This window comes from Rhodovulum sp. P5 (genome assembly GCF_002079305.1).
Taxonomy (GTDB): Bacteria; Pseudomonadota; Alphaproteobacteria; order Rhodobacterales; family Rhodobacteraceae; genus Rhodovulum.
Window position 1 is genome coordinate 1331651 of record NZ_CP015039.1, and the last position, 56851, is coordinate 1388501.

The following is a 56851-nucleotide window of genomic DNA, read 5'->3' on the forward strand; positions in this document are numbered from 1 at the left end:
CGTCCGCCCCACCCTTGCCGGGGGTATAGTTCAGCACCGGCGCCAGCCAGCGTTCGGCCTCTGCCACCGAAATGCCCTTGCGCGCGGCATAGTCGGCGACCTGATCGGCCTCTACCTTGCCCAGCCCGAAATAATAGCTGTCCGGATGCCCGATATAGAGGCCAGAGACAGACGCACTCGGCCACATCGCCATGCTGTCGGTCAGGGTGATGCCCGTCGCGTTTTCGGCGTCCAGCAGGCGGAACAGTGTCTGCTTCTCCGTATGATCCGGCTGCGCGGGATAGCCCGGCGCCGGGCGGATGCCGGCATAGGGCTCCTTGACCAGCGCCTCGGGCGAATGGGCTTCGTCTGGCGCATAGCCCCAGAACTCCTTCCGCACCCGTTCGTGCAGGCGTTCGGCCATCGCCTCGGCGATCCGGTCGGCCAGCGCCTTGACCATGATCGCGCCATAGTCGTCATGCTCGGCCTCGAACCGCTTGGCGATGTCGATCTCCTCGGCCCCCGCCGTGACGGCGAAGCCCCCGACATAGTCCGCCACCGTCCCCTCTGGTGCCACGAAGTCGGAAAGCGCCACGTTCGGCACGTCGCCCCGCTTGCCCGTCTGCTGGCGCAGGGTGAAGAAGGTGTCCAGTGCCTCTTGCCGGTCCTCGCCGGTGTAAAGCCGAATATCGTCACCCACCGCATTCGCCGGCCAGAAACCGACCACGGCGCGCGGGGTGAACCATTTCTCGGCGACGATCCGGTCCAGCATCGCCTGCGCATCGTCGAACAATTGACGCGCGGCCTCGCCCTTTTTCGGGTCGTCCAGCAGGCGGGGATAGACGCCCTTCATCTCCCATGCATGGAAGAACGGTGTCCAATCGATATACGTCCGCAGCTCCGCCAGATCCCAGCCATCGACGGACCGCGCCCCAAGGAAGCCCGGCGCCGTGGCGCGATAATCGGACCAGTCCAGCCGCAGCGCATTGGCCCGCGCCTGCACCAGCGGCAGGCGCGTCTTTGACAACTCCCCGCGGGCGTGTTTCTCGGCCAGGTCGCGGTAATCCTCGCGGATCCCCTCCAGATACCCGGTACGCTGGTTGTCGCTGAGCAGCGACGAGACAACGCCCACCGCGCGGCTGGCATCGGTCACATAGATCGCCTGCCCCCGCCGGTATTCCGGCGCGATCTTCACCGCCGTATGCACCCGGCTGGTCGTGGCGCCCCCGATCAGCAGCGGCACGTCGAAGCCCTGCCGCTCCATCTCCGACGCCATATGCACCATCTCGTCCAGCGAGGGCGTGATCAGCCCCGACAGGCCGATGACGTCCACCTGTTCCTTCTTCGCAGTCTCAAGGATCTTCTCGGCCGGCACCATCACGCCGATATCGATGATCTCGTAATTGTTGCAGGCCAGAACGACGCCGACGATGTTCTTGCCGATGTCGTGCACGTCACCCTTGACGGTGGCCATCAGCACCTTGCCGGCGGCCTCTCGGCTGCCCTCCTTCTCGGCCTCCATATAGGGCAGCAGGACGGCCACGGCCTGTTTCATCACGCGGGCCGATTTCACGACCTGCGGCAGGAACATCTTGCCCTCGCCGAACAGGTCGCCCACCACGTTCATGCCCGACATAAGCGGCCCTTCGATCACATGCAGCGGACGTTCCGCGGCTTGCCGGGCTTCTTCGGTGTCCTCGGCGATGAACTCCGTGATGCCGTTGACCAGCGCATGTTCCAGCCGCTTTTCCACCGGCCATTCCCGCCAGGACATGTCCTTTTCCCGGGTCTTGCCGCCGCCCTGCCCGCGGTATTTCTCGGCAATCTCCAGCATCCGCTCGGTCGCATCGGCGCGGCGGTTCAGAACCACGTCCTCGCAGGCTTCGCGCAACTCCGCGTCGATCTGGTCATAGACCGCCAACTGCCCCGCATTGACGATGCCCATATCCATGCCCGCCTTGATGGCGTGATACAGAAACACCGCGTGCATCGCCTCGCGCACGGGTTCGTTGCCGCGGAAGCTGAAGGACAGGTTCGACACCCCGCCCGAGATATGCACATGGGGACAATCGGCAGTAATCCGGCGCGTGGCCTCGATGAAGTCGACGCCGTAGTTGTCGTGGTCCTCGATGCCCGTGGCCACGGCGAACACGTTGGGGTCGAAGATGATGTCCTCGGGCGGGAAGCCAACCTGTTCCGTCAGGATGCGATAGGCGCGCGAACAGATCTCCACCTTGCGATCCTCGGTGTCGGCCTGTCCCGTCTCGTCAAAGGCCATCACGATCACCGCCGCGCCATAGGCCCGGCAAAGCCGCGCCTGTTCAAGGAACTTCTCCTCCCCCTCCTTCAGAGAGATCGAGTTCACCACCGGCTTGCCCTGCACGCATTTCAGGCCTGCCTCGATCACCTCCCACTTGGAACTGTCGATCATCACCGGCACACGGGCGATATCGGGTTCGGCCGCGACGAGGTTCAGGAAGTCGATCATCGCCTGCTTGGAGTCGATCAGCCCCTCGTCCATGTTCACATCGATGATCTGGGCGCCGTTTTCCACCTGATCGCGGGCGACGTCCAGCGCGGTGGCATAGTCCTGTTCCTTGATCAGCTTGCGGAACCGGGCCGAGCCGGTGACATTCGTCCGCTCCCCCACATTCACGAAGGGGATGTCGTCGGTCAGCGTGAAGGGTTCCAGCCCCGACAGGCGCATCCTGCGCGGCACGTCCGGCACGCTGCGCGGCGTTTGTCCCTCCACCGCCTTGGCGACCGCGGCGATGTGATCATAGGTGGAACCGCAGCAGCCCCCCACGATGTTCAGCAATCCGTCCTTGGCAAAGCCCTCGATCAGCTCCGCCATCTGATCCGGCGTCTGGTCGTATTCGCCCATCTCGTTGGGCAGACCCGCATTGGGATAGGCACAGATCAGCGTGTCGGCCGTGCCGGCCAGTTCCGCCAGATGCGGGCGCATGGCATCGGCCCCCAGCGCGCAGTTCAGCCCCACGGTCAGGGGTGCTGCATGGCGCACCGAATGCCAGAAGGCCGTGGGCGTCTGCCCCGACAGCGTCCGCCCCGACAGGTCGGTAATCGTGCCCGAGATCATCACCGGCAGGCGCTGCCCCTGTTCGGCGAACACCTCTTCGCAGGCAAAGATCGCGGCCTTGGCGTTCAACGTGTCAAAGATCGTCTCGATCAGCACCAGGTCGGTCCCGCCCGCGATCAGGCCGCGCAGCTGGTCCGCATAAGCCCGGCGCAGATCGTCAAACGTCACCGCCCGGTAACCGGGGTTGTTCACGTCCGGGCTGATCGATGCCGTCCGGTTCGTCGGCCCCAGCGCGCCTGCCACATAGCGGCGGCGTCCGTCCTCGACCTCCGCCCGATCCATCGCGGCGCGGGCCAGCCGCGCGCCGGCCTCGTTCAGGGCAAAGACCTTGTCCTCCAGCCCGTAATCGGCCTGCGCGATGGTGGTGGAGGAAAACGTGTTCGTCTCCACGATATCCGCGCCGGCCATGGCGTAGCGGAAGTGGATATCCTCGATCACCTGCGGCTGCGTCAGGTTCAGAAGGTCGTTGTTCCCCTGCTGGGGCTTGTCGCCCGGCAGGTGGCAGGCGCAACCGCCCCCGCACCCGGTGAAGTCGTCCTCCCCAAGGCCGAGCTTTTGAATTTGCGTCCCCATCGCGCCATCGAGCACGAGGATACGGTCGCGCGCCGCGGCACGAATCTCATCGGCGACAGGTGACATGGGGAGCGAGGCGGGGCGGGAGGAATTCTGGGTCATTCCCCGCGCGTATCCCATCGCCGAAACAGAGTCCAATTCAACCTTGTCAGGAAGTTTATGAACATCATTCATATTGATACGACAAGGAATGCTGACCCTTGCAAAACCGCGGCCACCGCCCTTTGAAAGGGGAACGCCCGCAAGGGGCGCGCGATCATCGGCCCTGCATGACACTCGATCCCCCCCCTGCCCCGACCAAGACCGGCGTCCTCGTGATCGGCGGCGGCTTTGCCGGTCTCTGCGCGGCGGTCGAGGCGCGTCTGGCGGGGGCCGTGGTCACGCTGCTGGATGCCGCACCTTTCCACCTGCGGGGCGGCAATGCCCGCCACTGCCGCAACATCCGGTTGGCCAATGACGTTGAGACCGCATGGCAGCGCGGCAGTTATCCCGTGCAGGACTTCCTCGCCGACCTGACCCGCATGGGCACGCCTGCGCCCGACCTTGCCGGGGTTCTGGCCGAGGGCTCCGCCGGTTTGGGTCCATGGCTGGCCGAACAGGGCGTCGTGTTCGAACCCTGGTCCGACGGCAACCTGCCGTGGTCGCGCCGCACGATGTTCTTTCGCGGCGGCGGGCAGGCGATGGCGAACGCACTTTACCGGCGGGCGGCGGGGCTGGGCGTCGATATCCGGCATGGCTGGCAGGTGGCGCGGTTGGAGGGCTGGAGCGGCCCGTCTGAGACCGGGCCGGTCACGGTCATCGCCGACACGCCGCAGGGCGAATGGCGGATCGCGGCCCTGTCGGTCGTGCTGGCCTCCGGCGGTTATGGTTCGAACCGGGACCGGCTTGTCCGCGACCTTGGCCCCGGGGCGGCGGGCATCGCCAATCGCGGCACCCCGTTCCAGACGGGCACGCCGCTTCTGTGGCTGCTGGAACACGGCGCAGCCGCCGCGGGGCGGCCGGGGGACGGGCATCTGGCCGCGGTGGATGCCCGCGCCCCGATGGACGACGCCGGCATCGTCAGCCGCGTGGACGGGATGCATCTGGGGCTGGTGGTCGATGCAATCGGCCGACGGTTCCGCGATGAGGGCGAGACGGTGACACCTGCCCGGTATTCCGCCTGGGGCCGGGCGCTGGCCGCGCGCCCCGACCCGCGGGGATGGCTGATCCTCGATGCACAGGCCCTGGGCGGTCTGCCGGTGATGCTCTATCCACCGATCACCGCCGATACGCCCGAGGATCTTGCCCGCGCTTGCGGCATCGATCCGGCGGGCCTGTCCGCGACCGTGGCCGAGGTCAATGCAAGCCTCAACGGCGGTCCACCCGCGACACCCCCCCGCACCAACCCGGACGCCGTGCCGCTAAGCCCGCTGACCCATCCCCCCTTTGCGGCCATCCCGATGCGGCCCGGCCTCAGCTTCACCCGCTACGGGCTGATGGTCGACACGACGGCGCGCCTGCGCCTGGCCGAGGGCGGCACCGCCCCACGCCTGTTCGCAGCGGGGGCCACCATGGCGGGGGCCGTGCTGGGGGAGGGCTATCTTTCGGGCACGGCGCTGACCATCGGCGGGGTCTTCGGCCGCCTTGCCGGGCGTCATGCGGCGGACCTCGCCGGTCGGGATGTCCGGTCACAGTTCGCGAGGCCAACGCTCCCAAGGCAGGAAACGCCCCCCTCCACGCCAGACGGTGACCCGTTCGACACCGCCCGTCGAACCCTCAACATCTGCAACACCTGCGGCTATTGCACCGGGCTTTGCGATGTCTTCCCGGCAGCGCGGCTTCGCGAAGCGCTCACACTCGGCGATCTGCGCCATCTCGCCCATCTCTGCCATGACTGCCGGTCCTGCCATTACGACTGCCAGTACGCCCCGCCCCATGCGCTTTCGGTCAATCTGCCCGCCGCCCTTGCCGATATGCGGGTCGAGGAATACCGGGGCCGCGTGCTGCCGGGCCGCGCGGGCGCAGCGCTGACCGCCGCGACCTTCACCGCCTGCCTGCTTCTCGTCCCCATCGCAACGCTGCTGACCGTCCCGGCAGAGGTGCTGTTCTCCGCCCATCGCGGCGCGGGCGCCTTCTATGCCATTGTCCCCCACCGGACGATGACGGTCTGGGCGGCGGCAGCCTTCGGCGGAGCGCTTGGGTTGCTGCTTTTGCGCGTGGCGCTGTTCTGGGTCGCCACGGCCGGGCCGACGACCCGCCATTCCCGGCAAACGGTGCTGCGGGCCTTTCGCGATGTCCTGACGCTGCGCAACCTCGGCGCAGGGGGCGCGGGATGCGAAGATACCAACGGGCGGACGGGCACGTTGCGCCGCTGGTCGCACCATCTGGTCGCCTATGGTTTCGCACTCACTTTCCTTGCAACGCTCTCGGGTGCCGTCCTGCATCACAGCGCGGGACAGCTTGCGCCCTATCCGGTTCACAGCCCACCGGTGGTTCTGGGAGCCTTGGGCGGCGTGGCCATGCTGATGGGCCTGGCCGGGCTTGAATGGCGGCGCCGGAATGCCGACCGCGCCCCGGCCGCCATCCGAATGGAAACCGCCGACCGCGTGCTCAGGGCCTGCCTCGCCATCGTCGCAGCCACCGGGCTGGCGCTGCTGGCGTTTCGGGAAGCCGCCGCAATGGGCCTTTTGCTGGCGCTGCATCTGGGCAGCGTTCTGGGCCTTGCGCTGAGCCTGCCTTTCGGCAAGCTGTCCCACGGGGCCTATCGCGCCGCCGCGCTGCTGCGCCACCGGGCCGAACGGGCGGCGCGCGGTCTGCGCTGAACCCGCGGGCGCCCGTGCCACACACCGGATCCGGACACCGCGCCGACCCGAAGCGGGGCGAAACGCCGCGTTTGGCCCTTGCCTCCCGGCGCGCTGCATGGGATGTCCCCGGCCTGATGCAGACCCGGGCGCCGGGCCCCAGACGAGACGACAGACATGCCCTACGACTATGAAAAAGACGGTGCAGCGATCTATGCCCGGTCCTTCGCCATCATCCGGGCCGAGGCCGATCTAGCCCGGTTCGATGCCGACGAAGAACAGGTCGCGGTGCGCATGATCCACGCCGCGGGCATGGTCGATCTTGCCGCCCATATCCATTTCTCAGCCGGTTTCGTGATGGCGGCGCGCACAGCACTGGAAGACGGTGCCCCGATCCTCTGCGATGCCCGCATGGTGTCGGAGGGTGTGACCCGCGCCCGCCTGCCCGCCGATAACGAGGTGATCTGTACCCTGCAGGCCGATGGCATCGCGGCAAGTGCCGCGGCCATGGGCAACACCCGCTCCGCCGCTGCGCTGGAACTCTGGCGGCCCTATCTGGCGGGCGCGGTCGTGGCCATCGGCAACGCGCCCACCGCGTTGTTTCATCTGCTGAACATGCTGGAGGACCCCGCCTGCCCCCGGCCCGCGGCGATCATCGGCTGCCCCGTGGGCTTCGTCGGCGCGGCGGAGTCGAAAGACGCACTCTGGGCCGACAAGCCGGTGCCCTGCTGCATCGTCAAGGGGCGGCTTGGCGGCAGCGCGATCACCGTGGCCGCCATCAACGCGATTGCGAGCCGCAAGGAATGAGCAAGGGCACCGTATACGGCCTTGGCCTCGGCCCCGGCGACCCCGACCTGATGAGCGTGCGGGCCGACCGGATCTTGCGCCGCGCGGCCCATGTCGCCTATTTCCGCAAGGAAGGCCGCTGCGGTCAGGCCCGCCGCATCGTGGAGGGGCTGATCCCCGAAACCGCCGCGGAATACCCGATGGAATATCCGGTCACGACCGAGATTCCCTTTGAAGACCCCCGCTATAACGCGACCCTGTCGGCCTTCTACGCCGATTGCACGGCCCGGCTGACAGCGCTGGCCGAGGCGGGCGAGGATGTCGTCGTATTGTGCGAAGGCGACCCGTTTTTCTACGGCTCGTTCATGCATCTCTACACCCGGCTGATGGGCGTCGTGCCGGTCGAGGTCGTGCCCGGCATCACCGGCATGTCGGCGGCCTGGACGGCCTCGGGCGCGCCGATCACATGGGGCGACGATGTTCTGACCGTCCTGCCAGGCACCTTGCCGGAAGAGACCTTGGCCGAGGGCATCGGGGCGGCCGACGCCGTGGTGGTCATGAAGATGGGCCGCCATCTGGAGAAGCTGCGCCGGGCCCTTGCGGCGGCCGGCAAGGCCGAGGCCGCGTGGATCGTGGAATACGCCGCGATGCCCGGGCAGCAGGTGACGCGGCTGGCGGACTACTCCGAACCCACGGCGCCCTATTTCTCCATCCTTCTGGTGCACGGACAGGGGCGGCGGCCATGACCGGCTGGCTGGCGATCGCGGGGCTCGGCCCCGGGGCCGAGGCGCTGGTCACGCCCGAGGTGACCGCGGCGCTGGCCGAGGCGACCGATATCGTGGGTTACATCCCCTATGTCGCCCGTGTCGCCGCGCGAGAGGGTCTGACGCTCCATGCCTCCGACAACCGCGTGGAACTGGACCGGGCGCGTCACGCGCTGGAGATGGCGGCAAACAGACGGCGGGTTGTCGTGGTGTCCTCGGGCGATCCCGGCGTTTTCGCCATGGCGGCGGCAGTGTTCGAGGCGGTGGAGGCCGGCCCGGCCGACTGGCGCGACCTCGACATCCGGGTATTGCCCGGCATCACCGCGATGCTGGCGGCCGCGGCCCGCGCCGGGGCGCCCTTGGGCCATGATTTCTGCGCCATCAACCTGTCCGACAACCTCAAGCCGTGGGAGTTGATCGAGAAACGCCTGCGGCTGGCGGCGGCGGCCGATTTCGCGATGGCCTTCTACAATCCCCGGTCAAAGGCCCGGCCCGAGGGCTTTGACCGCGCGCTGGACGTGCTGCGCGACGCCTGCGGCGACGACCGTCCGGTGATCTTTGCCCGCGCGGTTTCCACCCCCGAAGAAACCCTGCGCGTCGTCCCCCTGACAGAGGCCACGCCAGAGATGGCCGACATGCGCACCGTGGTCATCGTCGGATCCTCGCTCACCCGCGTCATCCCACGGGACGGCGCGCCCATCGTCTATACCCCAAGGTCCGCCCCGGAATGAGCGAGCCAGTCCAGAACCGCCTCCGGCGTGCCGACCTCCCGCCGCGCGGGCAGGGCGGGCCGGTCGATCATCAGGACCGGCAGCCCAAGGCTGCGTGCGGCATCGATCTTGGCCCGCGCCCCGGTGCCGCCGGCGTTCTTGGACACGACAAGATCGATGGCATGCGCCTGCATCAGCCCGGTATCCTCGGCCACCGTGAACGGCCCGCGCGAGACGAGGACGTGGTGGCGCGGCAAGGGCGGCGGGCTGGCCGGCGGGTCGACGAGGCGCAGAAGGTAGAAATGCTGGGGCTGCGCGGCGAAGGCCTCCAGATGCATCCGCCCCACCGCCAGCATCACGCGCCGGGGCTGACCGGCAAGGGCTGCAACGGCGGCGGGGATATCGGGCACGGTTTGCCAGCTATCGCCGGGTTCCGGACGCCAAGGCGGACGGGTCAGCGCGATCAGCGGCACATCCGCTTCGGCACAGGCTGCAACCGCATTCCGGCTCATCTGCGCGGCGAAGGGATGGGTCGCGTCGACCACATGGGTGATGCGGTTTTCCCGCAACCAATCGGTCAAGCCTTTCGCGCCACCGAACCCGCCGATGCGGATCGGAACGGGCTGGCGCTTTACGCGTTCCACCCGGCCGGCGAAGGACAGCGTCGCATCGATGCTGCGGTCGGCCACCGCATGGGCAAGCGCCGTCGCCTCTGTCGTGCCGCCAAGGATCAGAAGGTTGGGGCGCATGGCTGAGGCTCCTTGGCTGACGATCGTGGGCTTGGGCGAGGATGGCCCGGACGGGCTGTCGCCCGCAAGCCGTGCGGCGCTGGAGACGGCCGAAATCGTCATGGGCCCGCCCCGGCATCTGGCGCTGTTGCCCGATCTTTCGGCCGAGCGCCTCGAATGGCCCGTGCCCTTTGCCGATGGGCTGCCGATCCTTGTGGGGCTGCGCGGGCGGCGCGTTGCGGTCCTCGCCTCTGGCGATCCGTTCTGGTTCGGCGCGGGCGGCGTGATCGCGCGCAACCTGTCCCCCGGCGAATGGCGCGCCCTGCCCGGCCCGTCCACCTTTTCGCTGGCCGCCGCGCATCTGGGCTGGCCGCTGGAGCGCACCATCTGCCTTGGCCTGCATGCCGCGCCCCTGACCCGCCTGCGCCCGCATCTTGCACCGGGTGTACGGGCCCTCGTCCTGCTGCGCGATGGCGCCGCGGTCGCGGCGCTTGCCGATTGGCTGACCGAAAAGGGCTTCGGCGACAGCGCGCTGTGGGTGATGGAGGCATTGGGCGGCCCGCGCCAGCGCGTGCGGCAGACGAACGCCACCACCCTTGGCTTTGACGACATCGCCCACCCGGTCTGCGTGGCGCTGGAGGTCGCGGGCAATGGCGACACCCTGCCCACCTGCAACGGCTGGCCCGATGAGACGTTCGAGCATGACGGGCAGATCACCAAGCGCCCCGTGCGCGCGCTGACCCTGTCCACGCTCGCCCCGAAACCGGGAGAGCATCTTTGGGACATCGGCGGCGGGTCGGGCTCGATCTCCATCGAATGGCTGGCCTGTCATCCGTCAATGCAGGCCACGACCATCGAGGCCGACCCCGCGCGGGCGGAGCGGATGCGCCGCAATGCCGACGCCCTTGGGGCCGACCGGCTGCATGTTGTCGAAGGCCGCGCCCCCGCCGCGCTGGAGGGGCTGTCCGCACCACAGGCCGTCTTCATCGGTGGCGGGCTGTCAGAGGCTCTGCTGGCCGATCTTTGGGTGCGCCTGTCCCCGGGCACACGGATCGTGGCCAATGCCGTGACGCTGGAGTCGGAGACCGTTCTGGCCCGATGGCACGCCGCACAGGGCGGTGACCTGCTGCGGATCGAACTGGCCCATGCACAGCCCCTGGGCACCAAGCGCGGCTGGCGCGCATTCTACCCCGTGGTGCAATGGAGCGTTACGAGATGAGGGTGGCAGGCTTCGGGTTTCGCGCTGCGGCGGGCGTCGACAGCCTTGTCGATGCGCTGGACCGCGCGGGGGGCGCCGCGGGGCTGACGGCCCTTGCCGCACCGGCCGACAAGGCCCATGCCCCCTGCCTGACCCAATTGGCCGCCCGACTGGCCCTTCCCGTGCATGGCATCGGACCCGATGCCCTGTCGGCGCCGCAAACCCAGACCCGGTCACCCCGGGTACTGGCCATGCGCGCCACCGGATCGGTGGCAGAGGCCGCCGCGCTGGCCGCGGCCGGGCCGACCGCGTGCCTGATCGGGCCGCGCGCCATTTCAAACGACCGGATGGCCACCTGCGCCATCGCAAGCGGAGACGCGACATGACCGTCCATTTCATCGGCGCGGGCCCCGGCGCCCCCGACCTGCTGACCCTGCGCGGTCGCGACCTCATCGCCGCCTGCCCCGTCTGCCTGTATGCGGGCTCATTGGTGCCCGAGGGGATCCTGACCCATTGCCCGCCGGACGCGAGGATCGTGAATACCGCGCCCCTGGATCTGGACGCGATCATCGCCGAATGCCGTGCGGCCCATGACGCGGGGCTTGACGTCGCGCGGCTGCATTCCGGCGATGTCTCCGTCTGGTCGGCGATGGGCGAGCAGATCCGGCGGCTGAAGGCCGAAGGGATTCCCGTCAGCGTGACGCCGGGTGTTCCCTCTTTTGCCGCCGCCGCCGCCGCACTGGGAACCGAACTGACCCTGCCGGGGCTGGCGCAATCGGTGGTATTGACCCGGACCCCCGGGCGGGCCTCATCCATGCCCGAGGGGGAGAGCCTGACGAATTTCGCCGCCACCGGCGCGACGCTTGCGGTGCATCTGTCGATCCACAACCTGCCCCGCGTGGTGGCCGACCTGACGCCGGCCTATGGGCCCGATTGCCCGGTTGCCGTGGTCTATCGCGCAAGCTGGCCGGAACAGCAGATCCTGCGTGGCACGCTGGCCACGATCGAGGCCGCGATCCCGGCCGAGATCGAACGCACGGCGCTGATCCTTGTCGGCCCGGCGCTGGGGGGCGAGGGGTTCACCGAAAGCTGTCTTTACGCCCCCGACTACGACCGGCGCTTCCGGCCGCAATCCGCCAGCGGAGGTCGCGATGGGGACTAACCCGCCGGGGCTGGTGATCTCGGCCCCTGCCTCGGGGCTGGGCAAGACGACGGTGACGCTGGGGCTGTTACGGGCCTTCCGCGATTCCGGTTTGACGGTGCAACCCTTCAAGAACGGGCCGGACTATATCGACCCGGCCTTTCACCGCGCGGCGGCGGGGCGGCCGTCCTTCAACCTCGATGTCTGGGCGATGGACGATGGGCTGATCGATGCCATTGCGGGCCAGGCCGCGGGCGCCGATCTGGTCATCTCCGAAGGATCGATGGGTCTTTACGACGGGACAACATCGCAGGGCGTCTCGGGGCGCGGGTCGAGCGCCGAGATCGCACGGCGTTTCGGCTGGCCGGTCGTGCTGGTTCTGGATGTCAGCGGACAGGCGCAATCGGCCGCGGCGACGGCGCTGGGCTTTGCCCATCACCCCGACGCACCCGATCTGGCCGGCGTGATCCTGAACCGCGTCGCCGGCGCCCGGCACGAGATGATGGTGCGCGAGGAGATGGCGCGCCTTGGCATTCCCGTCTTCGCCGCCCTGCCCCGGCGCTCCGACCTTGAACTGCCCGAACGCCATCTTGGGCTGGTGCAGGCCGAAGAGCACCCCGATATCACCGAGGCCATCGGCCAGTTGGGGGCGTTCCTTCGCGACCACGCCGATCTGGATGCGTTGCGCGATGCGGCGCGGGGCATTGAGCGCAACGGCCCCGGCGTGTGGCCCAAACCGCCCGCCCAGCGGATCGCGCTGGCCCGGGACGCGGCGTTTTCCTTCAGCTACCCGCACCTGTTGGAGGGCTGGCACCGCGCGGGGGCCGAAATCCTGCCGTTTTCCCCCCTCGCCAACCAGGCGCCCGATCCGTCCGCCGATCTGGTCTGGCTGCCGGGGGGCTATCCCGAACTTCATGCCGGGCGGATCGCGCAGGCGTCGACGTTCCGCGAAGGGCTGTGCAGACATGCGGAAACGAAACCCGTCCACGGCGAATGCGGCGGCTACATGGTGCTGGGCCGCGCGCTGATCGATGCCGATGGCACGCGCCACCCGATGACGGGCCTTTTGGGCCTTGTCACCAGCTATCAGCGGCGGCGGCTGCATCTGGGTTATCGCCGCGCGCACCTGACCGCAGCGATGCCGGGACAGGACGCCGGAACGACGCTTTACGGGCATGAGTTCCACTACTCCACCATCCTCGACCAGCCCGACGCGCCGCTGGCCCGCGTCACCGATGCCAGCGGCAACCCGGTGCCCGAAACCGGATCCTCCCGCGGCACGGTCACCGGCAGCTTCTTCCACCTGATCGCGGAGGCGCCCGCATGACCGGCTTCGTCAGTTTCGTCAGTTCCGGCCCCGGCGATCCGGAGCTTCTGACCCTGAAGGCCGTCGACCGGCTGAAGCACGCCGATGCGGTGCTGTTCGACGATCTGTCCTCCGGCCCGATCCTTGCCCATATCCGCGCCGGGGCCGATCTGGTGGCCGTGGGCAAGCGCGCGGGCCGCCCCTCCCCCAAGCAGGACGAGATCAACCGGCTGCTGGTCGATCATGCCGTGCGCGGGGCCCGCGTGGTGCGCCTGAAATCCGGCGATGCGGGGCTTTTCGGGCGGTTGGAGGAGGAGATCACGGCGCTTTCGGCCGCGGGCATCGGGTACGAGATCATCCCCGGCGTCACCTCTGCCTGTGCCGCGGCGGCGGCGGCGGGGATTCCGCTGACCCGGCGGCTGACCGCGCGGCGGGTTCAGTTCGTCACCGGCCATGACGTGACAGGCCAGTTGCCCGAGGACATCGACCTTGCCGCGCTGGCCGATCCGCGCGCCACGACAGTCGTCTATATGGGCCGGCGCACCTTCCCCGCGCTGGCCGAGGCGCTGACCGCCCGGGGCCTGCCCGCCGATACACCGGCGCTCTTGGCCGAGGGCGTGACGACCCAGGCGCAAAGCCTGACCCGAAGCACGATTGCCGGGCTGGCAGAGATGCTGACGGGCAGCCCGTCGCCCGCGCCCGCCCTGATCCTTTACGGACCGCTGGCAGAGGAGGCGGGCGATGGATGAACTGACGCTGATCGGCATCGGCACCGGCAATCCCGACCACCTGACCCAGCAGGGGATCGCGGCGATCCGTGCGACCGACCTGATCCTGATCCCGCGCAAAGGGGACGACAAGGCCGATCTGGCCGACCTGCGGCGCGAAATCTGTGCCCGCGTCTTGGAGGACGACTCGCGCATCGTGGAATTCGACCTGCCCGTTCGCGATGCTTCCGGGGACTACCTGTCGGGCGTATCGGACTGGCACGACGCCATCGCGACGGCATGGAGCGATGCCGCTGCGACACATCCCGGCGCCCGCAGCGTCGCGCTGCTGATCTGGGGGGACCCGTCCCTTTACGACAGTTCGCTGCGCATCGCGGGGCGGCTGTCGCCTGCCCCCGATATCACCGTTGTCCCCGGCATCACGGCGCTACAGGCGCTCTGCGCCGCGCACCGCATTCCCCTGAACGAGGTCGGCGCGCCGTTTCTGGTCACCACCGGGCGACGTCTGCGCGAGGGCGGCTGGCCCACAGGCGTAGACACGGTTGCCGTGATGCTTGACGGCGGCTGTGCGTTCCAGACGCTGGATCCGGCCGGTCTGTCGATCTGGTGGGGCGCTTATCTGGGGATGAACAACGAGATCACGTTCTCCGGCCCGCTGGCCGATACGGGGCCCCGGATCATCGATGCGAGGGAGCAGGCCCGCGCCGCCCATGGCTGGATCATGGATATCTACCTTCTGCGCCGGGCGGCGACATAGAAGCCGACGCCGACCAGGCCCACGCCGTAGCCGATGCCGCCGAGGATCGTTTGCAGATCTCGGCGGTCCTGAAGGGCCGCGAGGTCGGCGCGCAAGGCCTCTGTCTCCGCCCGCACGATCCGGGCAATCTCGGCCTTGTCCTCCTCGCTCAACCCGCGCGGGGCGGTGCCTGCCACGGGCGCGGGGCCGGCGGGTGGAAACAGGCTCGCCCCCGGCGGCGGCCCGGCAGGGGCCTGTGCGGCAGCGGGAAGGGAGCACAGTGCAAGACAGGTCATCACAAGGAAAGCGCGGATCATGGGGCGGGTCTTTCGATCAGCTTGACGGAACGGGAGTAGGATAGACCGAAACCACCGCCAAGGCGATGTGCCGCCTGCGCCCTGTCGCCACCGGGTCCCGCCGGGATGGGTCGCCCCCGCCCGACTGATCGGCTTGACACCACTGCGCGGTCGGCCCATGTGCCCCGGCGGAAAAGGATACGCGCGATGACACTCGACCTGCCGCCCGACGACGACGCCCCGCCCCTGCCCGATCTCGACGTGCCGATGCTGACACCGCCCCCGGCACGCCGGGGCCGGTCGCTGATGATCCAGGGCACAAGTTCCGACGTGGGCAAGAGCCTGCTGGTCGCGGGCCTGTGCCGGGCCTATGCAAGGCGGGGCCTGAAGGTCGCGCCATTCAAGGCGCAGAACATGTCGAACAACGCCGCGGTGACGGTGGACAGTGACCTGCCCCCGGGCCCCGATGGCGACAGCCCGCGGGGGGAGATCGGGCGCGCGCAGGCGTTGCAGGCGCGGGCCGCGGGGTTGGCACCGTCCATCCACATGAACCCGGTGCTGCTGAAACCGCAGGCGATGGTCGGCTCTCAGGTCGTGCTGCGGGGGCGGGCCCTGGGCAACTGGCCCGCGCGGCACTATCACAACCTCAAGCCCATGCTTCTGCCCGCGGTGATCGACAGCTACGCCCGTGTCGCCGCCGACGCCGACCTGGTGCTGGTGGAGGGCGCGGGTGCCGGGACGGAGACATGGCTGCGCCATTGCGACATCACCAATATGCGGCTGGCCGAAGAGGCCGATCTGCCGGTCGTGCTGCTGACCGACAATGACCGCGGCGGGGCGATGGCCGCGGTGGTGGGAAGCTGGCTGCTCCACACAGAAGACGAACGGGCACGGATCAAGGGCTATATCGTCAACAAGTTCCGCGGCTATTTCTCGCTTTACGAACCCGCCTGCGCGACGATGACCGAAACGACCGGCTGGCCGCTGCTGGGCGTCGCGCGCTGGTTCGATGCAGCCACCCACCTGCCCGCCGAGGACGCGCTGGCGCTCGAACGCCCGCAAACCGCCACCGGTCAGGGGCTGGTGATCGCGGTGCCGCAGATCGCGCGGATGGCGAATTTCGACGATCTCGACCCGCTGTCATCCGAACCCGGGGTCGACCTGCGCTGGGTCCGGCCCGGTCAGCCGATCCCGGCGGAGACGGATGTCGTGCTGCTACCGGGATCGAAGACCACGCGGCCCGCGCTAGACTCGCTCCGCGAACAGGGATGGGACATCGACATCCTTGCCCATATCCGCCGCGGCGGCCGGGTCGTCGGCATCTGCGCGGGCTTCCAGATGCTGGGGCATGTCGTGCGCGACCCCGAGGGGATCGAGGGAGAGCCGGGCGAAACCCCCGGCCTTGGCCTGCTGGATATCAAGACGACCATCGGCGGGGACAAGCGATTGGTGGAGGTAGACGCCGAGGACACGCTCAGCGGCGCCCGCGTCACGGGGTACGAGATGCATATGGGCCGCACCGACGGGCCGGGGCTGACCCGCCCGTGGCTGCGGTTGAACGGGGCGGCCGAAGGCGCGGTGTCGGACAACGGCCGGGTTATGGGCGGCTATGTGCACGGGATATTCGGAGCCGATGCTTTCCGCCGCCATTGGCTGAAACAGATGGGCGGTGCGGCCTCGGGGCTGGACTACGAGACACAAGTGGACGACGCGCTGGACGCACTGGCCGACCAGTTGGAAACCGATCTGGATCTCGACGCGCTGCTGGCGCTGGCCCGATGACCGCCCGGCGGCTGATGGTGCTGGGCACCGGGTCGGATGTGGGCAAGAGCCTGCTGGTCGCCGGTCTGGCCCGGGCCTATGCCCGCCGCGGCATGCGCGTCGCGCCGTTCAAGGCGCAGAACATGTCGAACAACGCCGCCGTCACCGCCGATGGCGGAGAGATCGGGCGCGCGCAGGCGCTGCAGGCGCGCGCCGCGGGCGTGCCGCTTTCGGTGCATATGAACCCGGTGCTGCTGAAACCTGAAACGGATGTCGATGCGCAGGTGGTCGTGCAGGGGCGCGTGCAGGGGCGCTATTCAGCCGCCGCCTATCAGGCGTTGAAACCGTCCTTGCGCGCGCAGGTGTGCCACAGCCTCGACCGTCTGTCGGCCACCCATGACCTGGTGCTGATCGAAGGCGCGGGCAGCGGAGCGGAGCGGTATCTGCGCCCGCAGGACATCTCCAACATGGGGCTGGCGGAGGCAGCGGACTTGCCTTGCATTCTGGTGGGCGACGACTCTCGCGGCGGCGTCACCGCGGCGGCGATCGGCCATCACCGGCTGTGGACCGATGCCGAGCGCGCACGAGTGGCCGGCGTCATCGTCAACAAGTTCCGCGGCGACCCGAGCGTCTTCGCTCCCGCGGCCGACGATATCCGGGCCGAAACCGGCTGGCCCGTTCTGGGGCTCGTCCGCTGGTCGGACGCCGCGCGCCGCTTGCCGGAGGAGGATTCGCTGGGCCTTGGCCGCACCATGGGCGAACCGGGCGCCTGCGTCATCGCCGTGCCCGAACTGCCGCGGATCGCCAATTTCGACGATCTCGACCCGCTGGCGGCGGAACCGGGCGTGTCGGTACAGTGGGTCCGACCGGGCCAGCCGATCCCGGCGGAGGCGCGGGTTGTCCTCCTGCTCGGCTCCAAGACCACGCGGGCCGCGCTTGGGGCCGTGCAGGCCGAAGGGTGGGATATCGACATTCGCGCCCATCTGCGGCGCGGCGGTCGCGTGGTGGGCCTGTGTGCGGGGTTCCAGATGCTGGGGCACCGGGTCTGCGACCCGGACGGGATCGAGGGACCGGCCGGGGACACGCCGGGGCTGGGCCTGCTCGACCTCGAAACCGAGATCACGGACGACAAGCGGCTGGTGGAGGTCGATGCCGATGACAGCCTCAGCGGCACACGGATCACCGGCTATGAGATGCATATGGGCCGCAGCCGGGGCCCTGCCCTTGCCCGCCCGTGGCTGCGGCCGGGCGGGACGCCCGAAGGCGCGATCTCGGACGATGGCGCGGTCATGGGCAGCTATGTGCACGGGCTCTTTGCGTCGGACAGCTTCCGGCGGCACTGGCTGTCCGGGATCGGGGTTGAGGCGGCGCAGGCAAGCCACGCTGCGCGGCTGACCCGGGCGCTTGACGCCTTTGCCGACGAGATCGAGGCCGATCTGCACCTCGACGCCCTGCTTGCAATAGCACGATAGGCACGCAGCGCGCGCGCGCCGCGTTACCCTTCGGATCGACCTTTCGGCCCCTGCCGCAAAGTCCGACCAAACCGGGAGACGCCCCGGATCGGGGACCGGGGCGCGAAGAACCAAGCGGCGGGGCTCAATCCTCCTGCCCGTCGTCTTCCTTGCCCGGGGGCCGCGGACGGCGGGTGGGCGGCTCGGTCTGCGGCTTGCCGTTCCAGACCTGCGGATATTCCAGCCAGCGCTGGATGAAGTTCCACGATTGCAGGATGCCGTCATGGGGCAGCGTGCAGGCCGAACAGTCCTTCCGCGTCAGCCCGTTGGCGTCGGTATACACCTCGTAAGGGCCGGGGCATTCATAGGCGATCAGCGGGCAATAGCAGAACAGGCAGTTGAACTCCCGCTTCACGCCCTGATGGCAGGGCATGAACGGGCAGTTGGTATTGGTGAACCCCTTGAAGGCGTCGCTGGCCGTCAGGTCCTTGGGTTGCATCTTGCGGGTCCTCGCGGTCTTGGCCCCGACATGGGGCGGGTCAGTGGGCGCAAGACAGACGGCAGGGGCGCGTGCCCGGGGCCCGCATACCGCCTTGCCGCCGGGCCCGCCGCCCGGGGTTGGGTCGTCGTCGATCCGGCAGGTTTCCTGGCTTCGCGGGTCTCGGCCTGTTTGCCCGCCTTCCCGGACGGAACCGGTGGCATCTGGGCAAAGGCTCGCCGCTTACAGTTGCGGGGGCAGCGCCGGTATTGCACCGGCTTCCCTTTTCACTTCCGTCGGAAGCACCGGACCGCTGCGCCAGAGATCGCATCGTGATGCGGTCTGTCAAGGGCGGGCCGTTGCATCGGACGGGGGAGAATGCCATTCCCACGGCACGATCCACAGTTGGAAACCCGATGCGCCCCCTGCCTGTCCGTCCGTTCCCCATCCGCCAGCCCCGCCGCGCCACCGTCGCCGGCCATTTCGGCGAACTGCTGCAGGGGCGTCTGGGGGCAGAGGGGCCGGTGGCCCTGATCACGCTGCCCTGCCCGGCCCTGAGCGTCCGCGCGACATGGCACCCCGGGACGGGGTTCGGCATGTGGCAAGGGGCGGCGCGGGTGCTGAGCCGGGGCCAGATGGCAGAGCTGTTCGCGCTGACGGGGCGGCGCTCGACCTCCGGCCGTTGGCGCATTGCGGCCCGGATGCCGCCGGGGGGCGGGGCGGGCGCATCCACCGCCGCGCTGCTGGCGGCGTTGCGATGCCTGGACGACGCCCCCCGCCCGCCGGCGTCCGAAGCCGCCATTTGCCATGCGGTGGAAGGCGCCAGCGATCCGCTGATGCATGACACAGCCGAGCGTCTTCTCTGGGCACCGCGGCAGGCCCGCATCATCGCACACTTGCCGCCCCTGCCGGCCTTTGACGTGGTGGGCGGATTCGCCGGGCAGGGCACGCGGACCAACCCCGCCGATTTGCGCTTTGCCGATATCGAGGATCTGGTGGCGGCTTGGGCCAAGGCGCCCCCCCGCACAGTGCTGGCGGAGTTGGCAACCGAAAGCGCACGCCGCAACCATGCGCTGCGCGGCGGGCCGGACCCGGCACCGGTTTGGTCGGTCGGTCGCAAACATGGCGCGCTTGGGATCGTCGCGGCCCATACGGGCACAGCGCTCGGCCTGTTGTTCGCGCCCGGCACCGCGCCGCCGGCAGCCGGTGAGGCATTACGACAGGCGGGGCTTGGCCATGTGATCCGGTTCCGGACAGGGGGGCGGGGATGAGTGCAGCCGCGATGATTATCGCGATGGCGGTCGAGGGCGCCTTCGGTTGGCCCAATACGCTTTACCGACGGATCGGGCATCCTGTGACATGGATCGGCGCCCTGATCGACAGGCTGGAGCGGCGCTGGAACCGGCCCGATCTGGACGATGACACCCGGCGGCGGCGCGGGGCGGTGACCGTGGCGCTGACGGTTGCCGCAGCGGTACTGCCGGCCCTTGCCATATCGGCGCTGCTGCCCGGGGGGGTGCTTGGCATGGTTCTGACCGGACTGCTGGCCGCGCCGCTGGTTGCGACACGCAGCCTGCGCGATCACGTGGCATGGGTCGCCGCACCTTTGGCCGCGGGCGATCTGCCCGGCGCGCGGCGCGCGGTGTCGATGATCGTCGGGCGCGACCCGGCGCAGTTGGACGATGCCGGGCTGGCCCGTGCCGCGCTGGAAAGCCTTGCCGAAAATGCCTCTGACGGGGTGGTGGCGCCGGTGTTCTGGGGGGTGGTGTTCGGACTGCCCGGGATTGCGGGCTACAAGGCGATCAACACGCTGGACAGCATGATCGGGCACCGCAATGACCGCCACCTGCACTTCGGGCGCGTGGCCGCACGGCTGGATGACGTGGCCAACCTGATCCCGGCGCGGCTGACGGGGTTCTTGTTCTGCGCGGTGTCGGGGCGCCCCTTGCACGCCGTCGCCGTGATGCGCCGCGATGCCCGCGCCCACCGGTCCCCCAATGCGGGCTGGCCCGAGGCCGCGATGGCCGGGGCACTGGGGGTGCGGCTCTCCGGCCCGCGCAGCTATTGCGACCGGGTGAGCGAGGAGCCTTGGCTGAACGCGGGCGCACCGGATCCGGACGCGCGGGATTTGAACCGCGGCCTGTCGCTGTACCTGCGGGCGATGGGGATGCTGGCCGCTGGCCTTGCGCTGCTTGCCTTTGCGGCCTGAACCGGCAAAGACACCCCCATGACAAAACACAGGGACCATGGCGGCGACCTGACCGCCGCATGCGCACGACATGGCGGCACGCCGGAGGACTGGATCGACCTGTCGACCGGGATCAATCGCGTGCCCTATCCGTTTTCCGCCCCAGCGCCCGCGGCATGGCGCACCCTTCCCGGCCGGGCGGACACCGACCGCCTGATCGTCGCGGCGCGCGGGGCCTATGGCACCGACTGGCCGATCTTGCCCTTGGCCGGGGCGCAGGCCGCGATCCAGCTATTGCCCTGCCTTCGGGCGGCGGGGCCCGTGCGCATCATGGGACCGACCTACAATGAATATGCCGCCGCCCTGACCGCGGCCGGCGCCGACATCGTGCAGGTCGGCACGGTCGGTGACCTGGCGGGGGCGGGGTTGGGCATTCTGGTCAACCCCAACAATCCAGACGGGCGGCAGACCGCCCCTGACACGTTGCGCGACCTTGCGGCAAAGGTCGGGCTGCTGGTGATCGACGAAAGCTTTGCCGATCCGCATCCCGGCCTGTCGGTCCTGACAGGCCCCTGCCCGGACAATGTCGTCGTGCTGCGGTCGTTCGGAAAGTTCTACGGGCTGGCCGGACTGCGGTTGGGATTTGCGCTGGGGGCAGATCAGCATCTTGGACGGATGGCCCAACAGGCAGGCCCCTGGGCGGTCTCTGGCCCGGCGTTGGATATCGGGGGGCAGGCGCTGGCCGATGATGCATGGCGGGCGGACAGCATCGCGCGGCTGGGCGAGGACGCGGCACGGGCGGATGCCCTTGCGGCGCGGGCCGGATGGACACTTGTCGGGGGGACGGCGCTTTTCCGGCTGTATGACACGCCCGATGCCCGGGCCACGCAGATGCGATTGGCACAGGCGCATATCTGGTCGCGCATCTTCCCCTATTCCGACCGCTGGCTTCGGCTTGGCCTGCCGGGAACGGAGGCGGAATGGGCGCGGCTTGAGGCGGCGCTGCGTTAGGGGAACGCCTTATCAGGTTGCTGAAAACCAGAAATCCTGCCGTCGCAACAGAAAACCGATCCTTGTAAGCAACGATGGCGCAAGGCAAAAAGGGCCGCGCCTAACTCGGGGTGGGCGCAGCCCGGGCCAGCGTCGGGACGGTGTTCCGAACGCTCTCGACCTCAGGCGCATGTCGTGGGCTTTTTCAGCAGCCGCTTAGGTGTTGAACAGGAAGTGCAGGACGTCGCCGTCCTTGACCACGTATCCCTTGCCCTCCGCCCGCATCTTGCCGGCATCCTTGGCGCCCTGCTCGCCGCCGCAGGCGATGAAATCGTCATAGGCGATGGTTTCTGCCCGGATGAAGCCGCGTTCAAAATCGCCGTGGATGACGCCGGCGGCCTTGGGGGCTGGCGTGCCTTCGGGGATGGTCCAGGCCCGGGCCTCTTTCGGGCCGACGGTGAAATAGGTCTGCAAACCCAGAAGCTTGTGCCCCGCCTTGATCAGCCGGTCCAGCCCGGCCTCTTCCAGCCCCAGTTCCGACAGGAACATCTCGGCCTCTTCGGCGTCAAGCTGGCTGATCTCCTCCTCGATCTTGGCAGAGATCACAACGCTGGCCGCGCCCTGTTCCGCGGCCATCTTCGCCACCGCGGCGGAATTGGCATTGCCCTCTGCCGCCTCGTCCTCGGCCACGTTGCAGACGTAAAGCACGGGCTTTGCGGTCAGCAGTTGCAGCATGTTCCATGCTTTTTCGTCGTCTTCGGCCACCTCGACCGTGCGGGCCGGTTGCCCCGATTCCAGCGCGGCCATGGCGGCGTTCAGCAGGCGTTCCTGCTGAACCGCCTCCTTGTCGCCGCCGCGCACCTTGCGCACGAGGTTCTGGAGCCGCTTCTCGATCGACTCCATGTCGGCCAGCATCAATTCGGTCTCGATCACCTCGGCATCGGCAACGGGGTCGACGCGGCCCTCAACATGGGTCACATCGCCATCCTCGAAACAGCGCAACACATGGGCGATGGCGTCACATTCGCGGATATTGGCCAGAAACTGGTTGCCCAGCCCCTCGCCCTTGGACGCGCCCTTCACCAGACCGGCAATGTCGACAAAGGTCATGCGGGTGGGGATGATCTGCTTCGATCCGGCGATTTCGGCCAGTTTGTCCAGCCGCGGATCGGGCACCGCGACCTCGCCCACATTGGGTTCGATCGTGCAGAAGGGGAAGTTCGCCGCCTGCGCCGCCGCGGTGCGGGTCAGCGCGTTGAAGAGCGTCGACTTGCCCACGTTCGGCAGGCCGACGATGCCGGTCTTGAATCCCATCTGTCTCTCCGCGTTCGGGTTGCGGGGCCACCTACCCCGCGGACAGGCCCCGCGCAAGGGCCGCGACGTTGAGAATCGGGGCTCCCTGACGCATACTGTTGCCTATTCGCGTTCAATCTCTTCGCAACCGCAGGTTTTCGTCATGCCCCGGCTGATGTCGTACAATATCGAATGGTTCGACAACCATTTCGAAGCAGACAATTCGATGAAGACCGGCGCCAAGTCGGTGGCCAAGTTCGACGGGGTTGCGGCAGTCCTGTCGGAAATCGACCCCGATCTGGTGGGGATCACCGAGGCGCCGAATACCACGACCACGACCGGCGAACGGAACACGGTCGCAGCGCTTGAGGGCTTTGCAGCAGCCCGCGGGTTGCGCCAGCGCAAGGCACTTATGGGCTTTCCATCGGCCGGGCGGCAGGAAATCGCGGTGCTCTACGACCCAGACGTGTTCGAGGTGACCCATGATCCGGATGGCCGGAAAGGTTCCGTCTCTGACCCGCCGTTCAATGAGCAGTTCCAGATGGACAGCGACGGGGACGGCATAAAGGAGCTTTACAAGCACTACCGCCCGCCGCTGGAGGCCAAGGTCACGCGCAAGGACGGCGGCGACGATTTCTGGCTGATGGTGGTGCATGCGAAATCGAAGGGCATCTTCGACGCCATGGACCGCGTGCATTTCGAGCGCGCATCGGAACGCAACCGGCGCAAGCTTTTCGCCGAATGCACCTCGATCCGGAACCGCGCGACCGACTGGCTTCATGACGGCCGCCCGGTCGTTGTGATGGGGGATATCAATGACGGGCCGGGCTTTGATTTCTACGAAGGGCGCTTCGGGCGCAGCGCGGTCGAGGTCATCATGGGCAGCATCTTCGAGCCCGAGGATATCCTGTGCAGCCATCTGGGCATGCCGAAATGGGGCCGCTATGGGTGGGAGCCGTCGACGGCGCGGTTCACCGACGCGTTCACCGGCGACACGGTCAACGCGCTGATCGACCATATCCTTGCATCCCGCAAGGTCGCGGTGGCCGAGGGTGGGGCGAAGGTCTGGAACCCCTGGCAGCTTGATCTGGCGGAACCGCTGAAACCGGCGCTTCGCGATGGTTCCGACCATTTCCCGGTGACGCTGGACATCCTCTGACCGCCGGGCCCGACAGACGGCCCGCGCCATGCCGCCTTGATTTTTCGCGCGGCATTCTGCAAGTGGTCCCGAACCAGTTGCGAGGACCGACATGACCCGGATCGACGATACCTTCCAGCGCCTGAAAGCCGAGGGCAAGAAGGCCTTCGTTGCCTATGTCATGGCCGGCGATCCCGACTACGACACCTCGCTTGAGATCGTGAAGGGGCTGCCGGGTGCCGGCGTCGATATCATCGAACTGGGCCTGCCCTTCACCGACCCGATGGCCGATGGCCCGACGATTCAGCTGGCCGGGCAGCGCGCGCTGGAAGGCGGGCAAACCCTGCAAAAGACGCTGGATATGGCAAAGGCGTTCCGCGAAGGCGACGACAGCACGCCCATCGTGATGATGGGCTACTACAACCCAATCTATAACCGGGGCGTCGATACCTTTCTGAAAGACGCGAAAGAGGCCGGCATCGACGGGCTGATCGTGGTGGACCTGCCGCCCGAGGAGGATGACGAGCTTTGCATCCCCGCGCAGAAGGCGGGGCTGAACTTCATCCGGCTGGCCACGCCGACCACCGATGACAAGCGCCTGCCGCGGGTGCTGCAAAACACCTCTGGCTTCGTCTATTACGTCTCGATCACCGGGATCACCGGCGCGGCAGAGGCACAGGCGGCCGATGTCGCCCCCGAGGTCGCGCGGATCAAGGGCCAGACCGACCTGCCGGTGATCGTGGGCTTCGGCATCAAGACGCCCGAAACGGCAGAGGCCATCGCGGGCGTGGCCGATGGCGCGGTCGTCGGCTCTGCCATCGTGAAGCAGGTCGAGGACCGGCGGCCCGTCCCCGAGATCCTGGCCTATGTCAAGGCGTTGGCCGATGGGGCGCATCGGGCCTGATCGGTTCGTTCTGGCCCGGTTCAGGGTCGGTCGAACAAGGCCGTGACCCTTGGGGCGTGGGCACCCCGCCCGCCATGAATGGTATATCCGTAGTACCAGACACCCCCTTGGGTCGCGGAGCGCCAGACGTCGACCCGGCCGCGCCGGAAGATCATGTCGCCCCGCCGCTCTGCCGTGCTGTGGAGCCCTGAGCCGAACACCAGGTAGTGGGCATATTTCTTGGCCACGTAGAGACGCCGGAAGCGCAAGTCATTGGCCGCCGTGGCGGTTTCCGCCGCCCATGTGGTGCCAGACAACGTGTCGTGGGCGGCATAGACCGCGTCAAGGTCGTCCACGATCTGCTGCATGAAGGCGATCTCGGGCGCATAGGTCGCCTCCAGCCGGGCAACCTCTTCGTCCGGCATGCGGGAGGTGCCCTCGGCCTGGGCCAGTACCGCCAGCAGCAATGCCGCACTCAACGCGTTTGCAAGCAGGAAGCCGAACGATCGGCCCCACCCGGCCGCCAGCCCGAAGGCGACCCTCAGCAGGGCCAACTCAACAGCCGTGTCGACCAGCGTGACGAATGCGAGTGCCACGCCTGCCTCGACCGCCGGAGAGCCATATGTCACCCCCAGAACCAACGGTGCGATAAGCGGGTACAGCCCCATGCCGAGGACGGGATAAACCACCAGACCCAACGCCGCCGTGACCGCGTTGACGACGACCGAGAGCACCGCAGCCCTGCGCCAGCCGAGCGCGAACAGCCATTTGATCGCCGCCGCCTCGATCCCGATGGCCAGAAGAATGACCCATGCGTGCTGTAGCCGCGCCCAGCCGATCAGCGGCGCCATCGGGATATCGGCATACAGCACCGGCGCCCACAGCACCTGCACCAGTGCCATCCCGATCAAAGCCAGAAAGATGCGCTGCATGTATGCCTCCACCCCCAGCCAGTTTACCGGAGTCAGCCCCGGGGTCGGTCGGCCGAACCTCAGGCCTTGATACGATACCCGTTCCGGAACCAGCGCCAACACAGATACATCACGCCCCCCGTCGCGGCCGAGCAGACGGCCAGCCCCAGCCACGGAGAGCTGTCGGATGTACCGATGATGCCGTAGCGAACCCCGTCGATCAGGTAGAAGACCGGGTTCACATGGGTCACGATCTGCATCGGCAGCGGCAGACGCTCGATGGAATAAAAGGTGCCGGATAGAAAGCTGAGCGGGGTGATGATGAAATTGGTGATCGCGGCCATCTGGTCGAACTTGTTGGCATAGATCGCCGCCACAATGCCCAGCGCCGACAGGAAGGACGAGCCGAGCAGCACGAAAACCAGCGCCCAGAGCGGATGCGCCACGCCCATGCCCAGCACCAGCAACATCAGCAGGCCCACGGCCAGCGCCACCAGCAGACCGCGCACCACGCCGCCCGCGACATAGCCGACCAGCAGTTCGGCGGCCGAAAGCGGCGGCATCAGCGTATCGACGATATTGCCCTGCACCTTGGAAATCAGGATCGAGGACGACGTGTTGGCAAAGGCATTCTGGATCACCGTCATCATCAGGATGCCGGGGGCAAGGAAATGGATGTAGGGCACGCCCATGACCGCACCCCGCGTCCCGCCGATGGCCAGGGAGAACACCCCCAGAAACAGCGCCGCGGTGACCAGCGGGGCCGCGATGGTCTGGGTCCAGACCGCAAGGAAACGTTGGATCTCACGGATGCTCAGCGTGTAAAGCCCCAGCCAGTTAACCCGGCCGAAACGCCTGACGCCCATTTCTGTCGATGCCATGGCCTGCCCCTTTCCTCGCCGGATGCTTGTATCCCCGAACCGGCCCGGATTAGAATAGGTCCCTGAGGGATTTCTCCAAGCCGGCAGGCAAACGCGCGCATTCCGCCGTCGCCGCCAGCCCAACCAAGGAAACACACATGTCCTGGACCGAAGAGCGTGTCGAAACGCTGAAACGTATGTGGGCAGAGGGCCAGTCGGCCAGCCAGATCGCCAAGGAATTGGGCGGGGTCACACGCAACGCGGTGATCGGCAAGGTGCACCGGCTGGGCCTTTCGAACCGGGCCGGCAGCGCCCCGCCCCCGGCCAAGCCTGCCGCAGCAAAGGACAAGCCCGCCGCCAAGCCCGAGGCCGAGGCCCCGCCCCGGAAGCCCCGGAGACGGAGGCCGAGCCCGCCGCAGCGGACCCGCCCGAACCCGAGAAGGCGGCAGAGCCCGCGACGACGCCCGCGATCCGCAAGCCGATCGTGCCGGCCGGTCAGCCGCTGCCGCCGCAACCCTCTGCCAACGAGATCAGCCCCGAGACGCTGGCCTCGGTCCGCGAGGTGGAAAAGACGGCCCGCAAGATCTCGTTGATGGAGTTGACGGAGCGCACCTGCAAATGGCCCATCGGCGACCCCGCGACCGACGATTTCTGGTTCTGCGGCCTGCCGGTGCAGCAGGGCAAACCCTATTGCGAGGCCCATGTCAGCGTCGCCTTCCAACCGATGAGCGCGCGGCGCGACCGCAAGCGCTGATCGTATTTGGCCAGGCACGACCCACGCGGCCCGCCCGATCTGGCGGGCCGCATCTGGGTTTGGCGGCGTCCGATATTGCCTGACGCACTGGTGACGGAATGCTTGCCCAATATCCTTTTGCGCCGGCCCCACTTGCGCTAGGACGCTGGCTATGAGCAACCCGCCAGACCTCCGCCCCGATATCGCGCCCCGCGCGCGACTGACAGAGACCGCCCGCCCCGGCCAGCCCACCATCGGCATGGTGTCGCTGGGCTGCCCCAAGGCACTCGTCGACAGCGAGCGTATTCTGACCCGCCTGCGCGCCGAGGGCTATGCGATCAGCCCCGACTATGCCGGCGCGGACGCGGTGATCGTGAACACCTGCGGGTTTCTGGACTCGGCCAAGGCCGAGAGCCTTGAGGCCATCGGCGAGGCGCTGGCCGAAAACGGGCGGGTGATCGTGACCGGCTGCCTGGGCGCAGAGCCCGCCTTCATCACCGGTGCGCATCCCAGCGTTCTGGCCGTCACAGGCCCCCATCAATACGAACAGGTTCTGGATGCCGTGCATGCCGCGGTGCCGCCGGACCCCGACCCGTTCGTCGACCTTCTGCCCCCCGCCGGCGTGAAGCTGACCCCGCGGCATTACAGCTATCTGAAAATCTCCGAAGGCTGTAACCACCATTGCCGGTTCTGCATCATCCCCGACATGCGGGGGCGGCTGGCGTCACGCCCGGCCCATGCGGTGATCCGCGAGGCGGAGAAGCTGGTCGAGGCCGGGGTAAAGGAACTGCTGGTCATCAGCCAGGATACATCGGCCTATGGGGTCGATCTCAAACACGGCACGCAGAATGGCCACCGCGCCCATATCACCGATCTGGCCCGCGATCTTGGCTCACTCGGAGCATGGATACGGCTGCACTACGTCTACCCCTACCCCCATGTGCGCGAGCTGATCCCGCTGATGGCCGAGGGGCTGATCCTGCCCTATCTCGACATCCCGTTCCAGCACGCCCATCCCGACACGCTGAAACGCATGGCGCGTCCGGCCGCCGCGGCCAAGACGCTGGACGAAATCGCCGCATGGCGCGCGATCTGCCCCGATATCGCCCTGCGCTCCACCTTCATCGTCGGCTATCCGGGCGAGACAGAGGCAGAGTTCCAGACCCTGCTCGACTGGCTGGAGGAGGCGCAACTCGACCGGGTGGGGTGCTTCCAGTACGAAGACGTCGCAGGCGCACAGTCGAACGCCCTGCCCGACCATGTGCCCGCCGAGGTGAAGCAGGACCGGTGGGAACGGTTCATGGAAGCCGCGCAGGCCATTTCAGAGGCGCAGCTGGCCGCCAAGGTCGGGCGGCATCTGGACGTCATCGTGGACGATATCGACGAGGACGGCATCGCAACCTGCCGTACAAAGGCGGACGCCCCCGAAATCGACGGCTGCCTGTTCATCGACGAGGGGACCGAGGGACTATCCCCCGGCGATATCGTGACGGTCGAGGTGGACGAGGCCGGCGATTACGACCTGTGGGGGCGCCGCGTCTGACCCGCCCCCCCCCGTTGTCGAACGACACACCCGCCGACCGGTGCCGGGGCAGGCCACAACGTTGTCGTCAACCGGCCTTGGGCACCTCGGTTTCACCCTCTTCCTGCGCGTTGTGGAACACCGTGGCGCATCCGCGCCCCCGCCGCTTGGAGGCATAGAGGGCAACATCGGCCTCGTGGATCAACCGCTTGGGGTCGGTTGGCACAATGCCGTCGGCAATGCTGATACCGATGCTGCCCGAAATGCGGCAAGTGATGTCGGAAAACCGGATCGGTTCCTCCAGCCGGGCGATCATCCGCTCCGCCGCGGCCAACAGGCTGTCCGGGTCGACCAGATCGACGAAAAGAACAATGAACTCATCCCCGCCGAAACGTGCAACGAGGTCTTTCTCCCGGCACTGGGCCCTGAGGATCCGCGCAGCCGTGGCAAGAACCCTGTCGCCCGCGGCATGGCCGTGGGTGTCGTTGACCTGCTTGAAATGATCCAGATCGACATGCATCAGGGCAAAGCGTCGTTTTGACGTCAGCAGGTCGTCGAGGGCGGCCTCGAATCCGCGACGATTCAACAGACCCGTCAACGTATCGGTGGCGGCTTCGTTTTCGGCGAACTCGCGCGCGCCGTTCAACTGCTGCGCCAGGCGCTTCAACTCTCCGGTGATCGCCGCCTTGCCCTCCATCAGGTACAGAAGTTCGACGGCAAGTTCGGACGGGGCGAAATCGTTCAGCTTCAGATCGAACCGCTTGACCGCTTCGAAGAGCGAAATCCCCAGGGACAGGTTCAGAAACGCCCCCGTCCCACCGGGAAGGGCCACGATATGCCCCTTGAGCGGCAAATCGGGCACATCGGTCAGCGACACCCGCAATTGCATGCCCTGCATCCGCAGAAGCTGATCCAGTGAATGGGATTGCCGGGGGCGGGACAGGCACAGAACCTCATCCAGTCGGCGTTCGTGCAAAGACCGCCCGGCCAGCCGCGTCAGCGTCGGTCCGGCCCGGACCACGAAATTTCCGGCGCCTACCCAAATATGCATCGGCATCAGCGAATCAAGCGCCGAACCCGACAGGCCGATCACGCGATTGCTGCCGACATTCTCCAGGCCCGACGTCATGCCAGCGTCCCGCTGAGAGAAAAGGCCCTGCCCTCGGAGAATTTCACGTCCAAAAGATTGATCCGAAGAAGGCCGCCATCGGCATGCGCCTCTTCGACCTCAAGCAGGACAAGGGCACCGTAGTCATCGGCAATGGCGCGCAGCATGCCCTCCATCACGTGAATGCAGCATTCCATCCCGTTGCGGGAGCGCAGCAGGAAACTGCCGCCGCCGTCCTCTTGCAGTTCCAGTTCCGGAACCGGGAAATCCGGCACGATCAGGCGCAAACGTTCGGGAAAATCCTCCAGCGAGTATATGAAGTCGGAAAATGTTTCCCCGCCGAACCGAAGAAGCCGCCGCAGCGGCTCCAGCGACGGATCGGACACAAGGAACGTCCCGAGATCCTCCAGCAACATCGATCGGGGCTGGTTCAGGCTTTCGGCCGCACTGCTGATCAGCGCGCCGGTCATCGCATCGCTGTAGTTCAGCAGCGCCGAAAACCCACGGCTTTCGGCGCCCGCGTCGCGTGCGATACGGTCCCAAAGCTCAGGCCCGTATGTCGTCGAAATAAAATACTGTATCGCCCGGTTGACGAGCCCATGCATCGGTCTGACCCACTTCGTTACTGCACAACTGTGTGCATTTGGTAGCCCGGAGCACGTTAATAAACGGCAAATCCCGCTGCGGATCAGCGACCGAAAAACAGCCGTCTGCCATCGGCCTGCAACGCGTTCAGCGGCACAGGCTCCAGGCTGTAGGTCCCGTCGATCAGCGCGTCGATCAGCGACCCCGCCGTGCGATAAACCGCCCCGCCCGCAAGATATTCAGGGCTGCGCATCGAAAAGCCCGGCGCATCCTCGTTCCGGAAATAGGCACGGAGCAGCGCCGCACTGCCGGGGGGCTGCGCAACGACAAGCACCTCATCCCCGCCACGCGGTTCCGAGAAATCGGCGACAAGGGCGACGCAAGCGGGATTGCCATTGGCCGTGCGGGCCCGGCAGGCCTGCGCGATCTGCTGCAACTCCCAAGGCCGGAGGCTTTCGAGCAGATCGCCGGGCAGGGTTGCGCCCTCGGGACGCACGGGCAGGCCCGACGCGATTTCCGCCCGCGCCCGCGCGCCGTCATCGATGCCGTCGCCATGATCAAAGGCGTGCCGGCTTTCGGCATCGTTCAGCAGCGCCAGCCGTTCGGCAAGGCGGGTGGCCTCCGGATGCTCTGTCAGGGCCGCAAGCTGGGCCAGCGCCGCAGCGCCAGCGGGGCCCCAGTCGCGCCCGATGGTCCACAAATCCAGTTCGTCGGCGCTGGCCTTACCGGTTGCAAAGCGCGCGACCTGATTGTCGGCGGCGATCTTCTGCAAATTCAGAACCGGGGTGAAGACGGCCGCAAAGGTCGCAATCGCGACCAGCGCCATCAGGACATTTGCCCGCCTGATCCGCGCGGCCCATCCCCGCCCGCCCAGCAGCGACGCCGCATAGGCCAGCCCATAGCCCAATGCCAGACCGGCCAGCGCGTTGGCGAACACCCGATCCGGCGTCAGCCCGTATTGCTGAACGCGCAGCCAGATCGCGAACAGCGCAAGGCCCGCCAGCGCGGGCAGCAACAGCGACAGGCTCCACGCGAAAAAGCAGGTCAGCCGCCCGACCGGTCGATCCTCTCCCCCGGTGTCGAGCCCGCTGGAAATCAGCATCGTCGCGCCGAAGGCCATGGCCAGCAGAAGACCGGCGGCAGAGAATTCCCCGAAAAGCTGGGTCAGCCCGCGAAACGGCACCGCACCCAGAAACACGATAATGACGACCAGAACCACCGGCAGCAGAAGGCGCAGCAGCAACAGCAACAGTTCCGAAGAGATGTAGTCCGACAACTCTCCGACGACCGCGAGCGCCAGCCCCAGCGTCAGACCCGACAGCAGGAACACGATTTCCCCACGTGCGATCAGGCGCGCGATCAGGTCGATGCCCACGATCTCCAACAGCGCGTTCGACAGGAACAGCACCGCCCAGACCAGCCCCACGAAGAGCCACGAGGCCGTAAAGCGCACGACGATCATCCATGACTGGTCGAACAGCACGGCATAGTCCGACCATCGCGTGCCACGGCCGATGGCGGCGATCAGGAACGGCAGCGGCAAGAACCACAACAGCGCGACAGCGGCCACCGGATGCCCGGTGTCGAGATAGACCGCCACCGTATCGAAGCGCAGGCTGGCCCAGGTCATCAACCCCGCCAGCGGCAGCGCAAAGACAGCCGCCGCCGCAAGCGCCGGCCAAAGCCGGAGCGGCCCCGCAAGCGCCAGCGCCGTGGCGAAGAACGCGGCGGCGAGGCTTCGCAGGAACAGCAATTGCCGCGGGGCATCCGCCAGATATCCCGGCGCGACATCGCGCAGCGCCCAGGCCGCCGCACCGCCCGCCAAGCCGATCAGGCCAAGGGCAATGCGCCCGGTCAGCGGCGATGCCGTGGCGCCGGTCACGCGCTTGGCCCGGGGGCGGGGCCCGCCAACCGGTCCAGCAGGGCGGGCAAATGCCCGATATCGGGCAGAACCGCATCGGCGAGATCGGCCAGACCCTCGGCCCGGGCAAGACCGGTCAGAACCCCCACGGTCATCATGCCCGCCGCGCGGCCCGCATTCAGGTCATGGCGGCTGTCGCCCACCATCATCACCTCGCCCGCACCCCGCCCGGTTTCCCGGGCAAAGGCCAACAGAGGGCCGGGATCGGGCTTTGCACCGTGGCCACTGTCGCAGCCGGCAACGAAATCGAAACGTGCAAGGATTCCCGCACCGTCCAGATGCGCGCGCGCGGGACCCTCTGCATCGTTTGTCACGACACCGAGTGTCAGACCCCGCGCGGCAAGGCGTTCCATCAGCGGATCAAGTGGCACGGCCGGAACCATGGGCGCGTGTTCCGCCGCATCGATCAGCCAGTTGGCCAGTTCATTGGGCCGCATCTGCGGCAGATGCGGCATCATCACCCGCACCACGTCGCCGGGCGTGCCGGCAATCGCGGGGCTGGACGGCAGGAAGCAGCCACTTTCCACATCGAAGCCCAGCGCCGTTGCAAGGGCCGCCTTGTCCGCAGCCTGCCGGGCCTCCAGGTCGTCCAGAATACCGGCCGCCCAGCTTCCCCAACTGCGGTGGAAATCGAAAAGCGTGCCATCCTTGTCGAAGAGAATTGCCGTGATCGCGACCATCTGCACACCGTATTCCGCGCCGTCACGACCGTCTTGCCGACTGCGGTCTGGCAATGCAATCGCCGTGTGGCCCGTTTTGCCCGATCACGTCCAGTGCGGGTCGTTTCCGCCGGGCAGGTCCGCGCGGGCCTGCAGCAGCGCCTCCCCCGGCAGCCCCTCTGCCTGGCAGAAGGCGATGACCCAGGCATCGTCCATCAGCAGGAAGTCGAGGATCGCGGCCAGCATCTCGGGATCGTCTGCCCGGTGCAGCAGATCCTCCTGCGCAAGGCCCGTGGAGCCCAGGAACACGGGCCGCAACTCGTCATGGGCAACCAGCCATGCAAGTGCCCGCAGTGCCACAACTTCGCCGCTTTCCCTAACCAATTCCCACTCCTGCTCAATTGGTTAAAGGCTTTGTTAACACTTGGGCCGCAAGACTGCAGCATAGAAGACCGTTTAACCAGTGTTTCATTTCGTCTTTCCCAAGGAGGGCCTGCGATGTCCCGGCGAATACTGATCGTCGATGACGTGGCAACGAACCGGATCGTCATGAAAGTGCGTCTGAGCGACGCCCATTACGAAGTGTTGCAGGCCAGCGATGGCCAAAGCGCGATCGAGATCGCGCGGCGTGAAAAACCCGACCTGATCCTGCTGGACATGACGCTGCGCGACATGGACGGGACAGAGTTCTGCCGCCGCCTCAAGGCGGATCAGGACACCGCAGCCATTCCGCTGATCGTTGTGACTGCGGCCACCGGGACCCGGGCAAAGATGGCCGCCTTGCAGGCCGGCGCGGACGAATTCCTGTCCAAGCCCCTGGACGAGATGATCCTGCTGGCCCGCGTGCGCAGCCTGCTGCGCGCCCGCGAAACGGCCGAGGAACTGGCCCTCCGCCACGGCACGCAGCGCATGCTGGGCTTTGGCGAGACGCCGGAAACCTTCCTGCCGCCCGGCGAAATCGCTCTGATCGGCGCCGATCCGCGGATCTCCCGCCGCTGGCGGACGGAACTGGACCCGCTGATTTCCGACCGCATCACGCCCATGACCCGGGCCGAGGCCCTGCAACCTGCGGCAAGCGACCAGACCCCCGACCTTTACGTGATCGACGCCGATCTGGCACCGGAGGGAACGGGGCTGCGCATGCTTAGCGAATTGCGGGCGCGCAGCGAAACCCGCTATGCCGCGATCCTTGTCGTGGTGCCAGAGGCCGCGCGCGATACCGCAGCGATGGCGCTGGACCTGGGCGCGAACGACCTGATCACGGCCCCGGTCGACCCGCAGGAACTGGCCCTGCGGATCAAGACGCAACTCAAGCGCAAGCGCCAGGCCGACAGCCTGCGGGCGACCGTTGAAAACGGCCTGAGGCTTGCGGTGACCGACCCGCTGACCGGCCTTTTCAACCGCCGCTATGCCCTGCCCCATCTGGCCCGCATCGCGCAGCGGTCCGCGGAAACCGACCGAAGCTATGGCGTGATGCTGCTGGACATCGACCGCTTCAAACGGGTGAACGACACCTACGGGCATGCCGCCGGCGATGCAGTTCTGACCGCGGTGGCGCAACGCCTGCGCGACAACCTGCGCCCGGTCGACCTGATCGCCCGTATCGGCGGAGAGGAATTCATGGTCGCCCTGCCCGACAGCGATACCGACTATGTCTGCCAGATCGCCGAACGCCTGCGCCACGCCATCGAGGAACGCCCGGTCCCCCTGCCCAACGGTCACGACGCGATCAAGGTGACTATCAGCATCGGCGCCGCGATCAGCGAAGGCCGGCCGCCGGCCGCCGAGACGGACGATCTGGAATCAGAGGTCCGCGTGCTGATGGACCATGCCGACCGCGCGCTTTATGGCGCCAAGGCGTCGGGGCGGAACACCGTCGAAATCAGCCAGACGGCGGCCTGAAAGGCCCTGCGGGCGATCCCCTTCGACCATCATCTACAGACGTGAAAAGGGGCCGCAGATCGGCCCCTTGTCGTTTTCCGGTTGTTTGCGGGCTGGCCGTTCGGTCTGCCCTACCGTCCCCGGTCGTGGGGCGGCGGACCTCGGCGCAGGGTCCGTTCCAGCCGGTCCGCAAAGTCGGCCCGCTGCTCGGGCGTCATCGCCTCAAGGCGTTTGAGGAAGACCTCGCGCGTCAGCGTCACCCGGTCCTGTATGCGGGTATGCTGCGCCTGCAAAAGATCGCGCACCCGGTCGCCATCATAGGGCTCTGCCCTCAGGGCTGCCAGAACGTCACCGAACGCGGCGCGCACGGCCTTTCGGTTTTCTTGCAGGCGCGGTGCTTGCTCGCGGAAAGCCTGGCGGAGCGCCGCGCGATCCTCGTCACCGAAAGCCCGGCCGTAGGGGCCGAATTCCCTGAGCGACGGGTCCCCGCGCATCGGGCCGCCCGGCCGGTGGCTGATGATCGCCCCGGCGACGATGCCAACGATCAACAGGTTGAGCGTGAGGCTGATCCCCAATGTCACGCGGAGCCAGGGCGGCGTGCCGCGGTTTTGAATGTCGGTCGTCTCGGCCACGATCAGCCCTCCGCCAGATAGGTATCGAGATCGGGCATCATGTCGGCCATGTCATAGCCGCCGCCCAGAAATTGAGTGGTGTAGGTGTCAAGGGCCCCGGGGCGGCATAGCCGATCCAGAGCCCGAAAAGCCCCGCCGTGGCGAGCCCGCCCATCGCCGGCCAGCCGCCAAGTGCCGCAACCAGTCCGGCCAGCACCCCGCGCGGGGCCGGGCGCGATCGCCTTGCGGAACGCTCAGGGGCCGGGGCGGGGCATGCGGCCATCGCGTCGTCCATCACCCGGTCCAGGAAGGCTGCGGAAGGCTCTGTCCTGTCGGTCCGGGCCGCCGCGAAAAGCGTGTCGAGTTCGCTGTCTGTCATCCGCTGCTCAGTCATCTTCAAACCCCAGTTCCTGACGCCGGGGGGCAAGTGCCGCCGCCAGCGCCCGTTTGCCCCGCGCAGTCAGGCTTTCGACCGCCTCGGTGCTGATCTCCATGATTTCGGCAATCTCGGGGTTCGCCAGACCCTCGACATGGCGCAGGACGACCGCCTGCCTTTGCCGCGCTGGCAATGTGCCAAGCGCCTGTTGCAGGGCATCCACCCGGGCCGCCTGTTGCAGACGGGCCTCGGCCCCCGGTGCGTCGTCGGGCGGTTCGGGCACCTCGTCCAGCCCCTGCCCGCGCCGCCGGCGCAGCCGGTCGGTGCACAGGTTGGTGACCACGCGGTACAGCCATGTCGTGACCTTGGCCTCCCCCACCCGCCAGTCGGGCGCCACGCGCCAGAGGCGCAGCATGGCCTCTTGCGCGACATCCTCGGCCTCGGCCCGATCGCCGGTCAGGCGTGCGGCATAGGACAGGACCCACGGCGTCAACCGCATGGTCAGAACCCGCGCGGCCCGTGCATCGCCCCGCCCATAGGCGGTCAGCAGTTCTTCGTCAGAACTCTCGTTCACGGCATCGAAAGGCATGTCCATCCTGTCTCCGGCCTAGTGCGCACCCGTTCGCCCCGCAAGTCCGGCGGGGCAAAACTGCCCCGCCAGCCCTGCACGCCGTTACCAGCGACCGCGCATCGGGCGGAAGTTCTGCGCCGCGGCACCGAATTCCTCCTTCGAGATCGACCCGTCGCCATCGGCGTCGATCCGATTGAAGATCATCTCGGGCCCCGGACGCGCGGCCATTTCCTCGGGGTTGAGCTTGCCGTCGCCATCGGCGTCCATCATCTCGACCAGCGCCTGCGCCCGTTCGGCACGGGCCTCGTCGCTGAGGGTCGGATCGCCGAAGCCGCCATAGTTCGGCGCGCCGTCACCCTGCAGACCGCCGAACATGCCATAGCCGTGGCCCATACCCTGACCCTGCCCCATCATGCCCGGGCGCGGCCCCATGCCATTGCCGGGACCCATACCGTTGCCCGGGCCCATCCCGCCGGGGGACATCCCACAGCCGGGCTGCATGCCGTAACCTTGCCCCATGCCGGGGCCCATGCCATAGCCCTGCCCCATGCCGGGGCCCATTCCATAGCCTTGCCCCATGCCGGGGCCCATGCCATAGCCTTGCCCCATGCCGGGGCCCATTCCATAGCCCTGCCCCATGCCCGGGCCCATGCCATTGCCTTGGCCCATGCCGGGCCCCATGCCATAGCCCTGTCCCGGGCCACGGCCGCCACGGCCCATGCCGCGCCCGTTCCGCATCGGCCCAAGCCCCTCGGCCTCTTCCGCCGAAATCAAGCCGTCCTTGTCGGTATCAAGCGACCCGAACCGCGCCTTGGCGCGGGCGGTGAATTCCTCAAGGCTGACCGTACCGTTGTCATCGGCGTCCATCCGGTCGAACATCATGTCGGCGCGGCTGTTCGCCACGGGCTGCGCCCCCGCCGGCAGGGCAACGAAAAGCACCGCAGCGGCCCCGGCAACCAGCGCCAGCTTCTGCGAAATCATTGATTTTCCATGTTTCATTTCGTTTCTCCTTCTCTCCAAGGCCGTTCCGGACGCAAGCCTTGTGGCCCGCGTTCATCCACTTCTACGGAGGTCGAAACGCTTTCCGTCGCCCGGTGCGAAAGATTTGCGACATCCCGCCGCAAGGACAGCAGGCCACCTGTTAACGCATTCGCGAGTTATTAGATTCAAAATCAAACTTGCACGCAGAAACGCCCCGGAGGCGGGTCGACATGGCAACGACAGATATTGATATGCATGAAACGGGTCACCGGCCGCTTGGTTCGGCGCTGCTTCGTGGTTGGTGCAAACGCTGCCCGAGTTGCGGGGCGGGGCCGATGTTGTCGGGTTATCTTGATGTGCGGGAGCACTGCCCGGTCTGCATGGAAGAATTGCACCACCACCATTCCGACGATGGGCCCGCCTATCTGACGATCCTGATCGTGGGATTCCTGATGGCGCCCCCGATCGTGGCGGCGGTCATGGTGTTCAAGCCCGATCCGCTGGTGCTGACCTCGATATTCTCCATTGGCTGCGTCGCGCTGGCCCTGTACCTTCTGCCAAGGTTGAAAGGGGTCATGGTGGCACTGCAATGGGCCAAGAGGATGCACGGCTTCGGCCACAGGCGGTAGACGGCCCGCCGATCCGCGATGCGGCCAGCGTGATCGTGCTGCGTGACACGGGCGGCGTGCCAAGCGTTCTGATGGGCCAGCGCGGCTCCTCTGCCGCGTTCATGCCCGACAAGTTCGTCTTTCCCGGCGGCGCCGTGGATGCCGAGGATGCGTCGGTTCCGCTGGCCTGCCCGCTCTCCCACTTGTGCGAAACCCGCCTCTCCCGGCATGCGGACCCGGACGTGGCCCCGGCCCTTGTCGCCGCAGCGATCCGCGAGCTGTGGGAGGAAACCGGGCTTGTCCTGGGGCAGCCCGGCGTTTGGCCCGGGCCCGCGCCCCGCGGATGGCGCGGGTTTGCCGACGCGGGTTTCCGGCCCTCGGCTGCAGGCGTTCATTTCGTGTTTCGCGCGATCACGCCGCCCGGCCGGCCGCGCCGCTTCGATGCCCGGTTTTTCCTTGTTGAGGCCGGATCGCTGGCCAGCGATCCCGATGATTTCTCGGGTGCCGAGGACGAGTTGCGCCACCTGCAATGGGTCCCCCTGTCCAAGGCGCGATCGTTCAACCTGCCCTTCATCACCGAGGTCGTGCTGGCCGAAGTCATGGCGATGGTCCGCAACGGCATGCCGCCCGCAAGCGTTCCGTTCTTCAACAACCTCGGTGAGCGGTCGGAGTTCCTTCGGATCGGCGCGTGAGGCCGTCGTCAGATCGCAAGGATCAGGATCAGGATCGAGGCGCTCAGGAACCCCATCGCCAGCAGTTCCCGCCCGCTGGTCTTTTCCTTGAAGACGAAGGTCGCGGCAAGAAAGCTGAAGATCAGTTCCACCTGCCCCAGCGCCTTGACATAGGCCGCCTTTTGCAAGGTGAAGGCCAGAAACCATCCGCCCGAGCCCAGAAGCGAGGTCAGCCCGACCAGCGCCGTCACGCGCCAGTTGGCAAGAACGCGCGTGATCTCTCCCCGCTCGCGCAGGGCCAGCCAAGCGGCCATGGCAAGGCTTTGCGAGGTCGCCACGATGAACAACAGTAGCGCCGCACTCAGGAACACGTCATCGAGCCCGAGCGCCAGCGACGCCCCGCGATAGCCCGTGGCCGACATCGCGAACAACACGCCCGAGGCCAGCCCCAACCCCGAAGCCGGGTTCATCAGGCGCCGGTGCCAGGGAACGCCCGCCGCCGCGGGGGCATCCGACAGAAGGATCACGCCGACAAACCCCACGAGGATCGCGAAGAGCCCGGGCACCGACACGCCCTCGCCCAACACGATCAGGCTGACCAGCGCGGTTTGCAGAACCTCGGTCTTCTTGAAGGTAATCCCGACGGCGAAATTGCGGTGGGCGAAAAGCGCCACCACGCACATCGTTGCCACGATCTGCGACAACCCGCCGGCCATCGCCAACGTCCAGAAACGCAATGACAGATGCGGCACGCCCTGCCCCGTCACAGCCATGTAGACGGCGACGATCACGAAGGCCAGCGGCGCGGAAAAGACGAACCGGGCAAAGGTCGCGCCCCCGGTGGACAGCCGCGTTGCCTTCAGATGCTTTTGAAGCATGAAGCGCAGGTTCTGCACGAAGGCGGCGAACAGCGTGATCGGGATCCATGCGGCCATGCCACCGTTTGCCACCGCACAGACGGACTGTCGAGCGGCAAAAGGCGGCCCCCGATGCGGGGCCGCCTTCGCCTTTACGTCAGACCTGTCTCAGGGTCGCGTCAGCTGCACCCAGACGTCGCGCCGCAGGTGTTGCACTTCATGCAGGTGCCGTTCCTGACCAGCGTGTAGTTGCCGCATTCGCCGCAGGGGTCGCCCTCATAGCCCTGCATCTTCGCCTTGGTCCGCGCGTCGATGGAAACGGAGCCGGAGGCCAGCGCGGTCTCGTTCAGGCTTTCCGACACGACGGTCTCCATCGCGATGGCCGCGGCAGAGGCATCCAGCGCCGCAGCGCCCCCCTGAAGGACGACCAGTTCCTGCGGCAGACGCTTGCGCAGATAACCGGTGGAACTGATCTGCTTCAGCACCTCCAACGATTTCGACGCTGCGCGTTCGGACACCGGGGTCACGTTGGGTTTGCCCTCTGCATCGCCCGCGCCCAGTTCCTCGAACGCCGCGCCCTGCGGTTTGACATGGGCCAGATCGGTCCGGTCGAGATAGCTGATCGCGAGTTCGCGGAAGATGTAGTCCAGGATCGACGTGGCGTTCTTGACGCTGTCATTGCCCTGCACCATGCCCGCAGGTTCAAACCGGGTGAAGGTAAAGGCCTCCACGAATTCCTCCAGCGGCACGCCGTATTGCAGACCGACCGAGACCGCGATGGCGAAGTTGTTCATCATCGCCCGGAAGCCGGCGCCTTCCTTGTGCATGTCGATGAAGATCTCGCCCAGCGAGCCGTCGGAATATTCGCCGGTGCGCAGATAGACCTTGTGCCCGCCCACGATGGCCTTTTGCGTATAGCCCTTGCGCCGGTCTGGCAGCTTTTCCCGGTGGGAGCGCTGGATTTCCTTGACCACGACCTTTTCGATGATCTTCTCGGCGATCACCGTGGCCTTTTCCGGGACCGAGCCCGACATCAGGACCTCTTCGGCCTCCTCGTCGTCCTCGACAAGGCTGGAAGCCAGGGGCTGGCTGAGTTTGGAGCCGTCGCGGTAAAGCGCGTTGGCCTTCACCCCCAGCGACCAGGACAGTTCATAGGCGTTCAGGCAATCCTCGATGCTGGCATCGTTGGGCATGTTGATCGTCTTGGAGATCGCGCCCGAGATGAAGCTTTGGGCCGCGGCCATCATCTTGATATGCGCCTCGACCGACAGGAAACGCTTGCCTTTCTTGCCGCAGGCATTGGCGCAATCGAAGACGTGGTAGTGTTCGGTCCGCAGATGGGGGGCGCCTTCCAGCGTCATGGTCCCGCAGACATGGTCGTTCGCGGCCTCGATCTCGGCCCTGGTGAAGCCCAGATGCCGCAGCAGGTCGAAGCCCGGGTCGGTCAGTTTCTCGGCGGGGATGCCCAGAACCTCGGTGCAGAAGGCCTCACCCAGGGTCCACTGGTTGAAGACGAAGCGGATGTCGAAGGCCGACGGAAGCGCCGCCTCGATCTTGTCCAGTTCCGCCTGCCCGAAGCCGTGGCCGAGCAGCGCCTTGTGATCAATCGCGGGCGCCCCCATGAGAGAGCCGTGCCCGACCGCGTAGTCGATGATCTCGGCGATCTGCTCGGGGCCGTAGCCCAGCCCCTCCAGCGCCGCGGGGACAGAGCGGTTGATGATCTTGAAGTAACCGCCACCGGCCAGCTTCTTGAACTTCACCAGCGCAAAGTCGGGCTCGATCCCGGTCGTGTCGCAATCCATCACCAGCCCGATGGTGCCGGTCGGCGCGATCACCGAAACCTGCGCATTGCGGAAGCCGTTCTCCTCGCCCAGCGCAAGGGCATTGTCCCACGCGCTCATCGCGAGACCGACGAGACGCGCATCGGGGCAGTTGTCATGATCCAGCGGCACGGGCTGAACGGCCAGGCGGTCATAGCCCTTGTCCCGCCCCCAGGCTGCGTTGCGGTGGTTGCGAATGACGCGAAGCATGTGATCGGCGTTTCGATCATAGCCGGGGAAAGTGCCCAGTTCGCCCGCGATCTCGGCCGAGGTGGCATAGGCGATACCGCTGAGGATTGCGGTCAGTGCACCGCACATCGCGCGCCCCTCGGGGCTGTCATAGCCCAGCCCCATGGTCATCAGCAGGCCGCCGATATTGGCATAGCCCAGCCCCAGCGTCCGGAAGTCGTAGGACAGTTTCGCGATTTCCTTCGACGGGAACTGCGCCATCATCACGCTGACTTCCAGCGTCAGGGTCCAAAGCCGGGTGGCGTGGATGTAGTCCTCGGCCTGGAACTGCCCGTCTTCCCAGAAGGTCAGCAGGTTCATCGAGGCGAGGTTGCAGGCCGTGTCGTCCAGGAACATGTATTCCGAACACGGGTTGGACGCGCGGATATCCCCGTCTGCCGGGCAGGTGTGCCAGGCGTTGATCGTGTCGTGGAACTGGATCCCCGGATCGGCGCAGGACCAGGCGGCGTGACCCACCTGTTCCCACAGTTCGCGTGCCTTTACGGTCTTGGCGATGCCACCGTCGGTGCGCCGGATCAGTTCCCAGTCTGCGTCTTCGCGGACCGCCTTCAGGAAGGCATCGGTCACCCGGACCGAGTTGTTGGAATTCTGGCCCGACACGGTGCCATAGGCTTCGCTGTCCCAGTCTGTGTCGTAGGTGGGGAACTCGATGGACGAATACCCCTGGCGTGCGTAGTCGAGCACGCGCTTTACATAGGCCTCGGGGATGAGGGCTTTCTTGGCCGCCCGGATCGCCGTTTTCAGCCCCGCGTTGGCCGCGGGATCAAAGGCGTCCTCTTCCTTCCCGTCCCAGGCCCGGATGGCCCCGAAGATCTCGTTGAGGTGTTTTTCATGGGTCTTGGAGCCCGCCACGAGGCTTGCGACCTTCTGTTCCTCGATAACCTTCCAGTTGATGAACTGCTCGATATCCGGGTGATCCATGTCGCAGATCACCATCTTCGCTGCTCGACGGGTTGTCCCGCCTGACTTTATCGCACCGGCCGCCCGGTCGCCGATACGCAGAAAACCCATCAAACCGCTTGATTTACCGCCGCCCGACAGCGCCTCTCCTTCGGCGCGCAGGGAGGAAAAGTTTGTGCCCGTGCCCGAGCCGTACTTGAACAGCCGTGCCTCGCGCACCCACAGGTCCATGATGCCGCCTTCGTTAACCAGATCGTCCTGAATCGACTGGATGAAGCAGGCATGGGGCTGGGGATGTTCGTAGGCGCAGTCGGATTTCACCAGTTCGCCGGTCCGGTAGTCGACGTAGAAATGGCCCTGGCTCGGCCCGTCGATGCCATAGGCCCAGTGCAGGCCGGTGTTGAACCATTGCGGGCTGTTCGGGGCCGCGCGCTGGGTGGCCAGCATATAGCGCATCTCGTCGTAATAGGCGCGGGCGTCGGATTCGTCGGTGAAGTAGCCACCCTTCCAGCCCCAATAGGCCCAGGCGCCCGCCAGACGGTCGAACACCTGCTTGGCGGAGGTTTCCCCGCCGAAACGGTCCTCCTCGGGCAGATCGGCCAGCGCCTCTGTGTCGGGGACGGAGCGCCAGAGGAAGTCCGGCACATCGTCCTCGGGCACCTTCTTCAGCCGTGCGGCAACGCCTGCCTTGCGGAAATATTTCTGCGCGATCACGTCGCTGGCGACCTGGCTCCACCCCGCGGGCACCTCGACCTCATCGAGACGAAACACCACCGTCCCATCGGGATTTCGGATCTCCGACGTCGCCACGGCAAACTCGATTGCGCCGTATGCGCCGGTGTCCTCGGTGGTGAATCTGCGTTCGATTTTCATGGTCTGCCCCGTCCAAGTTTGTCGTTTCGCCGGCCAACTGCCGGCCAAGACATCGCAGGCCCCGGAACTCTGCCTCTCCGGGTCGTTGGCGCCAGTGGCGCAACCTGTCGATGTCGATGTTCTGTCCTGTCGCCGATGCCGCCCCTATATATTGTGGCGCCGCACCCCGTGGCCACAAATTGGCGGAAATGGGGCGACCGGGTCAATGGATTTTTCGTTAATTTGCACAAGTTTTTGGTGTTGACCGGCCGACGAACCACTAGGGCTTGATTCACGGCGGGAGGTCGGCGCGGGGATCGGTCACCGGAAAAGCCAACAACCCAAGGCATTTACAACCGATGGTTGTTTTGGCTAAGGGCCGTCGGGAGCACCCATCGGTCGCATCGGGTTACGAACCGCCCCGGACGCGAACCAGACCGCCAAAGCCAAAATCGATGAAGATGGTCGGGGCGGCGAGATTCGAACTCACGACCTTCGGTACCCAAAACCGACGCGCTACCAGGCTGCGCTACGCCCCGACTGACGACCCTGATACCCGAGCCCGCGGCAGATGCAAAGCCTTGGCGTGAGCCCCATCGGCAGCCCGGGCCCTATTCCGCCCCGCAGGGCCATGCCGCGATGGTCTGATCCAGAAGCGGATAGCGCAACTCGCTGCCCGGCACGATGCCCATCCGGCGCGCCATGCCGCCGTTGATTTCCAGAACGGCAAGAATGTTCGGCCCGCCGTCGATGGCCGTGCGGTCGAGTGGCCGGGCGTTTTCGTGGATTTTCACAACCCGGCCTGTCTGGTCCAGAAACAGCATATCCAGCGGGATCAGCGTGTTTTCCATCCAGAAGGCGACCGGTTGCGGGGAGGGGTACAGAAACAGCATGCCGGCCAAAGGCGGCATGTTCTCCCGATACATCAACCCCTGCGCACGCTCACCGGGGTCGTCGGCCAGTTCGACGGCAAACCGCGCTCTGCCCCAGTCGCCCCTCAGATCGACGTGACGCATGTCGCATTGTGCAATCGCAACGCCGGCCACAAGGCAGGCGGCGATTGCCAAGGCTATTGATCGCACAAGGCGCTTTCCCATGGTCCCACCGTGATCGCCAGTTGGCCGCGCTTTCCCAGCGTCACGCGAACGGCAATCGCCTCCCCCGGCTGAAGATCCGCAAGGCCCGAACGCCGCAGCACCTCGATATGAATGAAAACATCGTCCGGGCGGCCAAAGACATTGGCAAAGCCGAAGCCCTTGGTCTTGTCGAACCACTTGACCCGGGCCGGTTCCAGAGGGATGGCCGCAAGCGCCTCCTCATCCAGATCCATCTCGTCTTCGAGGACCGGCTTCTGCCCCGGATCCGGCGGCGCGATGCTGATAACCTCGGTCGCCTGCAAACCGCGCGACGTCTCCTGCACCATCAGAACGATGCCCGCATCGTCGGCCACCGAGCTTTGGCCGAAATTCCGCAGGACGTTCGCGTGCAACAGGATGTCCGGCCCGCCGCTTGCGGGCACCACGAACCCAAAGCCCTTGCCCGGGTCAAACCATTTGACCGTGCCTTCCGCCTGACGTGGCTCTGCTTCCTCGTGTTCGCTCATATCACCCGTACCCGGCGTCAGGTGGGCCTCCCCTCGTTCACTTGTGACAGACCCGCCGACCGATGCAACCCGAATTCACCGAAAATCGGCGGCGGGAAAAATTCGCGAAGCGCGAATTTCAAGGAAAAAGTCTCGCAGTTTCCCACGCTTCGTCAACTTCTTTCCGCACCCAACGGAAGCGGTCGTGCAGGCGGAAGGCCCCGTCCGCCCAAAACTCTATCTCGACAGGCCGCAACCGGAAGCCACCCCAGAACGGCGGCCGTTTCGGAGCTGTCCCATGCTGTGCCGTCACCCGCGCGACGTCTGCCAGAAGTTCCCGGCGCGATCCCAGTGGACGGGATTGCCGCGATGCCCATGCGCCCAGACGGCTTTTCAGCGCACGCGACGCGAAATACGCATCGGCCTTTTCGCCGTTCTCCTCCTCGGTAATCCCTCGCACCCGAATTTGTCGCCTTAAAGACTTCCAGTGTAGCACGAACGCGGCCTTGCCAGAGGCAAATATTTCCTCTGCCTTCACGCTCTCATAGTTGGTGTAGAACAGGAAGCCGTCGTCCTCAATTTCCTTGAGCAGGACCATGCGCACATTCGGCAATCCGCCGCCGTCGACCGTCGCAAGCGCGATCGCGCTGGGGTCGTTGATTTCCGTCTTCTCGGCCTCGGCCAGCCACCGCCGTGCGATCTCGAACGGATCGTCCCCCGCGAAAATCCCGTCTCTATCCGCCATGCCTGCGCGCTCCTGCCTTGGTCTCATGGTCTTGATGGGCCAATCCATTTGCCCTACACCGGCTCAACTTTTCTGAACAGGTGGTCGAGGGCTCCGGGATGTCAACGAAACTGATGGAAGGCAAGCGCGGACTGATCATGGGGCTTGCCAACGACAAGTCCATCGCGTGGGGCGTCGCGCGACAATGCGCGGAGCATGGGGCAGAGCTTGCGTTCTCCTACCAGGGTGACGCGCTCAAGAAACGTGTGGCGCCGCTGGCCGAACAGGTCGGCAGCGACATCGTGCTGGAATGCGACGTGGCCGACGAGGGGTCGCTTGATAACCTGTTCGACAACCTCGCCAAGCGCTGGGATCATCTGGACTTCATCGTTCATGCCATCGGCTTTTCCGACAAGGAGCAGTTGCGCGGGCGCTATGTCGACACGACGCGTGACAACTTCGCCATGACCATGGACATCTCTGTCTTTTCCTTCACGGCCGTGGTGCAGCGCGCCGCGAAGATGATGGCCGAGGGCGGCTCTGCCCTCACCCTGACCTATTACGGCGCCGAAAAGGTGATGCCCCATTACAACGTGATGGGCGTGGCCAAGGCCGCACTGGAGGCGTCGGTCAAATACCTGGCGGAGGATCTGGGCAAGGACGGCATCCGCGTCAACGCGATCTCGGCCGGGCCGATCAAGACGCTGGCCGCCAGCGGCATCGGCGACTTCCGCTACATCATGAAGTGGAACGAGTTGAACTCTCCGCTGCGCCGCAACGTCACGCAGGATGAGGTCGGCAAGTCCGCCCTCTACCTTTTGTCCGATCTCGGCAGCGCCGTGACCGGGGAAACCCATCACGTCGATGCGGGCTATCACTGCGTGGGGATGAAGGCGGTGGATGCGCCTGATATCGACGCGGTCACCGGCCGCAAGGGCTGATCGTTGCAGTTTGCGCATCTCCTCGCCTTCAACCTGACGCTTCTGGCGGCGATGGCGGTGCCGGGTCCGGCGCTCCTTTATGCGCTGAAAATGGCCATCTCGCGCGGACGGCGGGCCGGGATGGCCGCGGGTGCCGGGCTTGGGATGGTCGCCGCGGGATGGACCGGCGCCGCGCTGCTTGGCCTTGACGCGGCCTTCCGGCTCTTCCCGTGGGCCTTTGTCGGCCTCAAGGTCGCGGGCGCGCTGTATCTGCTCTACATCGCCTGGACGATGTGGCGCGACGCCCGCACCCCGGTGGCAGAGCCCACGATGCCGGCCCACCGCGCCTTTGTCGGCGGGATGCTCGTCAATCTTGCGAACCCGAAGTCGGTTCTGTTCGCGGCATCGGTTCTGATCGTGATCTTTCCGCCGACCCTGACCTTGGTCGAAAAGGGGGCGGTCGTCCTGAACCACCTTGCGGTCGAAGTGGTCGTCTATGGTCTTTTCGCTGCCCTTCTGTCGACACGAACCGCCCGCACAGGGTATTTGCGCGCCAAGCCGCTGATCGACCGTCTTGCGGCGGCGGTTCTGGGCGCGCTTGGACTGCGCCTATTGCTGGACCGCTGAAGACAACGGAGGATTCCATGGCCCGCGACCGCCTGCCCCATGAAAAGGGATTTCACGTCAGCTGGGACCAGTTGCACCGGGATGCCCGTGCGCTGGCATGGCGGCTGGACGGACAGGGCCCCGACGAGGGCGGATGGCGCGCCGTGGTCGCGATCACCCGCGGCGGCATGGCCCCGGCGATGATCGTGGCGCGTGAACTGGACATCCGCATCGTCGATACGATCAGCGTGAAATCCTACAACCACCAGACCCAGAGCGCCCCGAAGGTCATCAAGTCCCCCGACATGGACCTGATCGGCGACGGCACCGGCGTTCTGATCGTCGATGACCTTGTCGATACCGGTCGCACGCTGGACGTCGTGCGCGCCACGATGCCCAAGGCCCATGTCGCCACCGTCTATGCCAAGCCGAAAGGCCGCCCGATGGTGGACAGCTACATCACAGAGGTCAGCCAGGACACGTGGATCTTTTTCCCGTGGGACATGGCCCTGCAATATGTAGAGCCCTATCGGGGCACCTGACCGGGCGCATGCGCAGGCGGGCCGGCGGGGCCCGCGCCGTTCGGCCGCTGACGCTTGCGGGCACCGGCACAAACACATACACAAACGCGGAAACCGCTGTGGCAAAGGGGCGCCCACATGTCAAAATCCGTCGCCAAGCAAACCTCCAAATCGCTTGTCTGGGTGCTGATGCTTCTGTTGATCCTCGGGCTCGGCGGGTTCGGCGTGTCGAATTTCGGCGGCTCGATCGACTCCATCGGCACCGTCGGCGACCGCAAGATCAGCATCGATACATACGGCCGGGCGTTGCAGCAGGAACTGGCCGCGCAGCAATCCGCGACAGGGGAACGGATGAGCCTTGCCGAGGCAGAGGCCCGCGGCATCGTGGCCAGCGTGCGCGGCCGGGTCATCGGCGACGCCGCGATGGACAATGAACTGGCGCGGCTGGGCGTGTCTGTCGGCGACGAACGGGTGGCCGAGCGGGTCAGGGACTTTCCGGCGTTCAAGGGGCCGGACGGGACATTCAGCCGCGACACCTATGCCTATGTGCTGAAGAACAACGGCCTGACCGAATCCGCGTTCGAGGACCGCGTTCGGGACGATACCGCCCGATCGCTGTTGCAGGCGGCCGTCGTCGGCGGGCTTGGCCAGCCGGACACCTATGCACGGACGATCTACGCCTTTCTGGCCGAACGCCGCAGCGCAAACCTGGTCGAACTGACCGGCGAAAACCTGCCCACCCCCGTGGGGGAACCGGACGAAGCCGCCATTCAGGCCCAGTACGAGGCCACGCCCGCCGCCTATACCGCCCCCCGGATTCGCAAGATCACTTATGCTTGGCTAACCCCTGACATGATGCTGGACCGGATCGAACCCGATGAAGAGGTGCTGCGCCAGCTCTACGAGGACCGGATCGACGAATTCGTTCAGCCCGAGCGCCGGCTTGTCGAACGGCTGGTCTTCCCCGACGGGGCATCGGCCGCCACAGCGATGGAGGCGATCGTTGCCGGCGAGACGACGTTCGAGGATGCCGTTGCCGACCGTGGCCTGTCGATGATGGATGTGGATATGGGCGATGTCACCGAGGTCGAAATCGGGGGCGACGCGGGGCGGGCAGTCTTTGCCCTGAACGAACCCGGGATCACCGGGCCGCATCTGTCCGATCTCGGGCCGGCGATATTCCGTGTCAACGCGATCCTGGCCGCGCAGGAAACCCCGTTCGAGGACGCCCGCGAAGCGCTGGCCGAGGAAGCCGCGCGGGACCGCGCGATCCGCGTGATCGGCGACCAGATCACCGATCTGGATGACCTGCTGGCCGCGGGGGCAACGCTTGAGGAACTCGGTACTGAAACCAAGATGGAAGTCGGCCAGATCGACTTCACCGCCGACAGCGATGAGGGCATCGCCGCCTATGACGATTTCCGCGCCGCCGCAGAGAGTGCCGCCGAGGGCGATTTCCCCGAGATCCTGGAACTGGAAGACGGCGGGATCTTCGCCCTGCGTCTGGATGCCGAAATTCCGCCCGCGCTGCGCCCGCTTGCGGACGTGCGCGAGCAGGTGATCGCCGACTGGCGTGCCGCCGAGACCGGCCGCCGCCTGACCGAAATGGCCGAGGCGATGAAAGCGGAACTGGACGCGGGCAAGTTCATCGACGCGCTTGGCGTGCCGTTCGAGTTCGAGACCGGCCTTGCGCGGGGCAGCCTCACCCCTCCGGAACTGAACGGCGCCCTGTTCGGCCTGTCCGATCTTGGGGACAGCACCGTCGCCACCATCGGCGACCGAGTCTGGCTGATCCGGCTTCTGGAGATCATGCCCCCCGATCCGAACGACCCCAATGCCGCGTTCCTTCTGGAAAACCTGACCGGTCAGGCCGCGCAGAGCATTGCGGGCGACCTCTACGCCTATTTCACGCAGGCGCTGATCAACGATGCGGGTCTGAACCTCGACCAGTCGGCGATCAACGCCGTGCATGCCAACTTCCGATAAGGTCGCCGCGCGATGCCCAAGCTGATCCCCGAATTCGCCGCTTTCGAAGCCGGCTATGCCAAGGGCAAGGCCCAGGTGGTCTATGCCCGTCTTGCCGCAGATCTCGACACGCCGGTGTCGCTGATGCTGAAACTCGCCGGCGCCCGGACCGACAGCTTCATGCTGGAATCCGTGACCGGGGGAGAGGTTCGGGGGCGCTACTCCGTCGTGGGGTTCAAGCCCGATCTGGTCTGGGACTGCCGGGGAGACACCAGCCGGGTGAACCGGCAGGCGCGGTTTGACCCCGACGCGTTCGAGGCGATGGAGGGCAGCCCGCTGGACACCCTGCGGCAGGTGCTGGCCGAAAGCGCCATCGACATGCCCGAGGATCTGCCCGCCATTGCCGCGGGCCTGTTCGGCTATCTGGGCTATGACATGATCCGGCTGGTCGAACACCTGCCGAATGTCAATCCCGACCCGCTGGGCCTGCCCGATGCGATGATGCTGCGCCCCTCGGTCGTCGCCGTTCTGGACGGGGTGAAGGGGGAGGTCACGGTCGTGTCCCCTGCCCGGCCCGAACCGGGGCTGTCGGCCAAGGCCGCCTATGCCCAGGCGGCCGAGCGCGTGATGGATGCGCTGCGCGATCTGGAACGCGCAGTTCCCGCCGACACCCGCGATTTCGGAGAGGCCCGCGAGGCCGGGGAGCCGGTGTCGAACTTCACCAAGGACGGCTACATGGCCGCGGTGGAGAAGGCCAAGGAATACATCCGTGCGGGCGACATCTTTCAGGTCGTCCCGGCGCAACGCTGGACACAGGATTTCCCCCTGCCGCCGTTTGCGCTCTACCGCTCGCTTCGCCGAACCAACCCCTCGCCCTTCATGTTCTTCTTCAATTTCGGCGGGTTTCAGGTGGTCGGTGCTTCGCCCGAGATCCTTGTCCGCCTGCGCGAGGGTGAGGTGACGATCCGCCCCATCGCGGGAACGCGGCCGCGCGGCGCGACACCGGAAGAGGATCGCGCGCTGGAGGCCGATCTTCTGGCCGACCAGAAGGAACGCGCCGAACACCTGATGCTGCTGGACCTCGGCCGGAACGACGTCGGGCGCGTGGCAAAGATCGGCACCGTTCGCCCGACCGAAGAGTTCATCATCGAGCGCTACTCCCACGTCATGCATATCGTGTCGAACGTGGTCGGCCAGATCTCGGACGATCACGACGCGCTGTCGGCCCTGCTGGCCGGGTTGCCCGCGGGCACGGTGTCGGGGGCCCCCAAGGTTCGCGCGATGGAGATCATCGACGAGCTGGAGCCGGAAAAACGCGGCGTCTATGGCGGCGGTGTCGGCTATTTCGCCGCCGGTGGCGACATGGACATGTGCATCGCGCTGCGCACCGCCGTGGTGAAGGACGAAAAGCTCTATATCCAGGCCGGCGGCGGGGTCGTCTATGACAGCAACCCCGAGGCGGAGTGGCAGGAAACCGTCAACAAGGCCCGCGCGCTCCGCACCGCGGCGGCCGAGGCCGCCCGCTTTGTGCGTCGCGGGAACCTTTGATCGCGCTCAGTAGTCGCGCTGGAAGAAGAAGCCGATCCCGGTATCGCCCTGATCGTCGACGCTGCCGGTGACGGAAAGGCTGCGCGTGACGTCAAGGTTGAGGTGGATTTCGGTCTGCCCTTCGGAGTTCACCACGACTTCGGAATAAAGGTTGTCGCTGATATACTTGCCCGCGGCGACCTGCGCGCCGCCATCGGCACCTGTGGTCACGTCCAGTTGGTCAAGCCCGATGTTCCGGCGCAGGTTTCCGAAGAATCCTTCGCCCCCACCCGCGAGTTCGGAGGCCGCCGCGGCAAGCTGCACCGCCTGGAAGGCCGACAGGCTATCGATCTTTTCGCCGAACAGAAGTTGCGCCAGAACCTCGTCCTCGGGCAGCTCGGGGGATGAGTTGAACGTGATCTCGGGTTGTCTGGCCCGCCCTTCGACCCGGATTTCAAAATCGGTATCGCCGCGCTGGGTATCGACGACGAACAGGATATATGGCTCCAGCGCCCCCTGAAGCGACACCCGCCCTTCATCAAGATCGAAGCGCTGGGTCATGATGTCGAGCCGCCCGCGGATCAGGTCGAACTGCCCTTCCGGTACGATATCCGACGTCGTGCCCCTGAGGCGCATCCGCCCGCCAAGCTCGGCCTCCAGCCCGCGGCCGCGCACGAAGATCTGGGACGGCGCCGAGATGACCAGATCCAGCGGATAGCCGGGGCCGCTGCTTCCGCCCTCGCTGCTGGTCTTGATGAGCCCGGCCTTGACCCGCGTTCCCTGCACGGCCGAGGACGCGCCGATATGCACGATATCCGGGATCGGCCCACCCGCGCCCGAGCCGGACGAGGGAACCATCACTTCGGTCCGGCCGACATCGATCCGCCCGCCGATGCTGGCGCCGCCGGTCAGGGGGCCAGACATCGTCACCTGCCCGTCCAGGGTCGTCTGGTAAAGGGTGGGGTCACGCAACTCGGCCCCATCAAGCGTTACGGTCAGGTCGCCGTTGAAAGGTGCTGTCAGGTTGACCGGCCCGCGCACGGCCACGCGGCCAGCCCCCAACGCACCGGCGACGTTGATTTGTGCCGTGGAATTCGACAGATCGACGGTGCCCCCGAGGTCCTCGATGGCCAGGCTTGCCGAGGGTATCGCCACGCGCCCGCCCGATGCCGACACCCGGCCCGACAGCGATGCAAGATCAAGGGGGCCGTCGAGCGCCAGATCGAACCGGAGTTGCCCATCTATGCTTTGCGGGGCGATGAAGGCATTGGCCAGCCCCAAGGGCAGCCCGCCGCTCAGCGTCAGATCCGCCGTCGATGCGTCCTGCGCGAGGGTCCCGCGCACGGTCGCCGTGGTGCCCCCCGGTGCGACAAGATCGAGATCGAGGCCCCAATTGGCGCCGCGCGGACGCACCTGCCCGTCCAGCGTCACGGGACCGGCGAAGTTCGGCACCAGAAGCGCAAGATCCGACAGGCGGGCCGCCACGTTCAGGCCGCCATTTCCGGCAGGATCGGCGTGCACGGTCAGTTGCGGAGTGTCCGCCTGCAGCGCGTCGACGCGAATGACCCCCTCCTTGCGCGACCCACGGACCGAAGCGGCGACCTGCCCATCGATCAGCTTGTCAGCCTCTGCAATTCCGGTGGCAACGCCGGTTCCCGTCAAATCGGCCGCCACCTCAAGATCGGCATTCACGGCGCCCGCAAGGCTTGCGGTACCTTTGAGTGTCCCCGCCAGCGTCTGCCCGGCCAACCCGGAAAAAGCCGACAGATCGGCCACGGCGAAGGACAGATCGGCATCGACCGGCAGGTCCGGATCGTCGGGCTTGATGGTTCCGGTCCCGTCGATTTCGGCCCCGGCCCCAAGGATCGTGAACCGTTCAAGCCTGAGATTTCCGTCGGCCTCCCACGCGGCATCGGCGGTCACGGTGGCCGGACCGCTGAGATTCGGGTCGACAAGCGACAGGTCGTGAATCTCTCCGCGCACCTTGCCCCCGCCGGTCGAGGCGGAAAGCGATGCATTCGCGGCAAGGGTCACGGCATCGGTCTGGACATCCAGATCGCGCAGCGTCGTCCCTTCGGGTCCGCGCGCAGCGGACAGGCCAACGGTGCCGCGCCCGGCCAGCAGCGGGTCCAGTTGCGGAATGCCCGCGGCCAGATCCTGGGTGGCGGCATCAAGGGTGACGTCGAAGATCCCGTCGAGGAGACCGTACCGGCCAGACACCCGCGCCTCTGCCGACCCGCCAAGATCGCGGCCGGCAAGGGAGCCAAGGCGCGACAGGTCCCCCACGGACAGCCGTGCCTGCCCCTCGACCGGCAGACCGTCGGCCAGTTCGTTCAACGTGGCATCGGCCATGACGCGGATATTCCCCGCAGTCAGCAAGAGGTTGCGGAGCGTCGCCTGCCCCCCCTGCTCCCATGTCACGGCCGCCGATCCTTCGGCCCCGCGTCCCATCGCCTGCGCAAGGGCCGGGTCGTTGTGGTCGAGCCCCTCTGCCTTGAAGACGACATCGGCGGTGACCGATGCCGGGTTTTCCGGCCGGATCGTACCGGAACCGGCCAGGTCCGCACGTGCGATGGACAGGCCATCCCGAGAGAACCCGTCAAGCACCGCCTGCGCCGACCAACTATCCCCTTCGTCTTCGTCGAAGCGGGCGACCAGATCGACGCCATCGACCCTGGCGGCGGGGCCGGGCACCGGCAGGACGACGGGGCCATCGAGACGCCCATCAAGGGAAAACCTTTCGGGCAAGCCCGAGGGCGAGAGTTCCAGTGTCCCGGTGAGATTGAGCGCATCGGCCGCGACCTGAAGATCCTCCAGATCGAGCGCACCATCGGAATACCGTGTCCCCTTGGCACTGACCGACGTGCGTTCACCGAAGAACGGGCGGAACCGGTCTTCCATCAGCGGCCGCAAGTCGCCCGCAACGGCAAGGGTAAAGGCGTTGGTGCCCGGGTCCCCCTCGGGCTCGGCCAGGGTGACCCGTCCCGCGACCCGCTGCACACCATCGGTCGCCAGCCGCAAATCCGCACCGAAACGGGACAACGGCCCCTCTCCGATCACGGAAAGATCCAGCGACGGGGCCCCGGGCAGGGTCAGCAGGCTGGCGGCAATCCCGCCCTGCCCTTCGGTCATGGCAAGGTAGAGGGACAGGATCTCGGTCTCGTTGCTATAGCCCGCCGCCAGCTTGAAATTGCCCTCAGCATCGGTGCGCGTCGCGGTCAGATCGACCCCGCCTTCGCCCCCGGCCAGCCGCACGGCGCCATCGATGGTCAGCACGGCGTCCTGCCCGATCAAGGCCTCGCCAAGTTCCAGTTTCTCGGTCGAAATCTTTCCGATCTCGATGGACACGGGCAGATCGGGCAAAGAGAACGGCTTGGCCTCGGAATCCTTGACCGTCGCCTTGTCGCCTTCCGATTTGGGCAGGCGCGGCAGGAGGATTTCATCCGCGGTCAGTTCCTTGATGTCGATGCGACCGCGCAACAGCGCAGCGCGCGACCAGTCCAGAACCGCGCCCCGGAGGATCAGCCAGGGGCCATCCTCATCCGCGATGACAAGTTCTTCCATCGTCGCGCGCGAGGACAGGGCGCCCTCAAATCCCGTGACGGTCACCTCCCGGCCTGCGCCGGACAGTTTGCTTTCGAGGAAGTTCTCGATAAAGCCGCCGCCGTCTTCCGATTCCTGCGCGAGTGCCGGGGCGGGGCTTGCGACGATCACAAGGCAAATTAGAATCCTGCGCATCAGAAAGCCTGCCCGATCCCGATATAGAATTGTACGCCGTCGCCGGTTCCGCCGCCCATCGGCGCCGCAACATCAAAGCGGATCGGCCCGATCCCGGTATCGTATCGAAGGCCAAGTCCCGCGCCGCTATGCCATTTCCCGTCATCCATCCAGGAATTCGGACCGATGAAGCCGGCATCGGCAAAGGCAACAACGCCGATCGACCGTGTGACGCCCATGCGCGCCTCTGCCGACAGACCAATAAACGACCGGCCGCCGATTTCGTCGCCATTGTCGAGTTCAACCGCCAGCGATTGATAGGGCTGGCCGCGCACGGTTCCACCGCCGCCCGAGAAGAACAGCAGGTCCGAGGGCACGCCCTGCGCACTCGCCTCGAGAATCGATCCGATCTGGAGGCGCCCAGCCAGAACCAGCCTTTCCCCGATGCCGCGATAGGCACGCATATCGGCCTTGATCTGCGCACCGTCCTCGGCCTCTCCCCCAAGACCCAAAAGCGGCGTTGCTTGCAGGTTGAGGTAGAACCCGTTGCGGGTATCCAGATCGCTTTCGCGTCCATCCCATGTCAGCGCGGTCGGGAACATGGCATGATACATATACCGCTCTCCGAGATCGTCACGGATATCGGAGTAGTTCAGCAAAAGCCCCGACCGTGCCGACAGCCGGTCAGAGAAATCATGGGTCAAGCCGAAGCCGAATTTCGATGAATCCTCGGTGTAGTTCGGTTCGTTATCCCGTTTGATGCCGGCCAGAACATAAAGGCCCGTATCCGGATCGAAGGTCGCCGGACGTTCGAAAAGCCCGTTCAGACTGAAGTCCTCTCCGCCGTCATCGGCCCCGCCGACGCCGCTGATCTCCAGATCGAACCGCAACCGTTCGGCCCCACCCAAGAGGTTGCGATGCATCCAGAAACTGCTAAGCGACAGCCCCTCTTGCGAATAGAGTTCCGCACCGAAGCCGAACCGGCGGGGCTTGTCATCCACGACCTCCAGCGTGATGTCCATGCTGTCGTCGGGGGCCAGCGTCTCGGCCTCTGCCAGGCGGACCGAGCGGAAGGCGCCGGTCTTGCGCAGGCGATCGGCGCTGTCTTCCAGCTTTTCCGGATCGAAGGGGTCGCCCTCCGGAAGCCCGGCGATGTCGTGCAGCCGCTTGCGACGGACCCGCGAATCGCCCTCGATCACGAGTTTGCCGAAGGTCACGGCCGGACCGGGCGAAAGCTTGAGATCCGCCGACAGCGTCGCGTTACGATGGTTGGCCGCGATCCGTTGGCCCGAGATTTCCGCCTTGGCGTGGCTTGCCGCGCGCCAGGCTTCGACGCCCGCGCTGGCCGCCTGCCGGATCAGACCGCTTTCGGCAGGTTTTCCCGCGGCAAAGCCATCCGGCAGGACCGTACCCGGGGCAAGCGGACCGATCTCTGCCCGTGAAAAGGTGAAGGCCGGCCCGGTCTGCACCTTGATCTCGACAACGCCGATACTGCTGGGCACGGACAGGGGCGCGATATAGGAGGCCTCGCGCCCATCAAGACGGATATTCACAACGGGGCCGTAATAGCCGCGCGCATAAAGCGCCCCGACGATGCGGGAATAATCGG

49 protein-coding genes, 1 tRNA gene, 1 pseudogene and 1 riboswitch (2 of these 52 cut by a window edge) are annotated in these 56851 nt (G+C 66.7%); of the genes and pseudogenes, 27 read left to right on the forward strand and 24 right to left on the reverse strand.

Annotation, left to right across the window (positions count from 1 at the left end; genetic code table 11):
* On the reverse strand, nt 1-3715 hold the 5' portion of the coding sequence (gene metH, locus RGUI_RS06525) for a methionine synthase (protein ID WP_253798942.1). 11 nt of this gene lie to the left of the window's left edge; only the first 3715 of its 3726 coding nucleotides appear in the window; it begins with the start codon at nt 3713-3715; its stop codon lies off the left edge, out of view.
* Between the two features lie 203 nt (nt 3716-3918).
* Here metH and tcuA point away from each other — a divergent pair, with 203 nt between their 5' ends.
* The 4 genes from tcuA to cobJ all read left to right on the forward strand — a co-directional run bounded on the left by tcuA (nt 3919) and on the right by cobJ (nt 8710).
* On the forward strand, nt 3919-6450 hold the full coding sequence (gene tcuA / locus RGUI_RS21845; RefSeq protein WP_216640107.1) for an FAD-dependent tricarballylate dehydrogenase TcuA: 2532 nt from the start codon (nt 3919-3921) through the stop codon (nt 6448-6450).
* A 156-nt stretch (nt 6451-6606) separates the two neighbouring features.
* Nucleotides 6607-7236 carry a precorrin-8X methylmutase gene (locus RGUI_RS06535; RefSeq protein ID WP_081532306.1) on the forward strand — a complete coding sequence of 210 codons (630 nt, stop codon included), beginning with the start codon at nt 6607-6609 and terminating at the stop codon, nt 7234-7236.
* Complete coding sequence (locus RGUI_RS06540; RefSeq protein ID WP_081532307.1) at nt 7233-7961, forward strand: precorrin-2 C(20)-methyltransferase; 729 nt, start codon at nt 7233-7235, stop codon at nt 7959-7961. Before RGUI_RS06535 ends, RGUI_RS06540 begins: the two co-directional genes overlap by 4 nt.
* Entirely contained in the window at nt 7958-8710 is a 753-nt protein-coding gene (gene cobJ, locus RGUI_RS06545) for a precorrin-3B C(17)-methyltransferase (protein WP_081532308.1), read from the forward strand. The genes RGUI_RS06540 and cobJ overlap by 4 nt, the downstream gene beginning before the upstream one ends.
* Here cobJ and RGUI_RS06550 read toward each other — a convergent pair.
* On the reverse strand, nt 8683-9438 hold the full coding sequence (locus RGUI_RS06550) for a cobalt-precorrin-6A reductase (protein ID WP_081532309.1): 756 nt from the start codon (nt 9436-9438) through the stop codon (nt 8683-8685). The two genes, cobJ and RGUI_RS06550, sit on opposite strands and share 28 nt — an antisense overlap.
* On the opposite strand from RGUI_RS06550, the gene cbiE reads away from it, so the two are divergent.
* From cbiE to cobF, 6 genes are read left to right on the forward strand one after another with little or no spacing between them, the layout of a single operon-like run.
* Nucleotides 9437-10636, forward strand: a complete 1200-nt coding sequence (gene cbiE / locus RGUI_RS06555; RefSeq protein WP_081532310.1) for a precorrin-6y C5,15-methyltransferase (decarboxylating) subunit CbiE — start codon at nt 9437-9439, stop codon at nt 10634-10636. The two genes, RGUI_RS06550 and cbiE, sit on opposite strands and share 2 nt — an antisense overlap.
* Nucleotides 10633-11001: a cobalamin biosynthesis protein gene (locus tag RGUI_RS06560; RefSeq protein ID WP_081532311.1), complete on the forward strand. Its 369-nt coding sequence runs from the start codon at nt 10633-10635 to the stop codon at nt 10999-11001. Before cbiE ends, RGUI_RS06560 begins: the two co-directional genes overlap by 4 nt.
* Complete coding sequence (cobM, locus tag RGUI_RS06565; RefSeq protein WP_081532312.1) at nt 10998-11777, forward strand: precorrin-4 C(11)-methyltransferase; 780 nt, start codon at nt 10998-11000, stop codon at nt 11775-11777. Before RGUI_RS06560 ends, cobM begins: the two co-directional genes overlap by 4 nt.
* Nucleotides 11767-13083, forward strand: a complete 1317-nt coding sequence (locus RGUI_RS06570) for a cobyrinate a,c-diamide synthase (RefSeq protein WP_081532313.1) — start codon at nt 11767-11769, stop codon at nt 13081-13083. The genes cobM and RGUI_RS06570 overlap by 11 nt, the downstream gene beginning before the upstream one ends.
* The gene (gene cobA / locus RGUI_RS06575; RefSeq protein WP_081532314.1) at nt 13080-13811 is read left to right on the forward strand and encodes a uroporphyrinogen-III C-methyltransferase; all 732 of its coding nucleotides are present in this window, start codon (nt 13080-13082) and stop codon (nt 13809-13811) included. Before RGUI_RS06570 ends, cobA begins: the two co-directional genes overlap by 4 nt.
* Nucleotides 13804-14547 carry a precorrin-6A synthase (deacetylating) gene (gene cobF, locus RGUI_RS06580; RefSeq protein ID WP_081532315.1) on the forward strand — a complete coding sequence of 248 codons (744 nt, stop codon included), beginning with the start codon at nt 13804-13806 and terminating at the stop codon, nt 14545-14547. The genes cobA and cobF overlap by 8 nt, the downstream gene beginning before the upstream one ends.
* On the opposite strand, the gene RGUI_RS06585 is transcribed toward cobF, so the two are convergent.
* On the reverse strand, nt 14520-14843 hold the full coding sequence (locus tag RGUI_RS06585) for a hypothetical protein (RefSeq protein WP_081532316.1): 324 nt from the start codon (nt 14841-14843) through the stop codon (nt 14520-14522). The genes cobF and RGUI_RS06585 overlap by 28 nt on opposite strands.
* 246 nt (nt 14844-15089) lie before the next feature.
* On the opposite strand from RGUI_RS06585, the gene RGUI_RS06590 reads away from it, so the two are divergent.
* Together RGUI_RS06590 and RGUI_RS06595 are read left to right on the forward strand one after the other, a co-directional pair.
* Complete coding sequence (locus RGUI_RS06590) at nt 15090-16604, forward strand: cobyric acid synthase (protein WP_081535996.1); 1515 nt, start codon at nt 15090-15092, stop codon at nt 16602-16604.
* Entirely contained in the window at nt 16601-18055 is a 1455-nt protein-coding gene (locus RGUI_RS06595; protein ID WP_081532317.1) for a cobyric acid synthase, read from the forward strand. Before RGUI_RS06590 ends, RGUI_RS06595 begins: the two co-directional genes overlap by 4 nt.
* Nucleotides 18056-18179: 124 nt before the next feature.
* On the opposite strand, the gene RGUI_RS06600 is transcribed toward RGUI_RS06595, so the two are convergent.
* Nucleotides 18180-18533 carry a cysteine-rich small domain-containing protein gene (locus RGUI_RS06600; RefSeq protein WP_081532318.1) on the reverse strand — a complete coding sequence of 118 codons (354 nt, stop codon included), beginning with the start codon at nt 18531-18533 and terminating at the stop codon, nt 18180-18182.
* A gap of 119 nt (nt 18534-18652) precedes the next feature.
* A riboswitch (cobalamin riboswitch) is annotated at nt 18653-18837 on the reverse strand.
* 91 nt (nt 18838-18928) lie between these two features.
* Here RGUI_RS06600 and RGUI_RS06605 point away from each other — a divergent pair.
* From RGUI_RS06605 to cobD, 3 genes are read left to right on the forward strand one after another with little or no spacing between them, the layout of a single operon-like run.
* Nucleotides 18929-19783 (forward strand): hypothetical protein, encoded by an 855-nt coding sequence (locus RGUI_RS06605; RefSeq protein WP_081532319.1) that lies wholly within the window; start codon nt 18929-18931, stop codon nt 19781-19783.
* A complete protein-coding gene (cbiB, locus tag RGUI_RS06610; RefSeq protein WP_081532320.1) occupies nt 19780-20721 on the forward strand; it encodes an adenosylcobinamide-phosphate synthase CbiB in 942 nt (313 codons plus the stop codon). The genes RGUI_RS06605 and cbiB overlap by 4 nt, the downstream gene beginning before the upstream one ends.
* 18 nt (nt 20722-20739) lie before the next feature.
* The gene (cobD, locus tag RGUI_RS06615; protein WP_081532321.1) at nt 20740-21711 is read left to right on the forward strand and encodes a threonine-phosphate decarboxylase CobD; all 972 of its coding nucleotides are present in this window, start codon (nt 20740-20742) and stop codon (nt 21709-21711) included.
* A 195-nt stretch (nt 21712-21906) separates the two neighbouring features.
* Here the strand turns inward: cobD and ychF are convergent, their stop codons facing one another.
* A complete protein-coding gene (ychF, locus tag RGUI_RS06620; RefSeq protein ID WP_081532322.1) occupies nt 21907-23004 on the reverse strand; it encodes a redox-regulated ATPase YchF in 1098 nt (365 codons plus the stop codon).
* A 154-nt stretch (nt 23005-23158) separates the two neighbouring features.
* On the opposite strand from ychF, the gene RGUI_RS06625 reads away from it, so the two are divergent.
* Together RGUI_RS06625 and trpA are read left to right on the forward strand one after the other, a co-directional pair.
* Nucleotides 23159-24142, forward strand: coding sequence for an endonuclease/exonuclease/phosphatase family protein (locus RGUI_RS06625; protein WP_172841095.1), 984 nt, complete (start codon nt 23159-23161; stop codon nt 24140-24142).
* 91 nt (nt 24143-24233) lie between these two features.
* On the forward strand, nt 24234-25025 hold the full coding sequence (gene trpA / locus RGUI_RS06630; protein WP_081532324.1) for a tryptophan synthase subunit alpha: 792 nt from the start codon (nt 24234-24236) through the stop codon (nt 25023-25025).
* 20 nt (nt 25026-25045) lie between these two features.
* Here the strand turns inward: trpA and RGUI_RS06635 are convergent, their stop codons facing one another.
* Together RGUI_RS06635 and RGUI_RS06640 are read right to left on the reverse strand one after the other, a co-directional pair.
* Nucleotides 25046-25936 carry a hypothetical protein gene (locus RGUI_RS06635; RefSeq protein WP_081532325.1) on the reverse strand — a complete coding sequence of 297 codons (891 nt, stop codon included), beginning with the start codon at nt 25934-25936 and terminating at the stop codon, nt 25046-25048.
* A 59-nt stretch (nt 25937-25995) separates the two neighbouring features.
* Nucleotides 25996-26796, reverse strand: coding sequence for an ABC transporter permease (locus tag RGUI_RS06640; protein WP_253798946.1), 801 nt, complete (start codon nt 26794-26796; stop codon nt 25996-25998).
* 137 nt (nt 26797-26933) lie between these two features.
* Between RGUI_RS06640 and RGUI_RS06645 the strand changes: the two are divergent.
* Nucleotides 26934-27529: pseudogene (locus RGUI_RS06645) on the forward strand (GcrA family cell cycle regulator).
* A gap of 151 nt (nt 27530-27680) precedes the next feature.
* On the forward strand, nt 27681-29051 hold the full coding sequence (gene rimO / locus RGUI_RS06650) for a 30S ribosomal protein S12 methylthiotransferase RimO (protein ID WP_081532326.1): 1371 nt from the start codon (nt 27681-27683) through the stop codon (nt 29049-29051).
* A 67-nt stretch (nt 29052-29118) separates the two neighbouring features.
* On the opposite strand, the gene RGUI_RS06655 is transcribed toward rimO, so the two are convergent.
* The 5 genes from RGUI_RS06655 to RGUI_RS06675 all read right to left on the reverse strand — a co-directional run bounded on the left by RGUI_RS06655 (nt 29119) and on the right by RGUI_RS06675 (nt 33687).
* Nucleotides 29119-30159 (reverse strand): GGDEF domain-containing protein, encoded by a 1041-nt coding sequence (locus tag RGUI_RS06655; protein WP_081532327.1) that lies wholly within the window; start codon nt 30157-30159, stop codon nt 29119-29121.
* Nucleotides 30156-30743 carry a heme NO-binding domain-containing protein gene (locus RGUI_RS06660; RefSeq protein WP_081532328.1) on the reverse strand — a complete coding sequence of 196 codons (588 nt, stop codon included), beginning with the start codon at nt 30741-30743 and terminating at the stop codon, nt 30156-30158. Before RGUI_RS06660 ends, RGUI_RS06655 begins: the two co-directional genes overlap by 4 nt.
* Before the next feature lie 83 nt (nt 30744-30826).
* On the reverse strand, nt 30827-32605 hold the full coding sequence (locus RGUI_RS06665) for a DUF4153 domain-containing protein (RefSeq protein ID WP_081532329.1): 1779 nt from the start codon (nt 32603-32605) through the stop codon (nt 30827-30829).
* Nucleotides 32602-33324, reverse strand: a complete 723-nt coding sequence (locus RGUI_RS06670) for an HAD family hydrolase (protein WP_081532330.1) — start codon at nt 33322-33324, stop codon at nt 32602-32604. Before RGUI_RS06670 ends, RGUI_RS06665 begins: the two co-directional genes overlap by 4 nt.
* 84 nt (nt 33325-33408) lie before the next feature.
* Nucleotides 33409-33687 carry a DUF3572 domain-containing protein gene (locus tag RGUI_RS06675; RefSeq protein WP_253798949.1) on the reverse strand — a complete coding sequence of 93 codons (279 nt, stop codon included), beginning with the start codon at nt 33685-33687 and terminating at the stop codon, nt 33409-33411.
* Nucleotides 33688-33801: 114 nt separating this feature from the next.
* On the opposite strand from RGUI_RS06675, the gene RGUI_RS06680 reads away from it, so the two are divergent.
* Nucleotides 33802-35205 (forward strand): diguanylate cyclase, encoded by a 1404-nt coding sequence (locus tag RGUI_RS06680; RefSeq protein ID WP_081532332.1) that lies wholly within the window; start codon nt 33802-33804, stop codon nt 35203-35205.
* Nucleotides 35206-35315: 110 nt separating this feature from the next.
* Here the strand turns inward: RGUI_RS06680 and RGUI_RS06685 are convergent, their stop codons facing one another.
* The 4 genes from RGUI_RS06685 to RGUI_RS06700 form a co-directional block, all read right to left on the reverse strand.
* On the reverse strand, nt 35316-35816 hold the full coding sequence (locus tag RGUI_RS06685) for a periplasmic heavy metal sensor (RefSeq protein ID WP_172841096.1): 501 nt from the start codon (nt 35814-35816) through the stop codon (nt 35316-35318).
* A 37-nt stretch (nt 35817-35853) separates the two neighbouring features.
* Nucleotides 35854-36174: a dihydroorotate dehydrogenase gene (locus RGUI_RS06690; protein WP_156882890.1), complete on the reverse strand. Its 321-nt coding sequence runs from the start codon at nt 36172-36174 to the stop codon at nt 35854-35856.
* A gap of 7 nt (nt 36175-36181) precedes the next feature.
* Nucleotides 36182-36766 (reverse strand): RNA polymerase sigma factor, encoded by a 585-nt coding sequence (locus RGUI_RS06695; protein ID WP_081532335.1) that lies wholly within the window; start codon nt 36764-36766, stop codon nt 36182-36184.
* Nucleotides 36767-36844: 78 nt separating this feature from the next.
* A complete protein-coding gene (locus tag RGUI_RS06700; protein ID WP_216640108.1) occupies nt 36845-37723 on the reverse strand; it encodes an EF-hand domain-containing protein in 879 nt (292 codons plus the stop codon).
* A 230-nt stretch (nt 37724-37953) separates the two neighbouring features.
* Between RGUI_RS06700 and RGUI_RS06705 the strand changes: the two genes are divergently transcribed.
* On the forward strand, nt 37954-38352 hold the full coding sequence (locus RGUI_RS06705) for a DUF983 domain-containing protein (protein WP_081532337.1): 399 nt from the start codon (nt 37954-37956) through the stop codon (nt 38350-38352).
* Entirely contained in the window at nt 38313-39023 is a 711-nt protein-coding gene (locus RGUI_RS06710; RefSeq protein WP_081532338.1) for an NUDIX hydrolase, read from the forward strand. The genes RGUI_RS06705 and RGUI_RS06710 overlap by 40 nt, the downstream gene beginning before the upstream one ends.
* An 8-nt stretch (nt 39024-39031) precedes the next feature.
* Here RGUI_RS06710 and RGUI_RS06715 read toward each other — a convergent pair whose 3' ends face one another.
* The 6 genes from RGUI_RS06715 to pdxH form a co-directional block, all read right to left on the reverse strand.
* Nucleotides 39032-39937 (reverse strand): DMT family transporter, encoded by a 906-nt coding sequence (locus tag RGUI_RS06715; RefSeq protein ID WP_081532339.1) that lies wholly within the window; start codon nt 39935-39937, stop codon nt 39032-39034.
* A gap of 101 nt (nt 39938-40038) precedes the next feature.
* Entirely contained in the window at nt 40039-43701 is a 3663-nt protein-coding gene (locus RGUI_RS06720; protein ID WP_081532340.1) for a vitamin B12-dependent ribonucleotide reductase, read from the reverse strand.
* A 441-nt stretch (nt 43702-44142) separates the two neighbouring features.
* Nucleotides 44143-44219, reverse strand: a tRNA-Pro gene (locus tag RGUI_RS06725).
* 72 nt (nt 44220-44291) lie between these two features.
* The gene (locus RGUI_RS06730) at nt 44292-44696 is read right to left on the reverse strand and encodes a DUF192 domain-containing protein (RefSeq protein WP_253798956.1); all 405 of its coding nucleotides are present in this window, start codon (nt 44694-44696) and stop codon (nt 44292-44294) included.
* 53 nt (nt 44697-44749) lie between these two features.
* Entirely contained in the window at nt 44750-45283 is a 534-nt protein-coding gene (locus RGUI_RS06735) for a cold-shock protein (protein WP_081532342.1), read from the reverse strand.
* Between the two features lie 118 nt (nt 45284-45401).
* A complete protein-coding gene (pdxH, locus tag RGUI_RS06740; RefSeq protein WP_081532343.1) occupies nt 45402-46007 on the reverse strand; it encodes a pyridoxamine 5'-phosphate oxidase in 606 nt (201 codons plus the stop codon).
* A gap of 98 nt (nt 46008-46105) precedes the next feature.
* Here pdxH and fabI point away from each other — a divergent pair, with 98 nt between their 5' ends.
* From fabI to trpE, 5 genes are all read left to right on the forward strand, one after another.
* Nucleotides 46106-46927, forward strand: a complete 822-nt coding sequence (fabI, locus tag RGUI_RS06745) for an enoyl-ACP reductase FabI (protein ID WP_081532344.1) — start codon at nt 46106-46108, stop codon at nt 46925-46927.
* A gap of 3 nt (nt 46928-46930) precedes the next feature.
* Complete coding sequence (locus RGUI_RS06750; protein WP_253798959.1) at nt 46931-47533, forward strand: LysE family translocator; 603 nt, start codon at nt 46931-46933, stop codon at nt 47531-47533.
* A 17-nt stretch (nt 47534-47550) separates the two neighbouring features.
* Nucleotides 47551-48054: a xanthine phosphoribosyltransferase gene (gene gpt, locus RGUI_RS06755; protein ID WP_081532345.1), complete on the forward strand. Its 504-nt coding sequence runs from the start codon at nt 47551-47553 to the stop codon at nt 48052-48054.
* Between the two features lie 117 nt (nt 48055-48171).
* Nucleotides 48172-50019: a peptidylprolyl isomerase gene (locus RGUI_RS06760; RefSeq protein WP_081532346.1), complete on the forward strand. Its 1848-nt coding sequence runs from the start codon at nt 48172-48174 to the stop codon at nt 50017-50019.
* A 12-nt stretch (nt 50020-50031) separates the two neighbouring features.
* Complete coding sequence (gene trpE, locus RGUI_RS06765; protein WP_081532347.1) at nt 50032-51546, forward strand: anthranilate synthase component I; 1515 nt, start codon at nt 50032-50034, stop codon at nt 51544-51546.
* Nucleotides 51547-51552: 6 nt separating this feature from the next.
* Here trpE and RGUI_RS06770 read toward each other — a convergent pair whose 3' ends face one another.
* Nucleotides 51553-55263, reverse strand: coding sequence for a translocation/assembly module TamB domain-containing protein (locus RGUI_RS06770; RefSeq protein WP_081532348.1), 3711 nt, complete (start codon nt 55261-55263; stop codon nt 51553-51555).
* A protein-coding gene (locus tag RGUI_RS06775; RefSeq protein WP_081532349.1) for an autotransporter assembly complex family protein crosses the window boundary here: on the reverse strand, nt 55263-56851 show its 3' portion. Its footprint extends 205 nt past the window's final position; only the last 1589 of its 1794 coding nucleotides appear in the window; its start codon lies off the right edge, out of view — the gene reads right to left on this strand; it ends in the stop codon at nt 55263-55265. The genes RGUI_RS06770 and RGUI_RS06775 overlap by 1 nt, the downstream gene beginning before the upstream one ends.

Coding starts and splice junctions, on each gene's coding strand:
- tcuA (WP_216640107.1), top strand. CDS start 3,919: ATGACACTCGATCCCCCCCCTGCCCCGACCAAGACCGGCGTCCTCGTG.
- RGUI_RS06535 (WP_081532306.1), top strand. CDS start 6,607: ATGCCCTACGACTATGAAAAAGACGGTGCAGCGATCTATGCCCGGTCC.
- RGUI_RS06540 (WP_081532307.1), top strand. CDS start 7,233: ATGAGCAAGGGCACCGTATACGGCCTTGGCCTCGGCCCCGGCGACCCC.
- cobJ (WP_081532308.1), top strand. CDS start 7,958: ATGACCGGCTGGCTGGCGATCGCGGGGCTCGGCCCCGGGGCCGAGGCG.
- cbiE (WP_081532310.1), top strand. CDS start 9,437: ATGGCTGAGGCTCCTTGGCTGACGATCGTGGGCTTGGGCGAGGATGGC.
- RGUI_RS06550 (WP_081532309.1), bottom strand. CDS start 9,438: ATGCGCCCCAACCTTCTGATCCTTGGCGGCACGACAGAGGCGACGGCG.
- RGUI_RS06560 (WP_081532311.1), top strand. CDS start 10,633: ATGAGGGTGGCAGGCTTCGGGTTTCGCGCTGCGGCGGGCGTCGACAGC.
- cobM (WP_081532312.1), top strand. CDS start 10,998: ATGACCGTCCATTTCATCGGCGCGGGCCCCGGCGCCCCCGACCTGCTG.
- RGUI_RS06570 (WP_081532313.1), top strand. CDS start 11,767: ATGGGGACTAACCCGCCGGGGCTGGTGATCTCGGCCCCTGCCTCGGGG.
- cobA (WP_081532314.1), top strand. CDS start 13,080: ATGACCGGCTTCGTCAGTTTCGTCAGTTCCGGCCCCGGCGATCCGGAG.
- cobF (WP_081532315.1), top strand. CDS start 13,804: ATGGATGAACTGACGCTGATCGGCATCGGCACCGGCAATCCCGACCAC.
- RGUI_RS06585 (WP_081532316.1), bottom strand. CDS start 14,843: ATGATCCGCGCTTTCCTTGTGATGACCTGTCTTGCACTGTGCTCCCTT.
- RGUI_RS06590 (WP_081535996.1), top strand. CDS start 15,090: ATGCTGACACCGCCCCCGGCACGCCGGGGCCGGTCGCTGATGATCCAG.
- RGUI_RS06595 (WP_081532317.1), top strand. CDS start 16,601: ATGACCGCCCGGCGGCTGATGGTGCTGGGCACCGGGTCGGATGTGGGC.
- RGUI_RS06600 (WP_081532318.1), bottom strand. CDS start 18,533: ATGCAACCCAAGGACCTGACGGCCAGCGACGCCTTCAAGGGGTTCACC.
- RGUI_RS06605 (WP_081532319.1), top strand. CDS start 18,929: ATGCGCCCCCTGCCTGTCCGTCCGTTCCCCATCCGCCAGCCCCGCCGC.
- cbiB (WP_081532320.1), top strand. CDS start 19,780: ATGAGTGCAGCCGCGATGATTATCGCGATGGCGGTCGAGGGCGCCTTC.
- cobD (WP_081532321.1), top strand. CDS start 20,740: ATGACAAAACACAGGGACCATGGCGGCGACCTGACCGCCGCATGCGCA.
- ychF (WP_081532322.1), bottom strand. CDS start 23,004: ATGGGATTCAAGACCGGCATCGTCGGCCTGCCGAACGTGGGCAAGTCG.
- RGUI_RS06625 (WP_172841095.1), top strand. CDS start 23,159: ATGTCGTACAATATCGAATGGTTCGACAACCATTTCGAAGCAGACAAT.
- trpA (WP_081532324.1), top strand. CDS start 24,234: ATGACCCGGATCGACGATACCTTCCAGCGCCTGAAAGCCGAGGGCAAG.
- RGUI_RS06635 (WP_081532325.1), bottom strand. CDS start 25,936: ATGCAGCGCATCTTTCTGGCTTTGATCGGGATGGCACTGGTGCAGGTG.
- RGUI_RS06640 (WP_253798946.1), bottom strand. CDS start 26,796: ATGGCATCGACAGAAATGGGCGTCAGGCGTTTCGGCCGGGTTAACTGG.
- rimO (WP_081532326.1), top strand. CDS start 27,681: ATGAGCAACCCGCCAGACCTCCGCCCCGATATCGCGCCCCGCGCGCGA.
- RGUI_RS06655 (WP_081532327.1), bottom strand. CDS start 30,159: ATGACGTCGGGCCTGGAGAATGTCGGCAGCAATCGCGTGATCGGCCTG.
- RGUI_RS06660 (WP_081532328.1), bottom strand. CDS start 30,743: ATGCATGGGCTCGTCAACCGGGCGATACAGTATTTTATTTCGACGACA.
- RGUI_RS06670 (WP_081532330.1), bottom strand. CDS start 33,324: ATGGTCGCGATCACGGCAATTCTCTTCGACAAGGATGGCACGCTTTTC.
- RGUI_RS06680 (WP_081532332.1), top strand. CDS start 33,802: ATGTCCCGGCGAATACTGATCGTCGATGACGTGGCAACGAACCGGATC.
- RGUI_RS06690 (WP_156882890.1), bottom strand. CDS start 36,174: ATGACAGACAGCGAACTCGACACGCTTTTCGCGGCGGCCCGGACCGAC.
- RGUI_RS06695 (WP_081532335.1), bottom strand. CDS start 36,766: ATGGACATGCCTTTCGATGCCGTGAACGAGAGTTCTGACGAAGAACTG.
- RGUI_RS06700 (WP_216640108.1), bottom strand. CDS start 37,723: ATGATTTCGCAGAAGCTGGCGCTGGTTGCCGGGGCCGCTGCGGTGCTT.
- RGUI_RS06705 (WP_081532337.1), top strand. CDS start 37,954: ATGGCAACGACAGATATTGATATGCATGAAACGGGTCACCGGCCGCTT.
- RGUI_RS06710 (WP_081532338.1), top strand. CDS start 38,313: ATGGGCCAAGAGGATGCACGGCTTCGGCCACAGGCGGTAGACGGCCCG.
- RGUI_RS06715 (WP_081532339.1), bottom strand. CDS start 39,937: ATGGCCGCATGGATCCCGATCACGCTGTTCGCCGCCTTCGTGCAGAAC.
- RGUI_RS06720 (WP_081532340.1), bottom strand. CDS start 43,701: ATGAAAATCGAACGCAGATTCACCACCGAGGACACCGGCGCATACGGC.
- RGUI_RS06730 (WP_253798956.1), bottom strand. CDS start 44,696: ATGCGTCACGTCGATCTGAGGGGCGACTGGGGCAGAGCGCGGTTTGCC.
- RGUI_RS06735 (WP_081532342.1), bottom strand. CDS start 45,283: ATGAGCGAACACGAGGAAGCAGAGCCACGTCAGGCGGAAGGCACGGTC.
- pdxH (WP_081532343.1), bottom strand. CDS start 46,007: ATGGCGGATAGAGACGGGATTTTCGCGGGGGACGATCCGTTCGAGATC.
- fabI (WP_081532344.1), top strand. CDS start 46,106: ATGTCAACGAAACTGATGGAAGGCAAGCGCGGACTGATCATGGGGCTT.
- gpt (WP_081532345.1), top strand. CDS start 47,551: ATGGCCCGCGACCGCCTGCCCCATGAAAAGGGATTTCACGTCAGCTGG.
- RGUI_RS06760 (WP_081532346.1), top strand. CDS start 48,172: ATGTCAAAATCCGTCGCCAAGCAAACCTCCAAATCGCTTGTCTGGGTG.
- trpE (WP_081532347.1), top strand. CDS start 50,032: ATGCCCAAGCTGATCCCCGAATTCGCCGCTTTCGAAGCCGGCTATGCC.
- RGUI_RS06770 (WP_081532348.1), bottom strand. CDS start 55,263: ATGCGCAGGATTCTAATTTGCCTTGTGATCGTCGCAAGCCCCGCCCCG.